This window comes from Streptomyces sp. NBC_00122 (genome assembly GCF_045160845.1).
GTDB lineage: Bacteria > Actinomycetota > Actinomycetes > Streptomycetales > Streptomycetaceae > Streptomyces.
Genome location: NZ_CP108191.1, coordinates 2,539,635 through 2,596,875 on the forward strand (window position 1 = coordinate 2,539,635; position 57,241 = coordinate 2,596,875).

Sequence of the window (57,241 nt, forward strand, 5' to 3'; positions counted from 1 at the left end):
CGGGTGGTCATGGACCTGGACACGGACGGCGCCGCCCGCGTCCTCGGCAGGAGACCCGCTGCGGTACGCCTGGCGGCACACCGCGGCCTGCGCAAGCTCGCCGAGCTCATCGAACAGCAAGAGGCGAATCCGCCGGGGAGCGGAGGGCGTGGAGGGGGCGCGGACGGGGCAGAGGGGGAGGTCCGGCCGAAGCCGCGTGGGAAGGGTTTCGCCACAGGAGTGACACCGACGACGCCTTCGACGCTGAAGAGCACGAGATGAGCACGAACCGAACCCACCGGATCGATCACGACACTGCCGAGCGGCTGCTCGACGGCGCCGGGGTCGGGGCCGGTACCGACCACGAGGCCCTCGCGAGGCTGCTCGCTGCCGCCGCCGCTCCCGCGGCCGAGCACGAACTGCCCGGCGAGGAGGCGGCCGTGGCCGTGTTCCGGACGGCTCGCCTCGCCCCGGCCGCCGCGTCCGGCAGATCCCGTACGTCCTGTACGTCCCGTTCGCACAGGAGGCGGCCGGCGCGCACGCCGGCCGTGTTCCTCGCCGCGAAGGTGGCGGTCGCCGTGCTGGCCACCGCTGTCGGCGGTGTCGCCGTCGCCGCCGGGACGGGCCACCTGCCCGCCGTCATGGGCGGTGAGTCCGAGGACGGCGCTCCGGGCCACTCGCCCTCGGCCGGTACCCGGGCACCCGGCGCGCGGGCCCCGGGCACGCCCGCCGACGCGCCCTCCGGCTCGTCCTCCGCGGCACCTCCCGACCTGGCGGGTGGTCCGAGCGGGGCGACGGGCGACCCGCCGGCTCCGCGGCCGACGGACAGCCCTCACGGCGCCGCACCACCGGCGCAGAACGGCCGGCACGAGGCAGGTGATCGCCCCGGCACCCCGCGGCCGACGCGGAGCCCGGGGGCGCCGGCCGCCCGCCCGACCGGCCCGCCGGCCACCGCCCCGTCCCCGCCCCGCAAGGACCCACCGGCCACTCGCCCCGCCGGGTGACCCCGCCGCTCCTCGTCCGCCACCCGTAGAGGCTGTCCACGATGCAACAACCGGCTCACCTGGACGACGACACGATGCCGCTCCCCCGCATCTCCGCGGTCGCCACGGACGTCCCCGCCCCCGCCCCCAGACCGGTCTTCGTCGACTCCTCCGGCCGGCGCCAGCGCCGGGTACGCCGCCTCGGCTGGCTGCTGGTCGTCCCCGCCGCCGCGTACATCGTGCTCCTGATCAGCTCGCTGTTCGGCGGACCCACGCTCCGCTCCCCGTTCCTGCCGTCCCCGCGCGTCCCGGAGAACGCGCAGAGCAGGCCTCCCGTGGCCGAGCCGGGCGCCCCCTCACCCGGCGCCGCACGCCGCACGGGCGCGCCCGGCACCACGCCCCGGACGTCCCCGTCCCCGCCCGGCGCCACCGGAAAGACCCCGGCCGGGGACGGGCGGCCCGGCGCCACCGCCGGGCCCGCTCCCGCCGCTTCCAAGGGGAGCGGTCCGGCGCCGGGGAACGGATCCGGCGGCCACGGCCGGCCGACCTCCCCGCCCGGCCAGGGCGGGAAGCCCACCGCTCACCCGTGACCCGCCCGGACCACCACAGGCAGGAAGCACACCCCTTGTCGAAGAACCGCCGCCTGCCCCGCGGCCGGCACAGCACCGTGCGCGACGTCCCCCTGCGCACCCACTGGCTGCTGCTGACCGCGCTCGTCCTCACCCTCTCGGCCGCACTGCTGCTGCAGGGCTACAGCAAGCACATGTTCGACGCGACGCCCGACGGCGCACCGCGCGGGGCCGGGTCGGCGGCGGCTGCCGTGCCGGCGCAGATCCGGTCGGGCGGCCCGGTCATCGACGGCGCCGCCGCGCGGACGGTCGGCCCCGCGCCCCGCACCATCGCCCTGACCTTCGACGACGGTCCCGACCCGGTCTGGACGCCGAAGATCCTGGACGTCCTGCGCCGCAACGACGTGCACGCGACGTTCTTCACCGTCGGCTCGCAGGTGGCGGCCCATCCGGAACTGGCCCGGCAGATCGTCGCGGACGGCCACCAGCTCGGCGTCCACACCTTCACCCACACCGACCTGGGCGCGGTCTCCGCATGGCGGCGCTCCCTGGAACTGCGCGAGAGCCAGCTGGTCGTCGCCGGCGCCACCGGAGTCACCACCCCGCTGCTGCGCCCGCCCTACTCGTCGACCAACCGGGCGCTGGACGACGCGGACTGGGCCACCGTCACCCAGGCCGGACGAGAGGGCTACCTGACGGTCCTCACCACATTGGACAGCCAGGACTGGCGTCGCCCGGGTGTCGGGCAGATCGTCGCCAACGCCACCCCCAAGGGCGCCGACGGGCAGGTCGTCCTGATGCACGACGCGGGCGGCGACCGCTCGCAGACCGTCGCGGCCCTGGAGCAGCTCGTCCCCCGGCTCAAGGGCGCGGGCTTCCGCTTCGCCACCGTCGGCGACGCGGTCGGCCTGCCGGCGCCCACCCGGCCGGCCTCGACCGTCGACCGGTGGCAGGGACTCGCCCTCAGCCAGGCGCTGCGTACGAGCGACTGGGTCCTCGAAGCGCTCGCCTGGCTGATGTGGGCGGCCGGTGCGATCAGCGTGCTGCGCGCGGTGGCGGTGTTCGTCGCCGCCCGCCGCCACGTGCGGATGCGGCGCAAGCCCTGGGGCAACCCGGTCACCGAACCCGTCAGCGTCATCGTCCCCGCCTACAACGAGAGCGCCGGGATCGAAGCAGCCGTCCGCTCCCTGGTCGCGTCGGACCACCAGGTGGAGGTCATCGTGGTCGACGACGGCTCCACCGACGGCACCGCCGACATCGTCGAGGCCCTGCGCCTGCGCGGCGTGCACGTCATCCGCCAGCGGAACGCCGGGAAGCCGGCCGCGCTCAACACCGGCATCGCCGCCGCGACCTGCAACCTGGTGGTCATGGTCGACGGTGACACCGTCTTCGAGCCGGACGCGGTCCGCATGATCGTCCAGCCCTTCGCGAACCGGCGCGTCGGCGCGGTCTCGGGCAACGCCAAGGTCGTCAACCGCGGCGGCCTGCTCGGCCGCTGGCAGCACATCGAGTACGTCGTCGGCTTCAACCTCGACCGCCGCCTCTTCGACCTCGCCGAATGCATGCCCACCGTGCCCGGGGCGATCGGCGCGTTCCGCCGCGAGGCCCTCCTGCGCGTCGGCGGCGTCAGCGACACCACCCTCGCCGAGGACACCGATCTGACCATGGCGCTGTGCCGGGACGGATGGCGCGTCGTCTACGAGGAGCGGGCCAAGGCCTGGACCGAGGCTCCCGCGTCGCTCGGCGCACTGTGGAAGCAGCGCTACCGCTGGTGCTACGGCACCCTCCAGGCCATGTGGAAGCACCGCGGCGCCCTCACCCAGCGGGGCCAGGCCGGGAAGCTCGGCCGTCGCGGCCTGCTGTACCTGCTGATGTTCCAGGTCCTGCTGCCGCTGCTCGCCCCGGTCGTGGACATCATCGCCGTCTTCGGCCTCATCTTCCTCGACCCCCTCCGGATCATCGGCCTGTGGTGCGCCTTCCTCGCCCTCCAGGTCTTGATGGGCCTCTACGCCTTCCGCCTCGACGACGAGCGGCCCGGGCCGCTGTGGAGCCTGCCGCTCCAGCAGTTCGTCTACCGCCAGCTGATGTACCTGGTCGTCATCCAGTCCGTGTTCACCGCGATCGCCGGGTCCCGCCTGCGCTGGCAGCGCTCGGAACGCTACGGAAGCCTCCAGGCCCCCGCGGAATCCGGCTCCCGGCCGCAGCCGCAGCCGCAGCCACAGCCACAGCCGCAGCCGCACCCCTCGGTGCAGGTGCCGGCGCAGGTGCCGGCGCAAGTGCCCCAGCCGGTCCGCGGGGTTCCCGACCACCTCGCCGGGACGCGCATCGAGCGCTGGCCCCCGTACGCCGAGGAGACCGGGGGCACCGGCCGGCCGCCGGGCATGCCGCCCTGGTAGCTCGTGGTTACGCTGGAGACGCGGAAGCCAACCGTGACGACCGGTGGGAGGCCCCCTGATGAGACGACGCCATCACTTCCACGTCGATCACGCCGGGCACTCGGTCAGTGCCACCGTCCAGACGGGCCGCCGGGTGGAGGTGGAGGTGCTCGTCGACGGCAAGGAGACGGGCCACGCGACGACGCACGACGACCACCCCGTCAGCGTGCCCGTGGAACTGCCCACGGATCCGCCGAGCACGGTGTCGGTGCGCGCCACGCCCGGTCCGGGGGTGCCGCGCTGCTTCCTCGAGGTCGTCGGAGCCGATCCCCAGGTCATGTCCCCACGCCCGTACTGACGGGACGCCGATCGGCCCGCTCGGGCCGCCCTCGGCTCCGGGGCGATCTCCCCGATCACGCCCTCGACGTCCCGGGAGAGCTGCGGGGCCACGGGCTCGGCGGCCCGCAGGGGCTGGAATTCGTGCTACTCCGCACGGTGGTAGCCGCGACGGTCGTACCAGCGGCAGACCGCCCAACCGCCTCTTGGTCGTCGAGCACCCGCCACGCGTCCTCGCGGGACGTGACCAGGCTCCACCGCACACGGCCGTCCTTCTGGGCGCCGCGTGCGATGCCGTCGGCAAGCTCGCGGCCCAGGTTCACGCTGCCGTGGGGCCCGTACTCCCCTCGTCCTCGGCGACGAGCCGACTGATCTCGTTGCTGCTGAACGGTATTTGAGCAGCGCCGTGCGCCCCCGACCTGGGCGGCGCGACGGGACGGCCCTGGGTCGGCGTGGGGGCCTGACGGGTCGACCCAGGGTCTGACCTCAGCCGCCCAAGGCGGCCTTGAGCCGGCCGAGCGTGGTGCGCATGCCGGCGCGGTTGGCCTCCGCGCGGTCGGCCGGGCGCGTACCGGTGAACACCCGCCCGAGGAACTCGGCGGTCCGGGCACCTCGGCCCGTCCGCAGGTCCTCCCAGTACTCCGTGACCCTGGTGACACCGCCCTCCGACCGGAAGCGGTAGCCCCACAGCGCCACCGGCAGTCCGAACGCGGTGACCCGGAAAGCGAATTCGGAGGGTCGATCGGACAGGGTCACCCGGCACGTGGTGAACCAGACCAGCAGCCCTTTCCGGTTGAACCCGACGAACGTCGTCCCCTCGCGCGCCACGTGACCGCGATGCCAGACGGCGAAGCACTCCGGGCTCCACTTGCCCATGTTCCGCACGCACGAGACCGCGGCGTACACATCCTCGACAGAGGCGCCGACCAGGACGCTCTCCTCGACTTTCCATAAACGGTTCACAATTCCCCGGGTGGATCGAAGGGATGTCACGATTCCGGACCGGCCGGACCTTAGCCAGGCGTGAAGTGGGGCGCAACAGAGGAGTGCCAGAAAAGCGGAAGACCGTCGTCCCCATCGGCGAGGACGTCGGGTACGCCGAGATTCCCAGCCCATCTCTCTTGACGGCGTCACGGCGACACTCCTAACGTAGAACGAGTCGGATCGTTCTGACCCTGCCATGGTCGCACACGCCGACCTCGTGACGCGGCGGCGACGGGAGTGACGAGTGGAGGCACGTCCGGCCGTCGTCGGGCGGGCAGCGGCGGTCGCCGAGCGAGCACGGCGCATGGACGCGCCGAGGCGGCGGACCGCACCGGCATCGCCGCTTTTGGCGGACTCTCCGCCCAGTTGCCCCGCCTCACCTTTCCGGTATGGGACGCACACACATCGACATCGGACCGAGTCGTCGACGGGTTCCCGGTAGAGATCCACCCGATTCCGTGTCGTGGAATCCGTTGCGGCAAACTCAGGAGGAGTACATGTTGCAGAATGCCCGTAGCCGGGCCCATCCATCGGGCCTGCCGCGCCCCGCGTCCGGCGATACGGCGTGAACACCCACTGGCGGCCGGCCGGACGCCCGGGCCTCTACACAGCGGGCCCGCGAGACGGCACGCCCTTGGTGCTCGTCCACGGCATCCGGTTGTCGGCCTGGATGTGGGCCCCGTACGCCGCCCGGCTCGCACCCGACTTCAGGATCACCGCGTGCGACCTGCCGGGGCACGGAGCGCTGCGCACGGATCCCTTCACTCTGGAGGGGGCCGTCGAGCAGATCGACGCGGCGGTCGCCGAGGCCCGCGACGCCACCGGACTCTCCCCGTGGGTCGCCGGTTCGTCACTCGGGGGCTACGCCACGCTCGCCTACGGCGCAGCCCGCCCCGGCCGGGCGGCCGGCCTGCTCGTCAATGGCGCCACCGCACGGACCACCGGAGGAGTCCGCCGCGTGTACGCAACCGCGGACCGGGTCCTCCGCGCCATGGGGGAATCACGCGCGGACCGTCTCAACAGGTGGCTGTTCCGGAGGGCGTTGCCGTCCGAGGTGTGTGCCGCGGTACTGCGCGGCGGGCTCGCCGTGCGCGGCTTCGGTCAAGTCGTCGCCGACCTCGCCGGCAGGGACTTCCTGGCCATGGCCGGGAGCATCACCACGCCGGTCGTCTTCGTCAACGGCCGTCGGGACCGGCTCTTCCGCTCCGGTGAACGGGACTTCGTCGAGGCCGTGCGCAGCGCCGGAACCCCGGTTCGGCTGGCGCACGTCCCCGGCTCCCACGTGCTGTGCCTCACGGACCCCGACACCTTCAGCCGGGTACTCGTCCGCGGCCACCGTGAACTGGGCCGGCTCACGGCCCCTCCTCCGGCTCCGGCCCTCCCCTCCCCCTGACCCCGCCCGCCCCGGCGGCGCCCACTCGCGCCCTGCACCTGCACGCCAACACGCTCACCTACCGGCTGGACCGCTGGCACGAGCTCACCGGCCTGGACCACCGCGACTACATGGGGCTCGTCACCTCCCGCACGGCCGTGGGATGCGTCTGAGCCGTACCGTCATCCACCGGACGGGCCGAGCCGGTGGATGACGGGGCACGGCCCGGTCCTCCCACGGCAGTGCGCCGTGGCGCGCTCACCGGGAGTACAGCCAGCTGATCACCACCGCCCGATGGCCGGGGTGTATTCGCTGGGCTTGAAGACCACCGTGTTGCCCGCCGCCAAGGCGTAGGCGATGGACCCGACAGGTGTGTGCACGGGGTAGTTCCACGGCCCGATCACACCGATGACGCCGTAGGGCCGGTATTCCAGGGTCGCGAGGTGATTGAGCATCAGCAGACGCGACGGAACGCGTCGCCGCGCCAGCACGCTCCGCGCGTTGCGAGCGGACCAGTCCACGTGCGCCAGCCAGGCGCCCCGCTCCGCCCGGCATGCGAGGCTCGCTGCGCACGCCGTACCGTCGTGCCCGGTTCCCTATCTGCCGGAGTGGGCTCCCGGGACGCGCTAGCGGCTCATAATGAACACGATCCGACTCGTTCTACGGCGAGGCGGCCAGACATCCGACCCGTCCATGAACACGCGTTGCAGGAGAGGCGAATGGGGACAAAGCGAACCTTGCAGAACGTCGTGGACGCAGGCGGCCCTCACCGCCGGGACCTCGAAGCGAGGCGACGCATCCTCGCCTCCACACTCGAGCTGCTGGAGAAGCGCGGGTACGCGCGCCTGACCATCGAGCAGGTGGCCGTCAGCGCCAAGGTCGGCAAGGCCACTCTCTACCGGTCATGGCCCAACAAGGCGGCCCTGGTCCTCGACGCGGTGCGGAGCAGGCTCAAGGAAGTGCCCACCGTCGAGACCGGGAACACCCGCGACGAGCTGCTGAGCGTCGCGAAGGAAGCCCTCGCCAGCTTCTTCGGGTCCCCGCAGGTGCAGGCCATCCTTCCCGCTCTCGTCGCCGACACGGCACAGAACCCCGAACTGCGCCGGCAGTTGCGCGAAGAGGTGATCGAGCCACGCAGAGCCCGTTCGCGCACGGTGATGGAGCGGGCGATCAGCCGTGGTGATCTCCCCGAGGACACCGACATCTCGCTGACACTGGAGATGTGGGCGGGAGCGATGATGTTCCGCAGCGTCTTCTACGACGGCGGTTACGACGACGACGCCCTGGCCCGGCTGGTGGACGCCACACTGGCCGCCCCGCCGCGCTTCGGCACCGCCGAAGGCACGGAGCCCGTCGCCGACACCGGCGACGGCGCCTGACCCTTCGCCACTGACACATCCCCCCTAGCGCACGGCATCTCCCGTGCCGCTCACATGCCCTTTGATCCTCGCAGGGTGAGCCACCCACCTCCATCGGGGAATCCCCGAAATACGGCCGCGCGATTCCGTGTATCCGACACATCTGATGACAGCCGTGATCGCCCCGGCCGAGGCCGTGCAGGAAGCACAGCCGGCCGGGCTGCCCTTATCGCTGGCGATGTCGGCTGCGAGGAGGGTCCAGGGACAGTTCACGTGTGCAAGTCGCGTGCCTGACGGGTGATCCGGCGGACCGCCCAGGCGATCACCACAGTCGACCGGGCGGCGAGCCACAGCACCGCGGAGGCATCCGGACCGGCGGACGGTCCGGCCACGGTGTGCCAGAGCCAGGGGGCGGTCACGAACCCTGCGGCCAGGGCGGGTGCCAGTCGCCACAGCAGGAACGGCAGGGCGGCGTACCAGTCGAGCGAGAGCGCCAGGAGGTCGTACCGGGGCGCGCCCCGGTAGGCGCCGACCAGCACGGTTGCCACCAGCGCCGGCCCCGCGACGAGCAGCGTCACCGCATAGGCGGTGAGCGTTCCGGCGGGGGCGCCCGGCAGGAGAGCGGCCGACCGGGCGGCCGCGGCCGCCGCCCAGAGCAGCAGGACGGGCACCACCAGGTGGCCGACGGCCAGGGCGGCGGGAGAGACGGGCAGCATCAGCGTCCGCCGCGGCCGGTCGGTGTCCTGGTAGGCCGGTTCGGCCAGGGCGACCGCGGCCAGATACGGGGGCACGACCAGGAACAGGCCCAGCGCAGTGGCTTGCAGCGGCCCGACCGGGCCGTGCGGGGTGTCCCGCATCCAGTGGGCGACCAGCTGGAGCTGGGTGACGCCGACGGCCAGCACCGCGAGGGCTGCGGCCGAGCGGCCGGGGTGGCGCAGGAAGACGACGGCGTCCCGCCACGGCCCCACCGCCCAGCGCGATCGAGGCAGCGGCAGACGCAGCCGTGGGCGCCGCCGTCCGGCGCGTGCGGCTGACTGCATCACCAGCGTCAGTGCTCGCAGGTCCAGCAGGGCCGCACCCTGGGCGGCCTGCCGACTGGTCCCGCCCCGGCTCGACAGTTCGGTGGCCGGGATGCTCCCGGCCACTTCGAAGGCCGACCGCAGTGCGGCGGCCGTACAGAGCAGGAGTACACCGAGCGCCGTCGCCCAGGTGGTCGCGTCGCCATGGGACGCCGCTACCGTCGCCCACCCCGACCAGCCCCACGGTCCGCAGAACGCGGCCGTCGCCGTCAGCGCGGGCACGGACGGGCCCGCGGCGACGACCACGCCGCCGGCCACGGCGAGACAGATGCCCAGGGCCCGGGCCTTGGGGGCCAGGGCCGGACGGGCCTCTGCCCATGCCCCCACGGCCACGGCCAGACAGGCCAGTGCCACATGCGCGCCGATGGCCACGGGCAGCACGGTGAGCCGCGGTCGTCCTTCGAGCAGGAGCGCGAGGGCGGCCATGAGGGTGCCGATGAGCAGTCCCGCGAGTGAGGCGGCGGACACGGCACGCATCAGGCGGGGCCGCAGGAGTCGTCCGCGGTCACCGGGCAGCGGTAGCAGCCAGGTGATCTCGGAGGCGGCGAGCAGTACCGGCCCGAGCCTCGTGCACACCGCCAGTTCGCCGGCCCACAGCAGCAGGTTGGCGCCGACCAGCACGGCACGGGCCGTCGCGCCGCCGGACCAGCCGAGGGAGCGTCCTACGACCGGCGCCGTCTGTATCAGGCCGGCGAGCATGACGGCGACCGCGAGGGCGGCACACGCCCAGGTCCATACGTCGTCGAAGCGCAGCCGCCCCGAGCCCCGCTCGCGGCGGGCCGCCGTCATTCCTGCGATCGCCTCGGCCGTGGCGGCCGCCGGATCGGCGGCGTCGTGCCGTTCGCCCGCGCTGCGTGCGGTCACCGCCATGGCCACGCCGCCGACTCGGCGGTCACCTCGGCGGGCGTTCCGACGGCGGCCGTGCGGCCCCGCTCGAGCAGCAGTACCTCGTCGGCGACCTCGTCCACGACTCCGCGGTCGTGGGAGGCCAGCAGGATGGCCGTGCCGTTCCCCTTCGCGGCCCGCAGCGCGGCCGCGAGCCTGCGCCGGGCCCGTACGTCCAGCCGCTGTTCGGGCTCGTCCACGACGATCAGACGTGCGGGCCGTACCAGGACCGAGGCCAGCATGAGCATCTGCCGCTGTCCCGCCGACAAGGTGCCGGGGAAGGCGTCGAGCTGCTCCGCCAGCCCCAGTTCCGCCAGGACCCGGGCCGCCGCCGGCCCTGCGTCCGCGCCGAGGCCGTGGGCGGTGGCGACCATGCCCACGTGCTCGGCGACCGTCAGATCCGGGAAGCAGTCCGCCCCGTCGAGCAGCAGCGCGACGTCGCGGCGGAAGGCCACGTCCACTTCACGCGGTGGGGCGCCGTCGAAGCGCACTTCGCCCCGGTCCGGTTGCTGGCGGCCGACACACACACGCAACAGCGTCGATTTCCCGGAACCGTTGGCACCCGCCAAGACCAGGCAACGGCCCGGTCCCAGTGCGAGGTTCACGTCCTCGAGCACGGCCTCGCCGTCATATTCGACGTGGACGCCGCCGACCCGCAGGAGATCCGGCCGCGGCGTGTCCGGTGCGTCAGTCATTCCCCGCCGCCCGCTTCCCCGCTCGCGGCCCAGAGCCGCAGGGCTGCCTCCGCCAGAATAAATTCATCATGCACGAAGATACCAAGGCGGTTCAGCGTCATATGGGTGTGAGAGAGGAGAAGGCCGGTTTCCGCATCGTCGCCCAGAGAGGCAACTCCGAGCGGCAGCAGAGCGGTGAGCGATTCCAGCCACGGAGACACCGCGGAGGAGCGCTCGGCCAGAGCACGGGCGCTGACGCCGCCCTGCCCTGCGAGCACGTCGGCCCATCGGGCCGCCTGCCGGGCCAGTTCTCCCGACGGGAACACCTCTCGGGGAGCGGATGCGGACCAGCGCCGCCAGAAGTCGGCGTGCCGCCGCAGTTGGCGTACGACGGGATCGCCGGCCGACGGGTCCGGAGCGGACAGCGCGGCGGCCTTGAGGAGAACCTCGACGCCCAGGAGTCGTAGCCTCAGACCGTCCAGAGGGGACCCTGCGGCCCGCAGCGCCAGTTCGCTGGAGACCGTGAAGGCGGCCTCACTGGCCTCCAGGGCCGTACCGCTTCCGTAGCGTGCCGTTTCGGGCTCGTAGACCGCCGGGTGCACGCCAGGGTCGAGCACCGTGCCCGCCCGACGCTGGTCCACCGTTGGATCACTCGCGGTCGAGGCTGCCGCCAGGTCGCCGATGGAGCGCAGGTACTCCTGCGGAGCGTGGCCGTCCGACGGCAGACCGGCAAAGGCCCGCCGTACGGCCGCGTCCAGTTCCGCCGGCTGTGCGCCCGCCTGTGGCAGGAGCCGGATCCGCAGGTGCGGGCCGCCCTCCCAGTAGCGGATGAAGAACCAGCGGCGCAGCAGTCCGGCCTCCCGCAGCGGTGTGATCAGCGCGGGAAGGTTATCCCGCACGAGCGGGGAGATGCGGTCGGTCCCGGAGCCGTCCGCCGGCACGTGCACGTGCCAGGCCAGCCAGCCGGATGCGTTGGGGTGGGGACTGGTCATGTGGTGCCTTCGTCTTCGCCGGACAGGGTGGGGGGCTGTCGTACGTCCAGGGCGGGCTCGGTGAATCGGCCGGGGCCGCAGGCCAGTTGGTAGATCGGCACCTGGCCCGCGTCGAGCCGGAGTGCCTGGGCGGCGAGCTCGGCGTCGTAGCTGCGCAGCGGCCGCGCGAACAGCCCGTGCGCCGCCATGGCGTACGACAGGTGCTGCGCCGTCCAGCCGGCCGCTGCCAGCAGATCGGCGGCGATCCGCGGGGCGGGGGCCGGTGACGTCTCGCAGGCCAGGCCCGGGTCCGCGGTGAGCAGCCAGACCAGGTTGCAGGCGTTCAGTTCGAAGGCCAGCCCGGGTGCGGGAGCGGAGTCGATGAGCAGCGCGCCGCGCGCGGCCGCGCGGTCGCCCACACGGTGGGCCGAGCCGTCGAAGTGAACTCGGTGGCAACCGGGTTCCACGCCTTCGACATCGCGCACCCAGCAGTACAGGCGGAGGGCGGAGCGGGCTGCTCGGAGCGCTCCGAGGCTCTGGTCACCGGCTGCGAGCGCGGCCAGGGCGTCGCGCCATACGGGTGCCGTGACCGTGCGGTGGGTGCCGGTGAAACCCGAGACGCCGCGCGGCACTCGGCCGCTGTTGCGATTCCAGAGCACCTCGTTCCAGGTCGGTGCGGTGGTGGGGGCGTCCGGCGGTGCGGGGGGCCGCGCACTGCTGTCGTCCGTCATCCGGTAGCCGGGCAGGGCGGGGCCCGGCAGCGGGGCGGTCCAGGCAGGTGCGCCGTCCGTCGGACCGGTGACCGTCAGGGGACGGCCCAGGGCCCGGCCCAGCAGCGCCGTCGCGGCCAGGACGTGGCCGGTCTCCAGACCGGCCAGGACCGCCCGCAGCGGGCCGTAGAACGAAGGCAGGGCGGCGGGCAGCGAGAACGTCTCGATGTGGTCCGGCGCCCCGCCCGGCGCAGCGGGTACCCGGAGCGTCCCTGATGCCTCGGGTATCAGGAAGCCTGCGGCGCCCGCCTCGTGGGCGACGAGCCGAACGGGGAACTTGCAGCGGGCCGACGGGTACGCCCGGTGCTCGCTGTACGGATTGTCGGTCTCGAAACGGACCGGGGCGCAGACGGTGGCGGCGATCTCCTGCAAGGAGACACCGGCCGGCGGCCCGGCCGCCGGCCAGCGGGTGCGCTCCAGCAGGTCCCAGCGGGCTGGCACCCCGCCGGCCGGGCCGTCGGCGAGTGCGGCGACCGCGGCGCGCACCCGCTGCAGCTCGGGACGGGCTTCGGGGTCCACCCGGGTGTCACCGGACGGCTTGGCCGCCAGGATCGTGCGGAGCTCGGCCGGACGGTCGTCGTCGGGTCGGCCGGTTCCTGGTGAGGTGGGGGAGGGGGAAGGAACGACCACGGACGGCAGCCACTTCTTTCGGAGTCAGGACACGGGAGGGTCCGGCGGGCGGGACGGGGAGGCCGGTTCAGGGGAAGGGGTGGACCGTGAGCCGGTCCAGGGACAGGCCCAGTGGTCCCGTCGCCGCCAGGAGCCGGGGCAGACCGAAGACACGCTGATGGGCGAAACCGAAGGTCAGCGGGATGGATCCGGGTACGAGAACCCGTACGGCGCGCAGGCCCGCCGCGCGGTGCTCCCTCCCTGTCTGGTCCACGACGAGCACCTCGTCCATGCCCGCCTTCGTGAGCAGCGCGAGCATCGTGTCGCGTGCCTCCCCCAGCGTGCGCGCCCCGTGGAGGGGCGAGGCGGGGAAGGCGTCGGCCAGGGGCACCGGCGGACCGCTGAGGAACGGCTCGAAGGCAGGGGCCGCCTCGGGCACCGAGTACCACTGGATGTGGTCGTCGAGATCGGTCACGTTCCAGCGGTCGGCACGCAGCCGACGGGCGCGGGCGGGGTCGGGCGTGACCACGTCCCCCAGGACCAGCGGCGCCAGTTCGGCCACGGCGGCGCGCACGGCAGTGGCCGGATCGGGGTGGGCGGCCGCCGTGGTGAGGCTGTACTTCTCGGCGGAGCGCGGGTTGACGGCCAGGGCCCACACGGCCGGCACGGGCACGTCCTGGGTGATGACGCACAAGTGCACCTCGTAACCGGCTGCGCGCATCGCCGCCCGCAGCTCGAGGGCCGTGGTGTCGGACACCGAGGACCAGTCGACGCGCGGGACCGGCTGCCCGGCCCACCAGGTCAGCAGGAACGCGTCCCGTTCGACGACTTCCAACAGCGCGTGCAGCGCCGCCTCGTCGACGGTGGCGCCCAGGGCGCAGCCGTTGGACGACTCGTACAGCACCCGCCCCCACTTCCGGCCCGGCCGGGGCTCGGGGTGCACGTGGTACGAGCCCGCTTCCAGCGGCACCCAGCAGGTGTCCGCCGTGCCCCAGACCCGGGCCGGAATCCACCGCAGGACGTCATCCGGGGCGAACGGGTCGACCCGGCACGACGGATGTGCGTGCTGCTCCGGTGCGAGGACGCCGAGCCGACGCGGGTCCAGCGCCCGCCCGGGCAGTGCGTCGTAGGCGCGGCGCAGCGGTCGGGCGGCGCGCACCACGGCTTCCGAACCGGAACGCTCCAGCCGCTCCAGCAGGGCGAGCCGGGACGCGGCCGCGACGGTGCGGCCCCGGCCGTAGCCCGCCGCCTCGGCGGCCGATCCGTGCCGGGCGTGCACCGCGGCCACCAGCGAGGCGGGGCTGTCCGGGACGGACTGGAGCCCCACCACCGGGCCGTACCGGTCATCGACCAGGAGCCCGGTCAAGGACTCCAGCGCGAGGTCCGGTCCCGGGATCTGCCTCATGTCCGCGTCCAGGTCCACGTCGTGAAGGTCCGGGTCCACCCCGTGTGGGCTGTCGGCCACGCCGGACGGGATCGGTGTGCCGGCGGTGTGCTCGCATGCGGGGCAGCCGGTCTGGGGCGCCACGCGGTGCCGGGAGCTGCCTCGGGGCGAGACCAGTACCGTTTCTCCAGGTTGCAGCCGTTCGTGGCACGCCAGGCGGACCGCGGCGCTCAGCGCGTGCAGCGCCGCCTCCGCGTGGTCCGCTCCGGCGGCCAGCCGCCGCGGAGGGTCGGTGATTCCGCGGGTACGCAGATGCGCGGACACCTGGCACAGGGGGCAGCCGCCTGCCACGCCCTCCCGCCACGGCGGCCCGATCTCCACCTCGGCGCCCCACAGGCGTACGGGCAGCAGGGGCACGCCGAGCGCGGTGGCCCGCACCATCTGCTCCTGCTCCCAGGCGGCGTCGTGTCCGGCCACCAGCATGGTCAGTGCGCCGTATCCGGCGGCGAGTTCACCCAGTGCCTCTGCGGCTGGCTCGGGGAGCCGACTCGCTTCGTGGACCGCGAGCGGGGCAGTCATCGCACACCTCGCGGGATCCGCACGAGCACACCGCACGCCAGCGGGGCGGCGCCGAGGAGCGCATCGGGTTCCGCGGCGCGGAAGGCGACCTCGTACCCCAGCAGGGCGGTCGCGACCGCCGTGGTGTCGGGCCGTTCCCGTGCGACGTCCGCGGCGATCCGGCAGTCGACACCCAAAGACCGCGCCAACTCGGCCGAGTGCGGGGACAGCTGGGCTCGGGCTCGGGCGCAGTCCGCCGCCGACTCCAGCGCACCGGCCCGGTCGAGGCCCCAGGCGCTCCCCCGCCACGGCCCCCGCTCCGTGACGGCCCCGTCGGCCCGGTACTCGGCCTCGGCGAGCACCAGCCCCACGGCGGTCTCGTGCACCCGGTACCGCCATCCCGTGCCGTCTTCGGCGCGCTCGTCCGCAACGCCGTCGACCCACTCCGGCTGTGCGTCGCCCACCCGCTCCGCGGCCGCTAGCCGCAAAGCCGCGTCCAGCAGGGCCACGTCTTCCGTGGCACCGGCGCCGCCGGCCGGATCACCACCGCGCAGGAACGCCCGCAGCGCCTCCTGGTCCGCTTCGCCCCGGGTGCGTCCCCAGCCCACGGCCGACGATGCGTCAGGACGCCCGGGGCCAGGCACGACGCGGCCCACGCACACGGGTAGTTGCGGCCAGTCGACGGGGGTGTCATGGCGATGACAGCCGATCAGCTCGTCGGCCCCGGGGCCGCTCATAGCGGGCACCGGGCCGGGCCCGTCAGCCGGCCCGGCAGCGGGCCGCAGCTCCACCGACCGCCAGCCCAGGGGTCGGGAGTCCACGATGTGCACGGTGCGTGCACCATCGGCCGCAAGTCCGGTCAGCTCGCGGAAGGCCTGTTCGGCGGCGAGCCCCGCGGCGAGTCCGGCGGCCACCGCACCGGGCTCCCCCGGTACGGCCAGCCGGGCGCGCAGCGCGGCACGGCTGACCGGGTCGGCGAGGCCGGAGGAGGCAACCCACAGGCGGGCTCCCGCCGGCTCCAGGCGTACGCGGAGACCCTGTTGGCTGATGGTCAGGGTCCACTCACCCGTATCCGGCTCGGTGCCGTCCGCCACGGTGCGCACGGCCACGCCGCGCTCGGCGAGCGACGCCTCGGCCGCCGCCGTGAGGGCCGTCGGCCCCGTGACCGTCACCTGTGCGGCCGCGAGTCGGTTCAGCGCCTCCTGCGGGCGGTCGCTGTAGCTCTCCACGTAGGCCACGGCGGCCTCCGGTACGCCCGGCGGGACGTCGTACGCGTCCACCAGCGCGCCATGGGAGCGCAGCTGCGCCACGACACGTTCGACGAAGGGCGCCGCCTTCGGGTTGCCGGTCGCCGCCACGAGTTCGTCGGTCGTACGAGGCTCCTCCAGCGCCCGGATCCAGGCGCAGGCCGGCTCCACCAGGGGCGCCGGCAGTTTGAGGGTGAAGGACTCGCCTGGTGTCTGGACGAACACGCCTCCCGCGACGGCCCCGTACACGGTGCTGGGGCGGAGTTTCACGAGCATGTCAGGCGGGCCTCACTTTGAGTCGGTCCTGCCAGGGCTCGCCGAGCCGAACGTCTATGGCGTTGGCCAGGCTGTGGCAGTACAGGTAGCGGTTGAGCGGTGTGACGCCGAGCCATTGCAGGGCTTCGTACAGCCAGTTCACGACGGCTCTGAAGGCCGTGAAGGCGGCCGGCGCGTTCTGTCCGAAACCGCCTTCGGCGAGCTGTCGGTGGAAGGCGCTCGGCGCGCTGCCCGTGTCCGGGGCGCGGCCCCCCGCGACGAGCACGTCGAGATCCGGGCGCAGAGCGGGGTCGCTCAGCTGCCGGCAGGCGGCCACGCACGCGGCGTGCCCCGGCAGCTGCTCCGGCCGGTGCAGCGCGATGTCCACCAGCCGGTCGGTCTGCGGACGGTGGCGTTCGGCGGCGGTGGTGAAGCGGACCCGCAACTCCTCGCCGTCCGGGCGGGAGGCGAGGAACGCCTCTGCGTGGGAGTGGAACGAGAGAGAACCGAACCGTGCTCCGCCCGGGTAGGCCGCCGCCACGGCCGCCATCCATTGCAGGGCGAGTCCGGGCGCGCGGGACCGGGCCGTCGCCGCGTCCTCGGTCAGCCCCTCGGGGAGCAGGAGGGCGAGCTCGGTGAGGAACCGGTGCCGTGCCGCCTCCACCGGGCCGGGGGCGACGGGGTCGGTGGAGACGGCCACGGCCGCGTGCGGATACGGCAGGGCGTGCCGGACCTCGGTGCCCTCGGACGCCGCCAGCGAGCGGACGCGAGGCCGGTACTCCGCGGCGGACCAGGCGTCTCCCGTCCCGGCCGCCGCCGCGAGCCGCTCCCGCACGGTCGCGAGAGCCGCGGCGGACGGCGATCCGTACCCCAGGTGCAGGGCGAGGTGGGGGCCGCCGTCCCAGTGCCGGGTGGGGAAGCACACGGGGACGGCGGTGTCCGCCGCGAAGTCCGCCACGAGTGGCAGCACGCCGCCGGTGAGCAGGGGGAAGGGGTCCCCCCGGTAGTCATGGACGCGCACGGTGGTCAGCACGCCGTCATCCCCTCCCCGGTGTCTGTGGTGCGTCGGCATCGGCGTCGGCGTTCGCCGCGTCGAACTCGTAGACCGCCTCGCGGACGGACCTGCCGGCGACCGGCTCGGGCAGGCACTCCTCCAGGAACGGGTGGGTGAAGTCGGCCGCGTCCTTGGCGAACGAGCCGAGTCCCAGCGCGCCGGCCGTGTCGACGAAACGGGGCTTGGGCTGCGGAGCCGGGCGCGCCGTGACGTCCGGTACGAGCGCTTCGCCTCGCTGCCACGGCGGCAGCTGTTTGACGAAGAACCGTGCGGGAACTCCGTGTTCGGCCAGGGTCCGCACCAGGCGGTGCAGGTCGTCGGCCGAGCCCCGGTGCGCATCGGTCAGTACGGAGGCGTCCGGCAGGTACCAGCGTCGCCGCTGGAGCACGAGGTTCCCGTAGCGCAGGCGGGGGACGGCGAGGACACCGTCGGCGCCGGGCCGGACCGTATCGCGGTACACGTGGTCATACGAACAGCTGAGCAACCCGCCGCCCTGGAGCCACAGTGCGATCCGGCTGGGCGCGGGCAGCAGGTCCCACCGGGTGGAGGTGACGGTCACCGGGTGCAGAGCGCGCGGCATCTCCCAGGAGAGCCGGCCGGGAGGCCCGTCGTCGACCAGGAACGTCCGTGCCCAGTCCGCCGGACCCATGACGTCGTCGAGGAGCTGCGGATGGCAGCCGGTGTTGAATCCGTGGGCGGACCGGTCCTCGGCCGCTCCGGGGCCGAGGAGCCGGCGCAGGCGCAGCTTCAGCAGATCTGTGGCGTCGCCACCCGCGGCGGCGTCAAGGTGGAGGAAGCGTGCCGCGGTGGCGCCGAGCCCGCCGAAGATGCTGTTGGCCACCCAGTCGCCCGCCGCGTGCTGGGCCATCAACGCGTAGGAGGTGCTGTCCTGGTGCAGCCACGCGGGGAGGGCCGCGGCCCATGTCCGTACGGACTCCTCCCCGATGACGGCTTCCGTGCCGTCTCCGGCTGCGGCCGCCGAGGCCAGCAACGCGGCCAGGTCCGCCAGGATCCGGTGCCGGAACCGCCACAGCTCGTCCATGGAGGCTTGGATCTCCGGGTCCGGAAGCCGCCCCCCGGCCGCCGCCGAGGTGGCGAGCCGGGCGGCCTCGTCCGCGAGGCCCTCCGCGTCTTCCAGCAGCCGGGCCCTGCCTCCCCGTACGCGCAGCGCGGCCTGCAGGGCCAGCCGGAGATCGGCTTTGAGGTCGAAGGCGGCGAGCACGGGCAGCAGATCCGCCGCGGCGCGCAGCACGGTCGTGGGACGCGGGGTGGCGGGCAGGTCGGCGACGGCGTCCTCGTAGACCCGCAGCGGCAAGGTGTCGGGGTGCGGCAGCCGTTCGGCCGCCGCACGCAGGCGTCCCATCAGCCCGGGCCGGGACTCCGCGTCGTCGGTGGCCAGGAGGCCGGTCAGCTCGGTGATGTCCCGCAGCGTGGGCCGAAGACCGCCGTCCTGCCGCCCGCCGTCCTGCCGCCCGCCGTCCTGCGTTCCGTCGTCTTCGGGCAGCGCGTCGAGGCACGCCTGGAGGAAGCGCGGGTCCTGGTCGTCCACGGGGAGCGCGGGGGCGAGCAGGCCGGCTTTGAGGGCGGCGCGCATCACCTGCAGAGCCCGGCTGACGGAGCAGTCGAGCGCCGAGGCGAGCGAGTCGGCCAGCGTCTCCCAGGGGTGCACGCCGAAGCGGCAGGCGGCGATCAGTTCGCCCAGCTCGCGGCTGCGGCGCAGGGTCACCTTCCGCGGCCGGGGCGGCCGACCCGTGATGGCCATGAAGGCCGTCTCGGACGCGGCCGCGGGCAGCAGCGGAGCGAGCCGTACGTGCCCCGCCGTACCCGGATCGGGTTCGAGAGCGGACAGCAGCGCACCGCGCTGCACATCGACGGCGCGCAGGATGCCGGATGGCGGGGCGGCCTCCCAGCTCGCAACATCGGTCGGCGTGGCGTCGGAAGCGGCGAGGGCGGACATCGCGACGACGGTGAAGACGGAGCGCGGACTGGTGCGGGTCATGCTCCGCAGGGCGTAGGCGGTGATACGGGGCTCCGACTTGCGGTCGGCCCGGTCCGCCGTGCCCGCTCCCGCCGCGTAGCGGCGTACCGCGTGCCCCAGGTCAGGGCTCACCAGCTCGACCGATGACGACAGGGTCGGCCATGCGCACACGGTGCTCAAGGCGAAGCGCTCATGGAGCAGTTCGCCCTCGCGTTCGCGTGTCACGGCGGCCAGGAGGTCCCGATAGGCGGCGGCTGCCGCGTGCCAGCGGCGCACTGCCGGTTCGCAGTGGGCCTCGGCGGCGCGCGTATCGGGCAGTGGCGTCATCGGCTTTTCGCGGATCCTGCGCCGCAGCCGTACGTACTCGGGGCGGCCGCCATCCTGCCCTGCGGCGGACTTCAGTTCGTCGTCCGCTGCACGGGCCGCCCCGAGTGCCTGCACGGCCGTGGTGAGCAGTCGGTCCCACGAGGCGGCGGCCCGGGGCCGCACCAGCGGGGTGTACGGAAGTGGATTGACCCGCGTGGTGGCTGTTTCGGCCACGACGAATCGCCTCATGCAGGCGGTCCCCCTCTTTCTTGCCGCGGCCGCTCGTGCCGGCCGGTCTTGCCTGTCCCCGTGATCGGGAGGTGTTGCCGAGGACCATGGACGCGGCCCTCGGCAACGGCTGATCAGCTGCTGCTGCTGCAGCAGGAACAGCTGGCCCGGCAGCACGAGGCTCCGTCGGATGCCCCCATCACCGGCAGGCCGGTGGTGTCGGGTACGTCCTCCACGGAGATCTCCTCGAGCGAGAACTCCTCGAACTCGATGTCGAGTGTGTTCATGGCACCTCCCCTTCATCGACTGTCCGGGCACGCCTGCGTCAGTCGGCACACCCGTCAGTAGCGAACATTCGTTCGCTTCCGTTGATCATGCCAGTCACCAATCGCCCCCTCTTGGCCGGAATCGGACATTCCCGATTGGTCAATACACGCAGGAGACCTGCTCCAGACGGGGGTCTCGATTTCTTCGCACGGCAAAAATGTCCACAGCACTGGAGGAACGTCCACATATGCGAGTCTGGCTTGATATAGCCCTGGAGGAATCGCCAAGATCGACCGGCCCCCGAGGGTGGGCCGACGCGGCGGCGGAGGCCGGCCCCAGCCGCCACCAGCGGCAGCATGACCGGAGCACCCCCCTCATCCCCCAACTGGGAGAGCTCGCCGATACGTTCGCCGACCCGTCTCGCCCACGCCGTGCGTCAGGACCTTCCCCCTCCCGAAGCGCGCCGCTCCTTGAGCAACCCCCAGCGGCACCAGCCCATCGCCGACGACAAACGACCAGAACCCCCAGGTCACAGCCCTGCCGTCAGTACAGCCCCACTCCCACGGCAATCCATGCGACCAGTCCCAGCACGATCCGCTAGGCTGTCGGTGGTCAGTCGGCTACTGCGCGCGTGTTGGCGAAAGTGTCCGCCCGGGCACCCCACCCGACACCTGCACCTGCCAGCTGACCAGGGCGTTTGATGCGCCGGGGAGGGCGGACCCCACTGGGGTTTCCCTCACGGTTTCCGTCAAGCCCCCGCCTTCGTAGCTCAGGGGATAGAGCACGGCTCTCCTAAAGCCGGTGTCGCAGGTTCGAATCCTGCCGAGGGCACAGACCGAGGACCCCCAGCCGATTTCGGCCGGGGGTCCTCGTCGTCGTGGCCCAACAGGCGGGCCCGGTGCGGGAGTTACTCCGCGCCTTCGGTGGCCGGCGGTGCGGGGAGGGCGAGGCGGGCCTCGGCGCCCCCCCGAGCGGGGTTGCGGAAGGCGAGGGTGGCGCCCAGGGCGCGGGCCTGGCCCGCGGCGATGGTCAGGCCCAGGCCGTGGCCCTTGTTCATGCCCTCCGTACGGAACCGCTGCGGGCCGGCGGTCAGGAGGTACTCCGGGTAGCCCGGGCCCGCGTCCGTCACGGTCAGGGTCCGGCCGTCCACCGTGACCGTGACCGGGGCCGCGCCGTGCTTGTGGGCGTTGGCGATGAGGTTGCCCAGGATCCGCTCCAGGCGGCGCCGGTCCGTCTCCACCCGGAGGGACGAGACCACCTCCAGGGCCGTGTCCGCGCCCGAGGCGCGGATCGTACGGGCCGCCAGGTCGGCCAGGTCGTACGAGTCGAGGTCCACGCGCTCCGTGCCCGTGTCCAGCCGGGAGATCTCCAGCAGGTCCTCGGTGAGCGCGCGCATGGCCCGTACGCGGTCCCGTACGAGCTCGGCCGGGCGGCCCGGCGGCAGGAGCTCGGCGGCCGCGTTCAGGCCGGTCAGGGGGGTGCGGAGCTCGTGGGCGACGTCCGCCGTGAACCGCCGCTCGGCTTCCAGCTTGCACTGGAGCGAGGAGGCCATCGTGTCCAAGGCCCGGGAGACGGCCGCCACCTCGTCCTTGTTCCGCGGGCTGTCGCCGACCCGCGCGTCCAGGTCGCCCGCGCTGATCCGGCGGGCGACCTGCGCGGTCAGGTGCAGCCGCCGGGTGATCCGGGTGACGCCGAGCGCGCCGATCAGGAGGGTGCCGCCGATGGCGAGCACCGAGGAGCCGAGGATGGCCCGGTCCAGTTCGGCGATGGTCCGCTCGGCGGCGGTGAAGTCGACGGAGACGGCTATGGCGCTGTCGTGGTCGGCCGGGGCCGCCGCCCACATGGCGGACCGGCCGCGGTGTTCGCCGATGGCCGTGCCGCGCTTGCCGCTGATCGCCAGCCGGCGCAGTTCCGCGGGCAGACCGACCGGGTCTATGCCCTCGCCCCGCGCCATGCGCGCGCCGGCCTCGTACGACGCGACGGTCCGCTCCAGCTTGGCGAGCGCCTTCTCGCGCGCCGTGCCGACGGTCTGGTGCGTCATGGCGTTGTGCACGAGGCCGCCGAGCAGGGCCGCGAGGCCGCAGCACATGAAGGTGATGAAGAGGGTGGCCTTCCAGGTCAGTGTGGAGGTCCAGGCGGGCAGCCGGAGGCTGATCGTGCGCTGGGTCTCGTTCATGATCCTGCGGACCCGTCCGTCCTCAGTTGTCCGGCGCCGGGCTCCCCGGCCAGCCCACCGTAATCGGCCTGCCTGAGCGGGCATCAGGCGGCCTCCGGTCGAGATCACGCCAGATCAGGCCAGATCGCGGCGGATCGCGGCGCGGCGAGGGCGCCGCGCAGGACGCACGAAGCCCTCCCGGCAGTAGCCGGAAGGGCTGTCCGAGTAGTTACGAGAAGGTCAGCTCAGGCCTCTGCTGCGCTCGCCGATGCGGTCACCCTGCGGAGTCCCGGACCGCTTCAGGGCCGCCTTCGTGTGCGCCCCGCCCTTCACCTTGCTCCGCAGCAGGCCGTCGAAGCCGTGGCCCGCCGGACGCGGCGGCCGATCCGGCTCCGGGGCCTGGAAAGCCTCTCGGAAGTCCTGCTTCTGCTCTTTGCTCATCCCGTCGTCAACTCCCTCGGGAAGCACCCAATCGGACTACTGGGATCGTAAGCAGATATACGGGACAACGCACCCGGACCGGACGCAAAGTTTTCCGGATCGCCCCGTGGATCAAGGACGGGGCGGAGCGGGCCGCTCCGGCGGCCCCAGCACGCCGTAGACCAGCTCCTCCGGGCACGGCGTGCCACGCGGCAGCTGGTACTTCGCCGCCACCCGGTACTCCCCCGGCGCCGGCGCGAGCAGCTCCGTCCACACGTCGCCGGACTCGTCCGGCGCGGCCTTGAACAGGCATCCGGCCGTGTTCGCGTACTCCTTCGCAGCGGCCGTCTTCGCCTTCGACGCGAAGGTCTCCTCCGGCGGCGCCACCGGCTTGCCCGCCGCGTCCACCAGCCCCAGCCAGGGCGAGTGCGGGATGCGCACCAGCACCCGCCCGGGCTGCTTCACGTCGATGACGAGCCGGTCGGCGCCCGCCCGCACCACCGTCGCCGGCCCGGACACCAGATCCGTCGGCTCGTGCACCTTGAACAGCTGCCAGTTCGCGTCGCCCCACACCTGCTGGAGGTACGGGAGCCCGCCACGCACCAGCTTCGCCTCGTCCTCGCCGCCCGAATCGGGTTTGTCGGCGGGCAGCACCACGTAGTGCACGGCCCAGCGTCCCAGCCAGGCCCGGTAGCTGTCGGCGGTGAGGGTGTCGTCGTAGAAGAGCGGGTTCCGCTCCAGGTCGGCCTGCCGGTTCCAGCCGCGCGCGAGGTTCACGTACGAGGGGAAGGCGGAGGACTCTCGGTGGCTGCTGGCCGGGACCACCTCGACCCGGCCCCGGTCGGCGCCCGCCTTCTGCAGCTGGTCGACGAGCGGGGCCAGCTCACGGTTCCAGGCGGCCACCGGGGTGGTGCGGACGATGTCCGTGATGCTGTTGGTGGTGATCCAGATGTTCAGCCCGGCGAAGGCCAGCAGCACCGCGTACCAGTGCCGCGAGCGCCGGACCGGGTACGGGAGCGCCGCGAGCAGCACGGCCCCGCCGAACAGCATGACCAGCCGGGTCACGTTCGAGCCGACCTGGGAGTCGATCTGCCAGGTCAGGTAGACGCCGAAGGTGTAGACGGCCGAGGCGATCCGGACCGTCTTCCAGCGCTTGGGGACGAGGAAGAGGACCGCCAGGGCGAACACGAACGGCGGCGCGGCCGAGCCCAGCTTCATCGGCTGCGTCCCGGAGAAGGGGAACAGCCAGGCCGACAGCCCGACCACGGCCATCGGGGCCAGCCCCAGCGCGTACGCGCCCGGGCGCCGCCCGCTCAGGAACAGCGCGGCCGCGATCACCCCGAGGAAGAGCCCGGCGACCGGGCTGGCGGCGGTCGCGAGCCCGGCCAGCGGAGCCGCGACGGCCGCCTTGGCCCAGCGCCGCTCCGCCCATTTGCGGGGCCAGCAGAAGACGGCGGCGACCGCGCCGAGCGCGAACATCACGCCGAGGCCGAAGGTGACGCGGCCCGACAGGGCGTTGCAGAGCAGCCCGTACACCCCGGCCAGGGCGGGCCACAGGGGCTCGCGCACGGCCCCGCGGCAGCGGGTCAGGACCAGGGCGAGCAGCCCGGCCGAGACGGTACCCGCGATCATCATCGTGGTCCGGACACCGAGCATGTGCATGAGGTACGGCGAGACCACGCTGTACGAGACGGGGTGCATGCCGCCGTACCAGGCGAGGTTGTACGCCGAGTCGGGGTGGCGGCCGACGAACTCCGCCCAGGCGTCCTGCGCGGCGAGATCGCCGCCGCTGTTGGCGAAGCTGAAGAACCAGACGACGTGCAGCACCCCGGCGAGCAGCGTCGACACCGCGACCGGGTGACGGCGGACCCGGTCGAGGACCCGGCGGGGTATGCCGCCGGGCGCGGCGGGAGCGGGCAGCGCGGTGTCGCCCTCGCCGCCGGCGGCCGACAAAACGGCTGCCCGCGGGCGTCCCTGCTGCTCAGCGGTGGTCACTGCCGCACTCCCCAACACGTGGATCGACACATGGCTCCACACCCGCGGACACGTCCCGGGTCCCGGGACGTGAGACGTGCTCCGGCGTCCCGGGGTTGCCCGGGACGCCGGATCCACGCTCCCACCTGCTGTCAGCCGACGCGCGTCAGCTTGCTGCCGATGCCCGGCGCGGCGAGGTCGCTCTGCAGGGCCACCGGCACCTTCACCTGGCTCGCGCCCTCGCCGACGGTCAGTACGCCGATCTCGGTGCCGGCCGTGGCGGTCTGCGGGATCTTGCTGCCTCCGTCGGCGAGCTTCACGTCCACGGTGAGGCCGGCCCAGCCGACCGCCTGGACGTCGGCGGTGGCGACGACCGGGGTCCGGCCGCCGAGGCCGTCGTCCACGTAGCCGACCACCTCGCCCTTCTTCACGACGGGCGCGCCGTCGAGGGACTTCTGGGTGGCGATCATCAGCTGCCTGCTCGCGGCGACGACGCTGTCGATGATCGGCGGCTTGTGCTGACCGAGGACGGCTCCGACGATCAGCTGGTTGGTCTTGCCGACCTTCTTCTGGGCGGCGAAGAGGAGGTTTCCGCCGGCCTTGGTCGTCGTACCGGTCTTGATGCCGAGTGAGTCGTTGGCCGGGACGAGGCCGTTCCAGTTCCGCCAGGACTTGCCCGACGGGTCGGTCCAGTTGGGCTTCTTCGTGATCTCGAGCAGCGTCTCGATCTCCACCAGCTTCAGGCCCAGCTTGACCTGGTCCTCGGCGGTGCTCACCGTGGTCGCGTCCAGGCCCGAGGGGTCCGTGTACGTGGTGTTCTTCATGCCGAGTTCCTTGGCGGTGTCGTTCATCTTCTTGACGAACGCCTCCTGGGAACCGGAGTCCCAGCGCGCCAGCAGCCGCGCGATGTTGTTGGCCGACGGGATCATGAGGGCGGCGATCGCGTCGTACTCCGAGATCTTCTCGCCCTCCTTGACCGTGTCGAGGGTGGACTCGTTGTCGGTCGAGTTGTTCTTCTTGCCCTCGGTCTCGGCGGTCTTGTCGATGTCGATCAAGGCGCCCTGCTCACCCTTCTTGATGGGGTGGTCGCGCAGGATGATGTACGCCGTCATCGACTTGGTGACGCTCGCGATCGGCACCGGCTTCTGCTCGCCGGACTGGCCGAGCGTGCCGAGGCCGGCGGCGGCCATGTAGGCCTGGCCCTCACTGGGCCAGGGCAGGTCGGGCTTGGAGCCGCCGAAGGTGTACTGGGACTTCGCGGTCATCACGAGCTTCGGCTGGGGCAGGGGGCGCACCAGCTGCACGACGGCCAGGATGATCGCGAGGAGCACGACGAGCGGGAAGTAGATCTTGAACCGCCGGATCGCGGTGCGGAGCGGGCTCGGCGGCGGGGGCGGGTTGTTCGTGAGGTCCGCCAGCATGTCGAGCGGCGGCCTGGGGGGCAGGGGCTGCTGGGTGGTCCGCTCCGCGCGGTCCATCGCGGGCGCGGACGGGGAGCCGGACGCGGGGCCGGACGCGGGCGCCGGGACCTTCGGGGCCGGGGCCTTCGGGGCCGGGGCCTTCGGGGCGGGCGCCTTCGCGGCCGGAGCCTCCGGAGCAGGGGCCTTCGCGGCCGGGGCCCCCTGAGCCGGGGTCTTCGGAGCCGGGGTCTTCGCGGCCGGGGTCTTCGGAGCCGGGGTCTCGGCCGGCTTCGGCTTCGGCTGCTGCCCGGGCTCGTCGGTCCGCAGCGGCACGAAGGTGCTGGCCTTCGGCGCCGCCGCGGCGGAGTCGGCAGCGGCGGGCTTCACGGCCCGGAAGACGGCGGTGCGCTCGCTGTCGGCCGACTCGTCGGCGGGGGCGGCCGTCGGCTCGGCCGGACCGGAATCGGCGGCCGGCTTCGGCTTCACCGCACGGAACACGGCGGTGCGCTCGCTGTCGGCGGAATCCGCGTCGGAATCCACCTTCGGAATCCGGAACACCCCGGTCCGCTCACGCGGAGCGGGCTCCTTGACGGACTCGCCCTCGGAAGCGGAATCGGAGGCGGAGGCGGAAGCCGAAGCGGAATCAGCCTTCGGCTTCACGGCCCGGAAGACGGCGGTGCGCTCGCTGTCGGCCGGCTCCTCGGCAGGAGCAGACTTCGGGGCCGCCGAACCGGCATCGCCGGACCCGTTGCCCGGGGTCTCCTTCGAACCGGCCGGAGCGGAATCGGCAGCGGCCGACTTCGCGACCCGGAAGACGGCGGTGCGCTCGCTGCCGGCCGGCTCCTCGGCAGGAGCAGACTTCGGGGCCGCCGAACCGGCATCGCCGGACCGGTCGCCCGGGGTCTCCTTCGAACCGGCCGGAGCGGAATCGGCAGCGGCCGACTTCGCGACCCGGAAGACGGCGGTGCGCTCGCTGCCGGCCGACTCGTCGGCAGGGGCAGCCTTCGGCTCGGCCGAACCGGAATCCGCAGGCCGCTTGGCGGCAGCCGGCTTCGCGGCCCGGAAGACGGCCGTGCGCTCACCGTCGGCCGACCCGTCGGTCACGGCGGGCTTCTGCTCGGCCGAAGCGGAATCCGCGGGCCGGGCGGCAGGGGCCGCCTTCCGGGCCGGGGTCTCCTTCGGCGCAGCCGAATCAGAATCGGCCGGCTGCTCGACGGCGGCAGGCTTCTCGGCCGCCGGGGCAGCCTTCGGCTCCGCCGGAGCGGAATCGGCAGGCCGGTAGGCCGGGGCCGGCTTCGGCTCGGCCGGACCCGAAGCGGAATCAGCGGGCTTCGGTGCCGAACCCGAATCCGCCGTCTCGGCCTCGCCGTCGGCCTCGCCGTCACCATCCGAAGCCGAGGCCGACTCCGCCCGTACGGAGGACCCCGCGGAGTCGGGGTCCGGCGACGAACTCGCCGCCCCGCTCCCCCGTTCCGGGGCCCGGTCCTCCTCGGAGGCCTTCTCCTCGGACGTGGCGACCCACGCCGCCACCACGTCCCGCAGCGCATCCCGCTCAGCGGCGGGGGCCTCGGGATCCCGCGGCCTGAACACCGAAAGCCTCGGGTCACCCTCCGCGGAGGTCGACGCCGCCCCCGGCGTTCCTTCATCAACCGACTTGTCGGGGGACTCGCCCGCCACCAGTTCCTCCTCCATCGCCGCCACGTCCGGCTGTCCGAATGTCTAACAGTGTCCCGTCTAGGGGGCATCGCCCACGTGCTAGACGAGAACGACATAGCTGCGGGTTCCCCCACAAAGCGGCCACGCGCTCTCGACAGATGAATGTGAGAGGCGTCACCCTGTCACTCATCCACGCGGGGAGGCATGGATGGGCAGGAGCCGCAGAACAATTCCGGAGGAGCTTCTGTTGCTCGCTTTGGACCCGGCCACGGGTACCACGGCGCAGCCGCAGTCGCTCGACCTCGGCCTGGCCGGGGCACAGCTAGTGGAGCTGGCTCTGGCAGGACGGATAGCCCCTGACGGGGATCGTATCGCCGTGGTGATGCCACGGCCGACAGGAGATCCGACTCTGGACTCCGCACTGGAACTGCTGCGCAGGCGCGGCAGTCCGGTACGGGCCGTCCACTGGATCGGTGGACCCCGGCTGGGGCTCCGCCAGATTTACCTCGCCCACCTGGAGCGCTGCGGCATGGTCCACGCCGTCGCGGGACAGATGTGCGGGGTGCTGCCGACGACTCGCTACCAGGCGACGGACACGGCGATCAGCCGGGAGATCCGTGCCCGGCTCGACAGTGCGATCCGCACCGGCGTACCGCCGGACCCGCGGACCGCGGCGCTTGCCGCGCTGGCCCACGCGGTCGGACTCGGCAAGCACCTGTACCCCGGCAACGAGGGGCGGTCGTCCAGGTCCCGGCTGCGGGACCTGATCCGGCACGACCCGATGGGCGGACTCGTGGCGCATGCCGTGATGGACGTCCAGAACGGTGTGGCCGCACAGCCGCGCCGTGACCGCGCACCGGCACCGCCGGCCCGTGCCACGGCGAGCAGCGTCCCGCTGCAGCCGCGCCGGACCGGTGCGATGGCCCGCGCGGCCGCGCACTGATCCACCCGCTCCACCGCATTGCCATCGCCGTAACCGACGTCCGCGAAGACCCGGTTCGGGAGCCGCCAGCGCGCGGGGTGACGAGGCCATCACACGGGCCGCGTCGCCCCGCGCGTCTGTTTTCCCGGCCGTTCCCCAGCGGTGGCGCCCGCTTCGGTGGCAGTCTGCTCGACATCAGACACGCAGAGAGACCGCGACAGAAGAAGGCGGAGGTGCCGTTCACGTGGCGTCCAATGTCAATCCCACCGTCCGACGCCGCCGACTGGGCATGGAGTTGCGCAAGCTCCGCGAGGACAAGGGCATGACGGCCGAGCAGGTCGCCGAGCGCCTGCTCGTCTCCCAGTCCAAGATCAGCAGGCTGGAGAACGGCCGCCGTTCCATCAGCCAGCGCGACGTACGCGACCTGTGCGAGGTGTACGAGGTGGAGGACCTCCGGCTGGTGGACTCGCTCATGCAGATGGCCAAGGATTCCCGCCAGCAGGGCTGGTGGCACGCCTTCGGAGACATCCCGTACAGCGTCTACATCGGCCTGGAGACGGATGCCGCGAGCCTGCGCACCTACGAACCGCTGGTCATCCCGGGGCTGCTCCAGACCACGGAGTACGCCCAGGCCCTCGTCCGCGGCGCGTGGCCGGAGACCGCTCCGGCGGACGTGGAGAAGCGCGTCCAGGTCCGGATGCACCGCCAGAAGCGGCTCTCCGAGACGGACAACAACAACCCGGAGCTCGGACCGCTGCGCCTGTGGGCGGTGATCGACGAGGCCGCGCTGCGCCGGTGCGTGGGCGACGCCCAGCTGATGACCCGGCAGCTCGAGTACTTGATAAAGCAGTCGGAGCAGCCCCACGTCACGGTGCAGGTGATGCCGTTCTCGCTGGGGGCGCACCCCGGCGTCAACGGCCAGTACGCCATCCTGGAATTCCCGGACGCGTCCGACTCGACCGTGGTCTACATCGAGGGCGTGACGAGCGACCTGTACCTGGAGAAGGCCAACGACGTGCAGAAGTACAGCGTGATGTACGAGCACCTGCGCGCCCAGGCCCTCAACGTCGGCCAGACGCGGGAGTTCATCTCGGGGATCATCGACCACTACGCGGGCGAAGGCGAGTAAATCAGCCGGAAACAGGGCGAGTCCGGGAGGGCGGCGCGGCGGGTCGGCACGGTACACCGTCACTCCCCGGCCACATAAGCCCTGACTGGAATATGCCACTCGGTCGGGTGAACGGCTCCTTCACCTATCAGGAGCTGCGGGTAGCGTCGATCACGTCAGCCGGACAAGTGGCCGACACGCCAGCAGAACTACTCGCTGAACCGGAGAGAAACATGGCTATTCGCCAGGGCGCCACGGACAACTGGACCAAGTCCTCCTATTCCGCCAACGGAGCCTGCGTCGAGGTCAAGTCCCCCGTCATGGAGGCCATCGCGGTCCGTGACTCGAAGGTGCAGGACGGCCCGTCCCTCACCTTCGCGCCCGGCTCCTGGACCTCGTTCGTCGACGGTGTCAGCGAGGGCCGGCTGGGACGTCTAGCCTGAACGTCACTGCAGACGCCCCAGCCGCCACGGATCAGCCGTCGGCACCACCGGGCCGTCCGAACTTCCGCAGTACTGACTAGAGCCCTCTCGACTGGCCGCCGTCCTGGCCGAGGGGGCTCGGCCACGTCCGGGCGCACCCGGGTGCGGCCACCTCAGCCGGCCACCTCAGCCGGTCACCTCAGCTGGTCGACGTACCGGTCCGTCCCCGGGACCGTGGGGATGAACGGCGCGACCAGCTCCACCCGTCCCAGCCCCGCCTCCGCGACCTCGGCGTCCAGCCCCTGGAAGTGGCCCCAGCAGGCAGGCTCCCGGGGGTCCTGCTCCAGGAACCACAGCAGCGTGAGGCGGGTGTCGACCCCCTCGACCTGCTTGACGTACGTCATCCGGTCACCGGGCAGCGGCGTGGGCCGGAAGACCGTCACCATCGCGGCCGGAGAGCCGTGCAGCCGCCCGGGCAGGGCGCGTGCGCGCAGCCACTCCAGCAGTTCGGCCCGCTGCTCGGGGCCTTCGGCGTCGACGACCTGCACGACGAGGCCCGCGTACGGGTGGTCGAGGGCGTGGAAGTCGCGCGGGCCGGCGGCGCCGTCGCGGTAGACGGTGGCCTCGTGGTCCTGGAAGGCCGTGAACACGTGGGTACGGTCCTGGTAGACCCGGCCGTCGCGGTTCAGGCGCTTGTTGATGCCGACGGTCCACTTCATGTGCTCGTCGTAGCGGCCCTCGGTGACCCAGTACGTCGATATGTAGCAGCCGGCGGTGACCGGCTGGGCGACGGCCGACTTCTCGGGGTAGCGCAGCTCCTGGAGCTCGCGGGTGGCCACCCAGCGGCGGCCCGCGTACATCCAGGGCATGGCCATCGCGCCGGCGTAGTAGTGGTCGTCCTCGTACCAGCGGTTGTACGCGTACTCGTGCCCCGGGTGCGGCTCCACCATGGTGATCAGCGCATGGCCGGGGCGGACGCCGTAGGGGCCGACGGCCGCGAGAGCGGCGTAGTCGTCGGCGCGGGTGTCCTGCTGCGGCTGACGGTCCTGGGGCCGTCGGCCCTGCTCTCCTGTCGTCATGGGACCGGTCTAGCTGATATGCCGTCAGATGGGGAGGGGCCGGGGCCGGTTCACGACGTGACATACATACGTGCCACCTGCATCTTTCCGGGGCTACGATGCGCGCACCCGACTCCCCAAGGAGCTCCCGTGCCCGCTGAAGCCGCCCTTTCCGCCGCCGTGTCGGCGCCGCCCGCGTTCGCCGCGCGTGCCACCTCGGTGGAGAGTTCGTCCGTACGCCAGATCCTCGCGCTCACCGCACGCCCCGGGATCATCTCCTTCGCCGGCGGCCTCCCCGCCCCGGAGCTCTTCGACACCGAGGGGCTGCGGACCGCGTACGACGCCGCCTTCACGGACTCCGCGCGGCGGGCGCTGCAGTACTCGACGACCGAGGGGGCGCCGGAGCTGCGCGCCGCCGTCGCGCAGCGGGCGACGGCGCGGGGGCTGGCGACGGCCGTGGACGACGTGATCGTCACCTCGGGCTCCCAGCAGGCCCTCACGCTCATCACGAGCGCCCTGATAGAGCCCGGGGACGTGGTCCTCGTCGAGAACCCCACCTACCTGGCGGCGCTCCAGTGCTTCGCACTGGCCGGGGCGCGGGTGGTGGCCGTGCCCTGCGACGACGAGGGCATCATCCCCGAGGCCCTGGCCGAGGCCGTCGTACGGGAACGCCCCAAGCTGCTCTACACGATCCCCACCTTCCAGAACCCGACGGGCCGCACCCTGCCGGGGGACCGGCGGGCGGAGGTGGCGAGGACGGCGGCACGCCTCGGACTGTGGCTGGTCGAGGACGATCCGTACGGGGAACTGCGCTACGAGGGCGCGGAGGTCCCCTGGCTGGCGGCCCACCCGGGGGCGGAGGACCGCACGGCGCTGCTCGGCAGCTTCTCCAAGATCATGGCGCCGGGGCTGCGACTGGGCTGGCTGCGGGCCCCGGCGGCGCTGCTGCGGGCCGCGGTGATCGCGAAGCAGGCGGCCGACCTGCACACGTCGACGGTGGACCAGCTGGCCGCGGCCCGCTACCTGGCCACGACGGACCTGGACACCCACGTGGACACGGTCCGCGCCGCCTACCGGCCGCGCCGCGACGCCCTGTTGGCGGGCCTGTCCGACGTCCTCCCGGCGGGCTCCGAGTGGAACCGCCCGGAGGGCGGCATGTTCGTCTGGGCCCGCCTCCCGGAGGGCCACGACGCGACGGCCCTCCTGAAGACGGCCATCGCCCACGAGGTCGCCTTCGTGCCGGGCTCCTCCTTCTTCACCGGCCCCCCGGACCCCCGCACCCTGCGCCTGTCGTTCACGACGCACACGCCGCAGGAGATCTCGCAGGGCGTGGCCCGCCTGGGCGCAGCACTGACGGAACACGGGGGCCGGTGGTAGCGGCGGCGGACCGTTCCCCGCGCCGTCACGGGCAGGCCGTGGCCGGGTCGTCGTGGACGAGGGCGCAGATCATCTGCGCCCCGCGCCGGTGCTCGGGGTACGCGGCGAGGAGCTCGGCCTCGAAGTCGTTCCACTGGCGCGTGATCTCGGCGGCGGCCCCGGCCGTGGCGCGGCGGAAGTTGTCGCCCGTCTTCGAGCGGGCGGACGCGGCGGTGTCCTTGTTCAGGTCGCGGTTGTGCGAGACGCGGCCGTCGCAGTCGGCGGGCTTGAAGCCGGTGGAGTCGACGTCGGGGTAGCAGCCGGTGGCGAGGTCCGCGGGGATGTGCTCCCGCGCCTCCCGGGTCCAGTCGGCGTCCTTCATCGCGCTGTAGCGGCGGATGTCGAGGAACGGCGCCACGTCCGTACGCTCCAGGCCGGGCGGGTTGGCGGGGCCGACCGGACCGGGGGCCGGCCGGTCGCTCCAGTTGGAGTGCGCGTAGAAGTCCTCGATCTGGTGCCAGCCGCGGCCCAGCTGTTCGATGAGGACGCACTTGGCCCGCCCGGGCTTCTCCTCCCACGTGCAGGGTGAGGAGAGGTCGCTCTGGTCGGCGCGCACCTTGCCGTCTGCGTCGACGAGGCCGTCGGCGGCCCGGACCGCGCTCCGGAAGCGGGCGACGGAGGTGCGGACGCAGGCGAGGAGCTCGGTGGTGGCCTCGTCCCGGGTGCGGGGGTAGCCGGGGGCGTGGCGGGGGTCGAGGTAGTCGGCGTTGTCGCAGTGCAGGGGTCCGACGTCGAAGTAGGGACGGCGGTCGTTGGCGTTGATCGCCCCCAGGTGGGCGTCGGACATCTCGGCCAGCGTCCTGGGCTGCCAGGGCAGGGCGGCCCGGGTGATGTCCTCGTGGTTGTCACCGGTGAAGGCACGGGCGGGACCGGCCGGCCCGGCGGCCAGAGCGGCCGCGAGGAAGGCCGCGACAGCCGCGAAGGCCGTCCGCGGCGGCCCGGGCGGCGGACGGCGGGACACACGGGGCGCCTTGACGGCCATGCCTCCATGCTGCGCGCCCGGCCCCGGACCCGCATTCCACGCGGACAGCGGGCTGCGGGCTGCGGGCTGCGGGCTGCGGGCTGCGGCCCGGGCTACGGCTCCGGCGAGCGCGGCTGGGTCGACGGGATCCGGTTCACGAAGAACAGGGCGATGATCGCGGCGAGGGCGAGGATGGCCAGTGCCGCACGCAGGCCGTCGAGCCTGGCCTCGGCGTTCGCGTCCAGTGCCGCGTCGGAGACCGCCGCACTCGTGCCGGCTTCGTCGAGGGCGGTCTGGAGCTGGGCGTCGGACAGGAAGGGCGCGCCGCTCTGGAGCTCGACGGTCGCCTGGCTCTTGACGCTGTCCGGGACCGCCGGATTCGCCGTGATGCTGGTCAGGAAGGACGTGGCGAGCGCGGCGATCATGACCGATCCGGCGAGCGCCGTACCGATCGAGGCGCCGAGGTTGGTGACGGCGTTCTGTACGCCGCCGACCTCCGCGCTCTGTGCCTGCGGCACCGCGGACACGGTGACCGACCCGAGCTGGGACGCGAGTGCTCCCATGCCGAGCCCGATCAGCAGGAGCGGGACGGTGACGACTTCCGCCCCGGCGTCCAGGTCGAGCGCGGCCATCAGGACCACCGCGCCCGCCAGCAGCGCGACGATCCCGAGAAACACCACCCGCCGCGGCGAGACGTCCGGGAGGAAGCGCGGGATCAGGATCGCGGCCGCCAGCAGGCTCACCGAGAGCGGCAGGAGGCGGGCGCCTGTCTGCAGTGCCGACAGGCCCAGGGCGACGGACAGGTAGAGCGGGACGAGGAAGAACACGCCCATCTGCACGAGGTACTGGAAGAAGAACATCGTCAGCCCGCCGCTGAGCTGCCTGTTGCGCAGCATGCCGGGATCGACGAGGGGATCCCCGCCCCGCTCCACGACCCTGGCCTCCCAGCGGAGGAAGAGCCTGATCAGCAGCAGACCCGTCAGCATCAGCCACACCGTCAGGGAGATCCCGAGCCACGCGGGCGCGTCGGGCTTCGGCCTGAACCAGCCCCATTCGTCGGACCGGAGCACGCCGTAGACGAAGAGCCCGAGCCCGAGCGCGGACAGGACGGCGCCGACGTAGTCGATGCGCCGGCGCTCACCGGGCGGGGCGTCCGCGATGCGGCGCGCGAACACGAGGATGACGAGCACCACCAGGACCTCGCCGGCGAACACCCACCGCCAGGAGAAGTACGTCGTCGCGATACCGCCGATGAGCGGCCCGAGCGCGATCGCCACGGCCCCTGCCGCCACGACGAGTCCGTAGGCGGCGGGGCGGCGTTCGACGGCGAAGTTGCCGGCGACGAGCGCCACGATCGCGGGCAGGATGAGCGACGCCCCGATTCCCTCCAGGAACGACCAGCCCAGCAGCAGCACGGTGAGGTTCGGTGCGAGCGCCGTGGTGAGGGAGCCGGCCCCGTAGATGCAGCAGCCGATCACGAACGCCCGTCTGCGGCCGATCAGCGCCCCGACCTTGCCGCCGGGGATCATGAACATCGCCATCACCAGGGTGTAGGCGGTGATGGCGCCCTGGATGCCCGTCACGGTCGTGCCCACGTCCTCGGCCACCGTGGCGATGGAGACGTTCATGACGGAGCTGTCGAGGGCCATCAGGAACTGGCCGGCCGCGAGCGTCGCCAGCACCAGTCGAGCCTTCGCCGAACTCTCGGCCGTGCCTGCCCGGGATGCCATGGACGCATGCTTCCAGCCGTCCACGGGACCGCGGGGCCGACCCGCCCGGCGGTCAACCGGATGGAGGCGGCCGCCCCCGTCCTCCTCAGGGGGAGCCGCCGCCCCTCCCCTTCACATCGCCGCGCCGCCCCCGTAGCCTGACGGGCCGTCAGGTCAGTGCGTCCGCCTGGAGGCTCGTCATGCTGCTGCAAGGGAAGACCGTCATCGTCTCCGGAGTCGGGGCCGGGCTCGGGCACCAGGTGGCCGCCGCCGTCGTGCGCGACGGCGGGAACGCCGTCCTCGGGGCGCGCACCGAGGCCAATCTGGCCAAGTCCGCCGCCGAGATCGACCCCGGGGGCGCGCACACCGCCCATCTGGCCACCGACATCGGCGACGAGCGGCAGTGCGAGGCCCTGGCCGAGCTGGCGCGGACGCGGTTCGGCCGGATCGACGCGGTCGTGCACGTCGCCGCCTTGGACTCGTACTTCGGCGGCCTCCAGGACGCCGACTTCCGGACCTGGCAGCAGATCATCGACGTGAACCTGCTCGGGACCCTGCGCATGACCCGGGCCTGCCTGCCCGCGCTCAAGGAACACGGCGGGTCCGTCGTGATCATCGGGACGCAGTCCGCGGTCGCCGCGCCGAACGAGGTCCAACAGGCCGCCTACGCCGCCTCCAAGGGGGCCCTGACCTCCGCCATGTACTCCATGGCACGCGAGCTCGGCCCCCACCGGATCCGGGTCAACACCGTGCTGCCCGGCTGGATGTGGGGGCCGCCGGTGCAGGCCTTCGTCACCTTCTCCGCCCACACCGAGGGCGTCCCCGAGGCCGAGGTCCACGCCCGCCTCGCCGAGCGCATGGCACTGCCCGACCTCGCCACCGACGGGGACGTCGCCGACGCCGCCGTCTTCTTCGCCTCCGACCGGGCGCGGGCGATAACCGGCCAGTCATTGCTGGTCAACGCCGGTGAGCTGATGAGATGAACCATCCCACAGCCGCCCCGCGCCGGGAACGTCGGATCGTATGCTCGGCCCATGACCACTCCGAGTGACGCTCCGACCGAAAACGCGATGCGCCGTGCGCTCCGGCGGGCCCGCGACGGCGTCGCGCTCGACGCGACCGAGGCGGCCGTACTCCTCCAGGCGCGCGGCGAGGCCCTGGGGGACCTCGCCGCCTCCGCCGCACGGGTAAGGGACGCCGGGCTCGCCGCCGCCGGGCGGCCCGGTGTCATCACCTACTCCCGCAAGGTCTTCATCCCCCTCACCCGCCTCTGCCGCGACAAGTGCCACTACTGCACCTTCGTCACCGTCCCCGGCAAGCTGCGCAAGAGCGGCCACGGCCTGTACCTCTCCCCCGACGAGGTCCTCGACATCGCCCGCCAGGGCGCGGCCATGGGATGCAAGGAAGCCCTCTTCACCCTCGGAGACCGCCCCGAGGACCGCTGGCCCGAGGCCCGCGAGTGGCTCGACGCGCACGGCTACGACGACACCCTCGCCTACGTGCGCGCCATGGCCATCCGCGTGCTGGAGGAGACGGGCCTGCTGCCGCACCTCAACCCGGGCGTCATGACCTGGTCCGACCTCCAGCGCCTCAAGCCCGTCGCCCCGTCCATGGGCATGATGCTGGAGACCACCGCCACCCGTCTGTGGTCCGAGCCGGGCGGCCCCCATCACGGCTCCCCCGACAAGGAGCCGGCCGTGCGGCTGCGGGTGCTGGAGGACGCCGGACGCTCGAACGTCCCCTTCACCACCGGCGTCCTCATCGGCATCGGCGAGTCCTACGAGGAGCGCGCCGACGCCTTCTTCGAGCTGCGCCGCATCCAGCGCAGCTACCACGGCATCCAGGAGGTCATCGTCCAGAACTTCCGCGCCAAGCCGGACACCGCCATGCGCGGCATGCCGGACGCGGAGCTGGAGGAACTGGCCGCGGCCATCGCCGTCGCCCGGCACATCCTGGGCCCGAGCGCCCGGATCCAGGCGCCGCCGAACCTGGTGGACGCCGAGTACGCGCTGCTCATCGGCGCGGGCATCGACGACTGGGGCGGGGTCTCCCCGCTCACCCCCGACCACGTCAACCCCGAGCGCCCCTGGCCGCACATCGAGGAGCTGGCCTCGCGGACCGCCGCCGCCGGCTTCGAGCTGCGCGAACGCCTCACGATCTACCCCGAGTTCCTCCAGCGCGGCGAGCCCTGGCTGGACCCCCGGCTGCTGCCGCACGTACGCGCGCTGGCCGACGGACAGACCGGGCTCGCGGACGAGTCGGCGCAGGTCGTGGGGCGGCCGTGGCAGGAGCCTGACGAGGGCTTCAGCGCGTACGGGCGCACCGATCTGCACGCCACCATCGACACCGAGGGCCGCACCGGCGACCGCCGGGAGGACTTCGACGACGTCTACGGCGACTGGGAGGCGCTGCGCGAGGCCGCCGCGCCGGGCATGGTGCCGGAGCGCATCGACACCGACGTACGGGCCGCCCTCGCGCAGGCCGCCGACGACCCGACGAAGCTGACGGACGCGCAGGCCCTGGCTCTGCTGCACGCGGACGGCCCGGCGCTGGACGCCCTGTGCCGGATCGCGGACGACCTGCGGAAGTCGGTCGTGGGCGACGAGGTCACGTACATCGTCACGCGCAACATCAACTTCACCAACGTCTGCTACACCGGCTGCCGCTTCTGCGCCTTCGCGCAGCGCCGCACGGACGCCGATGCCTACACGCTCTCCCTGGACCAGGTCGCCGACCGCGCCGCGCAGGCCTGGGACGTCGGCGCGGTCGAGGTCTGCATGCAGGGCGGCATCCACCCGGACCTGCCCGGGACGGCCTACTTCGACATCGCGCGCGCGGTGAAGCAGCGGGTCCCCGGCATGCACGTGCACGCCTTCTCGCCGATGGAGGTCGTCAACGGCGCCACGCGTACGGGGATGTCCGTACGGGACTGGCTGACGGCGGCCAAGGAGGCCGGGCTGGACTCGATCCCGGGGACGGCGGCGGAGATCCTGGACGACGAGGTCCGCTGGGTGCTGACCAAGGGCAAGCTCCCGACGGCGGACTGGATCGACGTCATCACGACGGCGCACGAGCTCGGGATCCGGTCCTCGTCCACGATGATGTACGGGCACGTGGACCAGCCGCGGCACTGGCTCGGCCACTTCCGCACGCTGGCCCGGATCCAGCAGCAGACGGGCGGTTTCACGGAGTTCGTGACGCTTCCGTTCATCCACACCAACGCGCCCGTGTACCTGGCGGGCATCGCCCGGCCCGGTCCCACGGTCCGCGACAACCGGGCGGTGACGGCGATGGCCCGGATCCTGCTCCACCCGCACATCCCCAACATCCAGACCAGCTGGGTCAAGCTCGGGGCGGAGGGCGCGGCCGAGATGCTCCGGTCCGGGGCCAACGACCTCGGAGGGACGCTGATGGAGGAGACCATCTCACGGATGGCGGGGTCGAGTTACGGCTCGTACAAGTCGGTGCAGGACCTGATCGCCGTGGCGGAGGCGGCGGGGCGGCCCGCCAAGGCCCGTACGACGCTGTACGGGGAGGTGCCGCGGGAGCGCCAGGACGCGGCGCGCGCCTCGGACGGGCACCTGCCGGAGCTGCTGCCGGTGCTGGACTGACCGGACCGGCGGGACCGGGCGGTACGCGCGGGAGCCCGGCCGGGGGGGGCGGCCGCGCTCCTGCGCTGCGCCGGGCGGGTCAGCCGACGAGCAGGTCCTTCTTGAGCTGCGCCAGCTCGTGGGCGTCGATGCCGAGCCCGTCCTTCAGGTAGCGGCCGAAGGAGCCGTACGTGGCGTCGACCTCGTCGTAGCCCGCGTTCAGGTACTCGGGGCGGACGTCGAGCATCGGCTTGTAGACGGCGGCCTGCGGGGCGGGCAGGCGGGAGAGGATCGCGTCGTTGGCGGCCTTGCGGTAGTCGTTGCTGGCCAGGTAGTCGGCCTCGACGGTCTCGCGGGGCACGCCGAGGGCGGTCAGCAGGGCGGCGTTCGCCCAGCCGGTGCGGTCCTTGCCGGCGGTGCAGTGGAACAGGACGGTGCGGCTGCGGTCGTGGTGGGCGACCTCCTGGATCCCGTCGAGGACCTGGGTGTACGCCTTCTTGCCGCCCTCGCCGGAGACCATCGCCCGTTCGGCGCCGATCATGGCCTGGACGGACTCGTCGGGGGTCTTGGGCATGGTCTGGAAGGAGCCGGAGCCGGCGAAGACGTCGGCGACGACGTAGGAGGTGCCCGCGGGGACCTTGTCGGCGTCCTTGGTGCGCTCGTCCTGCATGCGCAGGTCGAAGACCGTCTTGACGCGCAGGCGCTGGAGCTTGGCCAGGTCGTTCTCGGTCAGCTTGTTGAGGGCGTCGGAGCGGTAGACCTCGCCCATCTTGACCCACTGGCCGGTGGTGGTGCGGTAGCCGCCCGCGTCGCGGAAGTTGGCGGTGCCGTCCAGCTTGATCAGACGGTCGGCGAGGTGCAGGCCCCGGCCGTGCTGCGGCTCGAAGTCGAACCACTGGCGGTCGGCGGCGGGCAGCCCGGTGACCACGGCCCGGCCCTGGGCTCCGCCCTTGGCGACGACCTTGCCGTTCGCCTTGATCTCGACCCGCTTGGTGCCCTGGGCCTTCCACTTCAGGGTGAAGGAACCATCGGCACCGGCGGTGACGGTGGCCTCGGTGAACGGGACGGCGGCGGACCGGTCGTGCCGGTCCCAGCCGCCGGCGGAGGCGAGGGGGGCCGCGATCAGGGAAGCGGTGACGGCGGAGGCGACGACGGTCGCGGCGAGGAGTGCCTTCTTCATGCCTGTGAGGCTGGGCGGCCACAAAGAACGACGGATGAATGACGCATGGCCGAAAACAGCACCTCCGAAGGCAAGTGGCAAAACGTGCCATCGGCCAGGGTGGCGGCCGGAAGTGTTCGGGTTCCAGCCGTTCTGCGCTCTCATACGGGCCGCTTGACGGACTCCCTCCGGACGCGGCCGAAGGTGTCCACTACAGTGCCCGCCAGTGCTGTCGCGGGGACGGTGGCCTGCACGGGCGGGGGACGGTGAGGTCGGTGGACGAGTCGATCGGGGCTGGTGCGGTGGTCATCCATGGCGCGGCGGGCGGTACCGACACACCCGGCCGACCGGCCTTCGCGAGCCGGCCGGGCCCGCCGGGGCAGATGGTCCAGGCGGGGCAGATGTACCCGGCGGGGCAGATGAGCCAGGCCGGTCCTTCCGGACCCACGGACGGCCGCGGCATGCGCACCGTCTCCTCGAACACCGGCCTGTGGGGCCGCGCCGAGCAGCAGGACTTCCGCAGCCGCGTCCGCGGCACGCTCCTCGGCTCCGCCCTCGGCGACACCCTGGGCGCGCCCCTCGCCGGCCGTTCCCTCGACGCGATCCGCGAGATCCACGGCTCCCAGGGCCTGACCCACCCCGTACCCGTCCACGGCCGCTGCGGCGCCGTCACCGCCGCCACCCAGCTCACCCTCTTCACCGTGGACGGCCTCATACGGGCCCACGTGCGCCGCGACACCGGCGCCTGGCACCCGCCCACCGACGTCCACCGCGCCTACCTCCGCTGGGCGGCCACCCAGCACGACTGGGGCCCCGACGAGCGCCGCTCGGACAACGGCTGGCTCGCGCAGGAGGAGTGGCTCTACGCCCGCCGCGACCCGGCCCGCGCCTGCATGACGGGCTTCGCCGACGGTCTCCTCGGCACCCTCGCCCACCCGAAGAACCCCACCGCCCGGGACGCCGCCGCCACCGCCCGCTCGGCCCCCTTCGGGCTGCTGGTCGGCTGGGAGCCCGCCCTGGTCCTCCAGCTCGCCGTCGAATGCGCGACGCAGAGCCACGGCCACCCCACCGCGTACCTCTCGGCCGGGGCCTTCGCCGTGATCGTCCACGGCCTGACCCGGGGCGAATCCCTCGACTCCGCCGTCCAGCGCGCCCTCGGGCTGCTGGGCTCCCGTCCCGGCCACCAGCCCGTCACCGACGCCCTCCAGCACGCGCTGTCGGCGGTCACCCAGGGCGTGCCGGGCTCCCACGTCGTCGAGGCCCTCAGCACCGGCGCCGGTCACGACGCCGAGGACGCCCTGGCCATCGCCGTCTACTGCGCCCTGGTCGCCGAGGACATCGCCCACGGCCTGCGCCTCGCCGTCAACCACGGCGGGGACTCCATCGCGGCCGGCGCCCTGTGCGGGGCGCTGCTCGGCGCCCTCCATGGCGAGACGGCCCTCCCGGCCGCCTGGCTCGCCGACCTCGAAGGCCGCCCCACGGTCCTGGAGCTCGCCGACGACTTCGCCCTGGAGATGACCCAGGGCCCGGCCCTCCACGGCCCGTCCCTGGCATCCCCCGCCTGGCTGTCCCGCTACCCGCGCGGCTAAGCGCAATGCCGTTGACATTGATCTGGATCGGTGAGACGACGTCATCGGGGGTGGTGGCATGGCGTCGTCTCTGCCGGATCTGGCCGGGGTGGGTGTGCTGACCCGGATGTATCCGCCGTGGCTGGTGGACGAGGTCGTGGCCCAGTGCGACCGGACGGAGAAGCGTCGGCGGCTGTTGCCGGCCCGGCTGGTGGTGTACTTCCTGCTGGCGATGGCATTGTTCTCGCCCGCGCCGTATCTGGAGGTCATGCGGCACCTTGCTGAGGGCCTGCGGTGGGCGGGGCTGTGGGGGTCGTGGCATCCACCGAGCAAGGCTGCCATCTTCCGGGCGCGTGGACGGCTCGGGGTCGAACCGATGGCCGCGCTGTTCGACAGATGCGCCCGACCGCTGGGCACGCCCGCGATGCCCGGGGTGTTCTGGAGGGGCTGGCGGCTGATGGCCATCGACGGCACCCGTTTCGATGTCGCCGACAGTGCGGCGAACGCCGCTGAGTTCGGCCGCCCTGGGACCGGCCGCGGGGAAGGCACCGGCGGATATCCGCAGGTCCAGGTCGTCGCTCTGGTCGAATGCGGCACCCACGCCGTCGTCGATGCGGTGCTCGGCGGCTGGCATGACGGCGAGGTCCGCCTCGCCGAGGACCTGGAACGCTCACTGACCGAGGACATGCTCGTCCTGGGCGACCGCAACCTGCCCTCGACCCGGTTATGGCGAGCCCTGACCAGCAGCGGCGCTGACCTGTGCTTCCGCGCCAAGACCAACCGCCGCCTGCCCGTCCTGCAAACACTGCCCGACGGGTCCTGGCTCACCGTGATCCAGGCCGGAGACGACAAGAAGGCCGGCCGCGAGCCGGTGGCGGTCCGCGTGATCCGCTACCGCCTGGACGACCCGGGACGACCCGGCGAGGACCAGTACGTGCTGCTGACCTCGGTCCTGGACCCGGTCCGGGCCCCGGCCGCCGACCTGGCCGCGCTCTACCCGCAACGCTGGGAGTGCGAGAGCGTCCTGGACGAGATCAAGACCCATCAGCGCGGCGCCAAGACCGTTGTCCTGGCCAGCAAGACCCCCACCGGCGTCCGCCAGGAGATCTATGCCCACCTGCTGGTGCACCACGCCCTGCGCGCACTGATGGCCGAAGCGGCGGCCGGTAGTCCCGAGCCGGTCGACTGCGACCGGCTCTCCTTCACCACCGCCCTGCGGGCGGCCCGCCGCACCGTGACCATCCTGCCCGGCTCTTTTTCCCCCTGACCACCTGCACAGGGCCTGGCGGCATTTCCGCGCCGAGGTCACCGAGCGGCTCCTGCCCCCGAGGCGACTGCGCAGCCAGCCCCGGGTCGTCAAACGCAAGATGTCGAACTACAAGGCCAAGGCCAGTCGCCACCGCGACTGGCCCCAGCCAACCCGGCCCTCACACGACGCCATCGTGATCCAACCGCCATAAAGCAACGGCATTGCGGCTAAGCGGCCTCGGGGACGTGCCGTACTTCCCCGAGGCCGCTTAAACCGCGGTCGGCCGCCGCTCGGCCGCCTGGCCGAATTCGACCTCGATCCCGAGGACTTGGGGGCGGATGCGCCCTGCCGTGTGCAGGGGGAACGCCGTACCTTGACTGTCCCACGTCTCGGAGGTGCCAGAAGCCATGCGGATCGCCACGACCATCTTCCTCACCGACCGCACCGTCTCGCCCGTGCGTCTCGCGCGGAGTCTGGAGGAGCGGGGGTTCTCCGGGCTGTATCTGCCCGAGCACACCCACATCCCCGTCTCCCGCAACACCGCCGCGCCCATGGGCGGTGAGCTCCCCGAGATGTACGGGCGCACCCTCGACCCCTTCGTGGCCCTCGGGCAGGCCGCCGCGGTGACCGAGCGGCTGCACCTCGGTACCGGCATCACGCTCGTCGCCCAGCACGACCCGATCGACCTCGCCAAGCAGGTCGCCACCCTGGACCACCTCTCGGGCGGCCGCGTCACCCTCGGCGTCGGCTACGGGTGGAACGTCGAGGAGGCCGCCGACCACGGCGTCGAGTGGCGCACGCGCCGCGAGCTCGTCCGGGACCGGATGGCGCTGATGCGCGCCCTGTGGGCGCCCGAGCCGACGGCCTACGTCGGCGAGTACTCCTCCGTCCAGGCCAGCCACGCCCACCCGAAGCCGGCCCAGGCGCCGCGCGAACTCGGCCCCGGCGTGCCCCTGTACGGCCCCCGTACGCTGATGGGCGGCCAGGCCGGCCCGAAGCTGTTCGCCGCCGTCGCCGACCACGCCGACGGCTGGCTCCCCATCGGCGGCGGCGGCCTCACCGAGTCGCTGCCGGTGCTGCGCCAGGTCTGGGAGACCGCCGGGCGCGACCCGAAGACCCTCCAGGTGGTCCCGTACGCCGTCCAGCCCAGCCCCGGGAAGCTCGCCCACTACGCCGATCTCGGAATCGAGGAGGTCGTCCTCCAACTCCCCTCGGCCCGGGAGGCGGAGGTCCTGCGCGCGCTGGACGACTTCGCCCAGTACCTGTGAAACCCCCTCGACGGCACGGCTCCGCCTCGCCGACCATGGTCGGCATGCCAGGCCAGCGCAAACGCAAGCAGCGACGTCTCCGGGAGGCGGACCGGCGCTCCCTCCCGGTGGGACCGGGCCGGTGGGAGACGCTCCTTTCCACCGAGGACCACGAGGAGTTCCGGACCTTCGTCCACCGCATGTACGCGCAGGGCCTCGCCACCGACCCGAACCTCGTGCGGCTGGACCAGTTCTGCGGCCGCCTGCAGCACCCGACCACCTACCGGGTCAGCGTCTTCGTCCCCGCGCCTGCATAGGGTGGGGGCGAAATCGCACACGACGTGGGTGGAGGGGGGCCGGGGTGGACGAGACCCGGATGGCCGAGCGCAGGAAGCGGGCTTTCGAGGGCCTTCCACCGGGTCCGGCGCGGACCCGGAACAGCCTGCTCTGGGCCGCGCTGATTCCGGTGACGGCCACGTTCGGCGGCTTCCTCGCCCAGTACCCGTACGGCCTGCTCTGGCTCGGCGTGCTCCTCGTGCTCGCCGCGGCCGGGACCGGCGCGGCCGTGGCGGGTACGGGCTGGAACCGGGCGGGAGTCGCCACGGTCGTCGGCTTCGGGACCATGGCACTGGGCGTCTTCGCCGGTCCCAGCCTGTACGAGGCCTACGCGATGCGGCTCGGCGAGCGGGTCGACGCGGTGGTCATCGAAACCGGTGAGCGGACCAACTTCAAGGGGGACGCCCGGTCCTTCTGCCGCGTGGCCGACCCCTCGGGCACCGTCCGGGAACTCGGTCAACAGCAGAACTGCTACGGCGAGTTCACGCGGGGCCAGCACGTCGTCCTCTTCGAGGACCCGCTCGGCCTCCTCGACCCGAGGGTCGAGGCCACCGGCGACCGCACCCTCGACCCCCTCGGCCCGGGCATCAGCGGAGGCCTCTTCCTCCTGGTCGGCGCGTCCATGTTCTCGGGCGGCATGCGACGCCGCTCGGACCGGGACATCCTGGAGCAGCAACGCCGCGGGCGCGGCCTGCCCCGGCCGTCCGGGCCGCCTTCGCAGCGGACCACGTGAGACGGGGCAGCCCGGATCCGCGTGCACGGGAAATGACGAGGGGCCCGGCCGATGTCACGATCGGCCGGGCCCCTCGTCGTACCGCGCCCCGTCGTCAGGAGGTGAAGTAGCCGTTCAGATCGGCGATCACATCGACGGAACCCGCGTTGTTGAAGAACGTCACCCGGCCGTCCACCACCGGCACGACCACCAGGTTGGAAACGGTCTGCCCGGACCTGAAGTTCAGGTTCGACACGTTGGGACGCGCGGTCCCGTGCGGGTGGACGATCAGGTGGCTGTCCTGGGTCGGACCGGTGACGGTGACGTTGAGCACCACCGCCTTCACCCCGTTGAGCGGAACGCCCTCGACCCCGGCGACCTGCAGACTGACGATCCCGCCCTGGCCCACGGCCCCGGCACGGGCGCCGGTCCCGTCACGGGTGTCGAGCAGCCGCACCGGCGAACCCGCCGAGAACGTCGACCCGTTCGCCGAGTAGTAACCCGTCACGTCGGCGATCAGGTCCACCGAGCCCGCGTTGTTGCGCAGGTCCACCATGCCGTTCACGACGGGCACCGTCACCAGGTTGGGCACGATCTGCCCGGCGGTGAAGTTGAGGTTGGAGACCCCCGGCGCCGCCTGCCCGTTCGGGTACACCGTCACGTGCCCGGCCTCCGTCGGGTTCACGGCCGTCACGTTCATCACGACCGCGGTGACCCCGTCCGCCGGGACGCCCTTCACGCCGGCCACCTGAAGGGTCACCACACCGCCCGGACCGACCCGCGCCTTGTTCGCACCCGTGCCCTCACGGGTGTCCAGGAACCGGGCCGGAGTGATCGGCGTCAGCGCGGAACCGGTGTCCGCCTTGTCGGTGTAGTAGCCGGTGACGTCGGCGATCAGGTCGACCGAACCGGCGTTGTTGCGCAGGTCCACCTTCCCGTTCAGCACCGGAACCGTCACCAGGTTCGGCACGATCTGCCCGGCCGCGAAGTTCAGGTTCGACACCGCGGGCTTCGGCTGCCCGTTCGGGTACACCATCACGTGCCCCGCCTCGGTCGGGTCGACGGCCGTCACGTTCATCACGACCGCGGTCACCCCGCTCGCCGGAACGCCCTTCACACCCGCAACCTGCAGCGTGACCACACCACCCGGACCGACCCTCGTCTTCGTCGCCCCGGTGCCGTCGCGCGTGTCCAGGAACCGCGAGGGCGTGATCGGCACGAACCGGCTCTTCGCCGGGGCTCCGGCCGCCGTCACCGTGTACGCCTTGGCGAGCCTGTGCCCGAGGACGGGACTCACGTCGTACTGGCCCGGCGCCAGGCCGGTCGTGTCCACCAGGACCTTGAGCCAGGTCCCGTCAGGGCTCACGGAGAGCGACCTCATGAACGGACCCGTGCCGTAAGGGGTATCGCTGGGCGTGAGCATCAGCTCCATGCCGAGGGTGAGGTCCACCCCGTGGATGACCGCCTGGTTCCACGTCCCGGCCGGGCCGGTCGCCGGGCTGATCCCGGACACCCATGGGGAAGGCTGCTGCCCGGTGCACGTCGTGACGCAGGATCCCCGCATCGTGTACTCGACCGGTACGACCGTCTTGGCGGCGCTCAGCATCAGGACGGCCTGGCCGGCCTCGGCGTCGCTCGCGGCGGAGCAACGGCTGCCGAAACCGCCGTCGCACCGGTAGCCGGAATCGGAGCCGGAGCCTTCCCACTTGCGGCCGCTCAGCAGGCTCAGTTCAGGAGTCGCGTAGCTGCTGGTGTCGTTGGAGATGCTCTGCCCGCTGACGGCGAAGCTCTGCGAGGGCTTCATGTCGACGACCGCGCAGTACGCGGTGGAGGACTCGGTGAGTACCCCGCTGCGGGCCGGGAAGCCTTCGACCGAGATCCGGTTCGCGGTGCACTCCGGCGCCCAGCCCGCGGACGTGCCGACCTTCCAGGTGTCCACATCGGCGTGGACCGGCTTGCCCTGGAAGCCCGTGGTGTGCACGAGCACGACGTACGACGTGGAGCCGGTGACCCGGCAGGACACGGTGTACTGCCGGCACAGGTGCTTGCCGCCTGCGTCGACCACTTGCAACGTCGCCGAGGGGTCGTCCTTCCCCCCGGCGGTCCGGGCGCTCAGCCAGAACTTGTCCGTGGCGGCGCCGCTCACCCGCAGGCAGCGGGCGTCGAGAGCGGAGGTCAGGTCGAAGGGCGTGGACCGGCCGCCGACCGTCGTCGAAGCCGGCGCGGGGCACTTCGCCGTCCCCGAGATGTCACGCCGGGCCAGCTTGTGGGTGTCCGCGGCCTGCCCGACCAGCATGACGGTGTACGGGGCGCCGGGCGTGAGGGAGCACGTGAGGACCGCGCTGCCGCCGCACGCGACGTCGCCCGCGGCGTCGGCCACGTAGAAGGTCGCCCACTCCCGGTTCGAGGGCGCGGAGTAGTGCAGCATCTCGGCGGCGGAGTGCTTGTCGGCCGGCAGGCTCAGGCAGGCCTGCAGCCTGTCCGAGGTCAGCGCCGCCTCCACTCCCACCGATCCGTCGAAACCGGTCTGCGGCCAGGCCGCGCACCCCGCGGCCTCGCCGGTCCGGTGGATCGCCAGCCCGTACACCTGTGACGGCGTGCCGGTCAGGACGGCCCGGAACGGAGCGGTGCCGGTCAGCTTGCAGACCGGGAGGTACCCGGAGTACTCGCACTGCTTGACGCCGGACGCGTCGTACACCACGGCATCGGCGCCCTTGCCGCCGGCGGGCGTCCGGTTGAGCAGGTACACGCCCTTGCCGGTGGCGGTCGGCAGCGTCAGGCACAGCTGCTGCCCGGGGCCGCCGAAGGTGCCGGTCACCGGGCCGGCCACCAGCCCGTTGTCGTGGGTCGCGGTGCAGCCCCGGGTCTCCTTGGCGGAGTGGAAGGCCATGCCGTACGCACCGGCGGCGGGGGTCTTGGGATCGACCGCCCAGGTGTAGTCGCCGGCCGTCAGCTCGCAGCCGCCGAACGCGCACTCACGCGCGGTCGCGGCGCCGTCCGACGTGAACAGCGTCCCGGAGGGAGCCGCGGCGGAGGCGACCGGGCCGAAGGCGTGCCAGGCGGACTGGGAAGCCCGCAGCGTGCGGCAGCGAACCGTGGAGCTCAGGTCCGAGGAGAGTCCGAACGCCTGCGGCTCCACCAGCACGCAGCCCTCCGGCTTGGAGAGCCGCGCCAGGGTGAGGTCGTAGGCCTGGCTCGCACCTTCGGGCCGCACCGTCATCACCCGGAACGGCGCGGTCCCGGTGAGCTTGCAGTCGAGCGGGACGCCCTCGGTGTCCGACCAGACCCGCGTGGTGACGCAGAGCTGCTTGCCGGTGGCGTCGTAGACGCTCTGCAGCATGTCCTTCGAGGACGTGTAGCCGCGGAGCACGTCGTTCGCGGCCAGGTCCAGCGTGTAGCAGTCACCCGCCGAGCCGGCCGGCAGCGAGCCCTGGAACACCGTGGGGGTGCCGAGCCTGCGGTCGGCGGGAGCGACCTCCTTGCAGGTGGTGGAGGAGAGCAGCGGCAGGTACGAGACCCAGATCTGGGTCTGCGAGCCGGTGCCGTTCTCGGCCTTCACCGTGTAGGTGCCCGCCTGAGTGGCGGGGCAGCGGACCGCTCCGAACGCGTAGTCGCCCGCACCCCGTACGTGCTCGCACGTCACCGTGGTGCCACTGGGCGACATCAGCTTGGGCCGAATGATCCCCGGCGATGAGACGAGCTGGAGCACGACCACGTCCGGTCGCGACAGCGCGATCTGGAAGGACCCCGTCGCGTTCGGCTCTACCGAGCAGTTGACCACCGTGCTCGGCTGGAGCGCCGCCGGGCAGGCACCTGCCGTGACGCCCTGCGGGAGCGACCGCACGGCGGCCTCGTGGGCGGCCGCCGGATCCGCCTTCGGCGCGGCGGCCTTGGGCCCCGGCCCCGCGGTGCCGGCGGCACCGGCGCCCGTGCCGGGCTGCGGTGAAGCGGTGGCCGCGGGCGGCTGCGCCGCGGCAGCGGCACCCGTCTGACCGGTGAACGACCCCAGCACGCCGAGCAGCAGGGCTCCGGAAGCAAGTGCGGCCCTGCCCCGCCCCGGTCTCTTGCGCACTCTTCTGCCCAGTGGCAGCAATCTCATGAACCCCCCAGGTCCAGGCGAGCCCCGGCCCTGTGACCACCACAGGACGTACGGGCAGGCGGATCTTAACCGCCCGGGGGGCGCGTGGTCGGGTCGTCGCGCGCTCCACGCGTTCCGAGCGCCCCCGTTCGTGCCTTTCTGCTCCCCCTCGGGGCATGGCAACGTCGGCGCCCCCGGTGGGAGCCGGGGACCACAGGGGAGGAACTCATATGAACCGCAGCCTTCGACTCAAAGCCGTCCTGTCGGCCGCCGTGCTCGCGGCCACCGCACTGGTGCCGCTCGCGGCGACATCGGCGCAGGCCTGGCCCACCAGCGGAAGCGTCCGCCTGCAGGGCAAGATCGGCTGTAACTACGCGGCGTCCAACACGGTCAAGTGGGCGTGGGTCTCGGGCAGCAACGGGGAGAGCGGCTGGGCGGCGCTGGGATCGGGCGGCATGACCCGGCCCTACAGCTTCCAGTTCAACCGGGTGCCGACGTCCACCATGACGGTCACGGTGAAGTGGGGGTGCGCGACCGACGGCGAACACAGCACCCAGTTCGGGCTGAACCGGCCCGCCACGGGAACGACCGCGACCCGCAACATCTGTTACTGGTCGCCCTGTTGGCTCTGACGTCCGGCGCTGCCGCCGTAGGCTGCGGCGCATGATCGATTCACATGCCCACATACGCGTCGCCCGGCCGTCCCTCGACCTCAAGGCCGCCGAGCGGTTCTACGTGGACGGGCTCGGACTCGAAGTGCAGTGGCGCAGCGCCGTGAGCGAGCCCGGCGCGCACGACCTGTTGATGGTCGGGCCCGCCGGGGGCGCCTGGCACTTCGAGCTCACCCGGGACCCGCGGAACCCGGTGCTCCCCACGCCCACCGTCGACGACCTGTTCGTCGTCTACCTCGGCGAGGAGCCCGACGAGGCCCTCGTACGGCGGCTCGTCGAGCACGGCGGGACGCGCGTGGCCGCCCACAACCCGTACTGGGACGAGTGGGGGGTCACCGTCGAGGACCCCGACGGCTACCGACTCGTGCTCTGCTCCCGCTCCTGGGGCTGAGGGGCAGCCCAGAACTGCGACAGGGCCGCCTCCTTGTAGGGCGCCGGGCTCACGCTCAGGTCTCCCGCGAAGGGGCGGTCCATCGCCACCACCAGCAGCAGGCTGAAGCCGATCAGTCCCGCCACCGCCGACACGAACAGCAGCTGCATCTTCAGGCTGCGCAGCCCGAACAGGAACGTCAGCGGGAGGATCACCAATGCCCCGCCGTACACGAGCACTTGCAGCAGGATCGGCAGTGAGCTCTCGGCCATCGTGATGCGGGCCCGGCGCTGCGCGGCGACGTCGTTGAGGTGGGTGACCGCTTCGGCGTAGAAGGTCTCGGCGCGGGTTCCGGCCGGCTCGTACGCCTGGAGGGCCCGGTAGAGGTCGTGCGTCTGCGGCGCGGTCGCCTCGTAGCTCGGCCGCCCGTCGCGCATCAGCGGCCATTGCACCTCGACGACGGCGTGCGAGTACGCGCCCACCGCTTGAAGCACCCGCGCGCGGTCGGCCGGCGGGAAGGTGTCGGCGCTGCGCACGACGAGGGCCAGGTCGGTGGCCTCGGTCGCGACGATGTTCTGGGTGTTCTCCAGCTGGGTCCAGAGGGTGACGACGACGAAGGCGAGGATGATGCCGTAGATCGCGCCGAACATGCCGAGCGCGACTCCGACCATCTCGTTGTGCTCGCCCTTGGCGAGGTGCGGGAAGCGGCGGCGGGCGGCCAGGCTCCCGGCCGCGGCGAGGCCCGTGAGACCGCCGACGAGGAGGACGGCGATGACCAGTGTGCTGACGTGATTGAGCAACCAGAGGATCATGCGCTGCTCAACGAGCGCCCCCACCCGAAAGCCCCGCCTCCTGGCCGCCGGCCCGGCGGTCACTCGCCGGGCCGGCCATGGGACTCCCGTACCGGCTGAGGTCAGCCGACCTTGGGGGTCTTGGGGAGCCCGGACAGGGCCGTACCGGCGCCCGCCGTGGCGGAGCCGGCCGCCGCGGTCGTCGCGCCCAACGCCAGCTTCGTGTCCTGGACGGTCTGGGCCGGGTGGTCGACGATCTCGCCGACGCGCTGGGCGACCGGGGGCCCCTGGACGGCGGGCTCGTCGGCGTGGGCGGCGACGGGGGTGAGTGCGAGGGCGGCGCCGCCGGTGAGGACCAGGGCGGAAAGGGTGCGCTTCATGGCATTCATGCCCGGCCCAACGACCCCGCCGCACCTCGGGTCACCGCCCACCCCCACGTTGGAGTGAGCGGGCGGCCATCCACGGTCCGGGGATGGCTCGGCGGGTGGGGCGGGGGTGGAGTCAGTCCTCGACCACCAGGGCCGGGGTGGACTTCGTCAGGACCTCGCCGCGGAAGAAGGCCGGTCTGCGGCGTTCGGTGACGAACATGACGGCCAGGCCGAGGGCGAGCAGGCCGACGCCGATGACGAAGACGTTGCCGACGCCCAGGCCGGGGATCGTGGAGCCGGAGCCGTAGGAGGGGTCCCAGGCGTCGTACAGGGTCTTGGAGAAGACCGCGGCAAGCAGCAGGCCGCCCAGGACCGGGAAGACGCCCTTGAAGAACAGGTCGCGGACGCTGCGGCGCAGCTCGCCGCGGAAGTACCAGGCGCAGGCGAAGGCCGTCAGCGAGTAGTAGAAGCAGATCATCAGCCCGAGCGCGAAGATCGTGTCGGTCAGGACGTTCTCGCTGACCAGGGTCATCACGGTGTAGAAGGCGCCGGTGGCGATGCCCGCCACGACCGTGGCGCGGCCCGGGGTCTTGAAGCGCTCGTGGACCTTGGCGTACGAGGCCGGCAGCGCCTCGTAGGTCGACATGGCGAGGACCGTACGGGCCACCGGGATGAAGGTGGTCTGCAGGGAGGCGGCGGCCGAGGCGAGGACGGCGACGAAGAGCAGGATGCCGAGCAGCGGGCCCATGACGGGACCGGCGAGGGCCGCGAAGACGTTGCCGGAGGTCTCCTCGTTGGCCAGGCCGAGGCCTTCGCCGCCCGCGCCGACGGCCATCTGGGCGGCGACGCCGGTGGCGAGGTAGGAGCCGACCAGGACGACCATCGCGATGAGCGAGGCGCGGCCGGGGGTCTTCGTGGAGCCGGTGGTCTCCTCGTTGGTGGCCAGGCACGCGTCCCAGCCCCAGTACATGAAGATCGAGAGCGAGAGTCCGGCGGTGAAGGCCGCCATGGACTCGACCGCGAAGGGGTTCATCCAGGACCAGGAGAAGTCCAGGCCGGTGTCGAAGGTGCCGGCGGAGGCCTTCTGGAAGGCCATCGCGACGAAGACGGCGAGGACCAGGAGTTGGAGCCCGACCAGCGCGTACTGGACTCCCTTGGTCGCCGTCATGCCGCGGTAGCTGATGGCGGTCGCGACGGCGATCAGGGTGAGGCAGGTGGCGATGTGGACGAGCTTGTTGTCGTCCAGGGCCGCGATCGACGGATCGCTCGTGATCTCGCCGGCCAGCAGCCAGAAGTAGGAGGTGGCGACGCCGGCCAGGTTGGAAAGCACGATGATCGTGGCGATCACCAGGCCCCAGCCGCACATCCAGCCGATCCGCGGGCCGAAGGCCTTGACGGTCCAGGTGAAGGAGGTGCCGCAGTCCGGCATGGCCTTGTTGAGCTCGCGGTACGCGAAGGCGACCAGCAGCATCGGGAGGAAACCGGCCAGGAACACCGCCGGCATCTGGACGCCGACCTCACCTGCCGTGGACCCGAGGGTCGAGGTCAGGCAGTAGACGGGGGCGACGGTGGAGATGCCGATGACGGCGCTGCCCACCAGCCCGACGGACCCCTTGCCGAGGCCCTTGCCGCGCACGTCTCCCCCGCCCTGGGCGACGCCGTTCACCGTGTCTGCGGCCCGGGGCCGAACGTCCAGCTGAGTCATGGGTCAGGACGTTAGAGGGTGCGTTTTCCATATCCGGAAGTCTTAAGTCCGAACTTCGGACGGCCTGGGGCCCTTGGAAGCCGAGATCAAGACGGTTCACGAGAGCGCAATACAAGGCTCACGCGATACATGCCCATGGATCGACAGGCGCCGAACATCTCGTTCCATGATGCGGAAACCGCAGCCGTGCCCCTTTTGCCCGCTTTCAAACTTTCCCCTGTGACCGCCGTCACCCGCGGCGGGTCGCTTGCTGTGGACATGATCATGAATCTAAAGTCCCAGCCGTGCGTAACAAGTCGATAGTCATCACGGCCACAGCCGTCACGGCCCTGCTCACCCTCACCGCCTGCGGAGGCAGCGGGAACCCTTCGCTCGGCGGCATCGGCGGGGATTCCGTCGCCGGCCCCGCCAACGGAGAGGGAGACGGCGGCCCCAACGAGGGCACCCTCGAGAACCCCACGAAGAACGGCGGCGTCAACGGCAACGCCCCCAAGAACGGGACGGCGTTCCAGAAGCTCCCCAAGGCGGCGACCATGGCCGCGGCCGCCCGCTTCGTCAACGGATTCACCCGCTGCGACCCGATCAAGCCCGTCACCTCGGGCAGCAACGGATCGAGCACGGGCCCGGACGAGAAGTTCATCAAGGCCGCCACCGTCACCGAGCACGGAACCTGCGGCAGCAGGGGCCGCACCTCGATCTACATGATCAAGGATCCGAAGGCCTTCCAGACCGCCTTCAAGGCCGAGATCGCCGCGAAGGGGGGCGGCGGAAACCCCAACGGCGGCATCGTCATCGGACAGGACTTCGCCGTGGGATCCGAGAGCTCGGACGCCATGAGCTCCCTGCTGACCCCGCAGGCCGGACTCCTGATGCTCAACTGCCACCCGGAGTTCACCGCGCCGAGCGGCTACCGGAAGGAACCCGCCCTGGTGAAGGGCTGCGTCCTCACCGACTACTACGTGGACTGAGCGGGCGACCCGGCACGACCGGGCCCGCAGCGCAGGGGACGCCGCCCCGTCCGGGAGCCCCCGGACCGGGGCGGCATCCGCAAGACTGTCCCCATGCCCACGGCCGATGAGCTCCTCAGCGCGGAAACCGTCAGCACCCTGGCCCGGCTGCTCGCCCGGGCGGGCGGCCGCCGGTCCTCGCCCGCCCTGCGCGCCCGGGCCGGCGCGCTCGACGGACTGACGTACAGCGGCCGCGTCGGCGCCGTCCGCGACGCCGTGCTCGCCGACCTCCCCGAGGACTGGCCCGGCTTCGAGGCCGTCGTGCGCACCGCCCTCGCCGACCCCGGCTTCACGGGCTGGATGACCTTCCCCGTCAACGAGGCCGTCGCCGTCCGCGGGCTGGAGGTGTTCGTGCCCGGGCTGGCACTGCTGCACGACCTCACCTCCCGGCTGACCGCCGAATCCGCCGTACGGCCCTTCCTGCGCGCCGACCCTGCGCGCGCCCTGACCGTCGTACGGACGTGGACGGACGACCCTGACCCCCACGTGCGGCGCCTCGCCAGCGAGGGCACCCGGCCCCGGCTGCCCTGGGCCCCGCAGCTGCCCACGTTCGTCGCCGACCCGCGCCCGGCCCTTCCGGTGCTGGACGCCCTCTACCGCGACGAGTCCGAGTACGTCCGCCGCTCCGTCTCCAACCACCTCAACGACATCAGCCGCGACCACCCCGCCCTCGCCGTCGAGACCGCGGCCCGCTGGCTGGCCCGGCCCACGGGCACGACGGACCGCGTCGTACGGCACGGCCTGCGCACCCTGATCAAGGCCGGGCGGCCCGAGGCGCTGACCCTGCTCGGGCACTCCCCGGACGTGCCGGTCGCCGTCCACGGGCCGCAGGTCACCACCCCGCGGGTCACCGTCGGCGAGTACCTCGTCTTCGACTACGCGGTCACCAACACCGGCACGCTCCCGGCCGAGCTCGTCGTCGACTACGTCGTGCACCACACGAAGGCGAACGGCGCCCGCACGCCCAAGGTCTTCAAACTCCTCACCCGCGCCGTGGCCCCCGGCGAAACCCTCAGCGGCACCAAGCGGCACTCCTTCAAGCCGATCACCACCCGCCGCTACCACTCCGGCGAGCACCTGGTGCAGCTCCAGGTCAACGGCCGGGTCCGCGGCGAGGCGGGATTTTCGTTGGACGCGTCCTGACCCGGCCTGGCAGGCTCGCCGCATGACCCATGGAATCGAGTCCCACCCCGCCCGATGACCGTCCGCGACGAGCGCGAGCCGCTCGACCCCCGGACGACCTCCCTGTACGACTACGCCCTCTTCCGGATCGGCATCGAGCCGGAGGGGCGGGTTCCGCGCCGCGGCCATCCCCTGCCCGAGGGGCCCCCGCCGGCACCCGACCGCCCTCACCCGACCTGGGAACGGGCACGGGCCGAAGTGAGCGCCGCCCTCGCCCCCCTGCTGGCCGACCCCGACCCCGTGCGGGCCGCCGAGGCCGTCCACCGGCGGGCCGGCGAGCTGGGGATGCCCCTGCGCACCGTCCGCGCGCACACCGCGCGCCTCGACCTGCCCGACGAGGACGCCGCCCGGGCCACCGCCCGCCAGCTGACCCGTACCGGTAGCACCGCAGCGGCCGTCGGCATCGGGATCGCCCTGCTGATCCGCCTCGGCGAACCGGAGGACGTGCCCGTCCTTAAGGCCCTCGGCACGCTCTGCGGCCTCTCGTCCGTGGCGACCGCCGCACTCGACCCGCTCGACCGGCAGGCGGCCGCCCTCCTGGTGATCCGCGGCCGGGACCGGTCCGAGCTGCTGACCCCGCTCGTCGACGCGATCGCCACCGGCGACGCGGAAGCCGTCCGGGCGGCGCTCGTCGCGGTGCCCGACGATCCACGGGCCTTGCTCTGCGCCCGGCGCATCGCCGAGGCCGCCGACCTCGACGGGTTGCTGCGCGCCCACCCGGGGGACCCCGCACTGCTGGCCCTGGCGGCCCGCCTGGTGCACCGGATGTCCCGCGATCTGGGGCGCCGGGCCGAGATCCTCGACTACCTGCCCGCCACGAACGTGTACGCGTACGTCCTCGGGCAGGCCGACCGGCTGCCCCCGGGCCCGGAGCTCCACGAGCTGCTCCTCTCCATCGCCCTCGACCTGCACAGCGGGCCCGCCGCACTGCTGGACTGGCGGCCCCACCGGCGGGAGGCCTTGCTCGGCGGCCTGGAGCGGCTGTTGGCCGGGCCCGCGTGGGCCCTCCGGTCCGGCGCGCCGCCCGGGGGCGAGGACCCCGCGCGGGCAGCGGAGCGGCGCCGCGCGGACTGGATCCGGCGTACCGGGCGCAAACCGTTCGCCGGTACGCCGGCGACGGGCCCGCGCCCGCGCTGGGATGTGGCCGTGGTCCACGACGCCGCGGACTCGAACTCCGTCGAGACCCGGATCCTGGTGGACGGGCTCCCGCTCGTCCCCGCACTGTTCGGGAAGGGGCCGGGCCTGTCACCCGAGTACCTGGTCGACGGCGGCGGACTCCGCGCCGGACCGGAGCCCCGGGAGGTGCAGCTCGCCGAGGCGCAGTGCACCGAAGGCTGCTGCGGCGCGCTGTACGTGACGATCCGCCGGGACGGCGACGCGGTGGTGTGGGACGGCTGGCGCGGGGCGGTCGGCCCGCAGCCGCCCCCGTACCGCTTCGACGCGGCCGCCTACGACGCCGAGCTCGAACGCGCCGAACGGGACCACTCCTGGTGCTGGCCGGCCCGCCGCACGGCGCGGCTCATCTCGGCGGGCCTGCGGGAGCGGCCCGACCTGCTGGGACGGTGGGACCTCGCACCCGTGTGGATCCACACGGACCACCGCGAGCCGCACATCACGGTGCTGCGGTTCGTGTTCTCCGCCCCGGACGGCGCCGAGGACCCGCACGGGAACCCGCTGCGGCTGTACTTCGACTGGCACCTGCCCGACGACGGCAGCCCGCCGGAAGACCGGGCGGCCTCCGCTCTGGAACGCATCGCGGAATCCGACCCGAAGGGCTTCGCCCGGC

The 57,241-nt window shown here is 72.7% G+C and carries 46 protein-coding genes, 1 tRNA gene and 1 pseudogene (2 of these 48 only partly in view); 25 read left to right on the forward strand and 23 right to left on the reverse strand.

The features are described 5' to 3' along the window. The 5 genes in view from OG737_RS11905 to OG737_RS11925 are tightly spaced (at most 58 nt apart) and all read left to right on the forward strand, a layout consistent with a single transcriptional unit that may run on beyond the window. Positions 1 to 261 carry the 3' end of an RNA polymerase sigma factor gene (locus OG737_RS11905; protein WP_405679761.1) on the forward strand. The gene continues 453 nt to the left of window position 1, outside the view, so 261 of the gene's 714 nt are visible here — the last part of the coding sequence; its start codon lies off the left edge, out of view; the stop codon is at positions 259 to 261. Beyond that, positions 258 to 983 carry a hypothetical protein gene (locus OG737_RS11910; RefSeq protein WP_405679760.1) on the forward strand — a complete coding sequence of 242 codons (726 nt, stop codon included), beginning with the start codon at positions 258 to 260 and terminating at the stop codon, positions 981 to 983. Before OG737_RS11905 ends, OG737_RS11910 begins: the two co-directional genes overlap by 4 nt. 41 nt (positions 984 to 1,024) lie before the next feature. After that, a complete protein-coding gene (locus OG737_RS11915) occupies positions 1,025 to 1,552 on the forward strand; it encodes a hypothetical protein (protein WP_405679758.1) in 528 nt (175 codons plus the stop codon). A 35-nt stretch (positions 1,553 to 1,587) separates the two neighbouring features. After that, the gene (locus OG737_RS11920) at positions 1,588 to 3,927 is read left to right on the forward strand and encodes a bifunctional polysaccharide deacetylase/glycosyltransferase family 2 protein (protein WP_405679756.1); all 2,340 of its coding nucleotides are present in this window, start codon (positions 1,588 to 1,590) and stop codon (positions 3,925 to 3,927) included. 58 nt (positions 3,928 to 3,985) lie between these two features. Next, positions 3,986 to 4,264 carry a hypothetical protein gene (locus OG737_RS11925; protein ID WP_328926166.1) on the forward strand — a complete coding sequence of 93 codons (279 nt, stop codon included), beginning with the start codon at positions 3,986 to 3,988 and terminating at the stop codon, positions 4,262 to 4,264. A 464-nt stretch (positions 4,265 to 4,728) separates the two neighbouring features. On the opposite strand, the gene OG737_RS11930 is transcribed toward OG737_RS11925, so the two are convergent. Then, positions 4,729 to 5,205: an SRPBCC family protein gene (locus OG737_RS11930; RefSeq protein WP_328926167.1), complete on the reverse strand. Its 477-nt coding sequence runs from the start codon at positions 5,203 to 5,205 to the stop codon at positions 4,729 to 4,731. A gap of 586 nt (positions 5,206 to 5,791) precedes the next feature. On the opposite strand from OG737_RS11930, the gene OG737_RS11935 reads away from it, so the two are divergent. Both OG737_RS11935 and OG737_RS11940 read left to right on the forward strand, forming a co-directional pair. Next, positions 5,792 to 6,619, forward strand: coding sequence for an alpha/beta fold hydrolase (locus OG737_RS11935; RefSeq protein ID WP_405679755.1), 828 nt, complete (start codon positions 5,792 to 5,794; stop codon positions 6,617 to 6,619). A gap of 38 nt (positions 6,620 to 6,657) precedes the next feature. Further along, on the forward strand, positions 6,658 to 6,771 hold the full coding sequence (locus OG737_RS11940) for a helix-turn-helix domain-containing protein (RefSeq protein WP_405922415.1): 114 nt from the start codon (positions 6,658 to 6,660) through the stop codon (positions 6,769 to 6,771). A 111-nt stretch (positions 6,772 to 6,882) separates the two neighbouring features. Here OG737_RS11940 and OG737_RS11945 read toward each other — a convergent pair. Then, a pseudogene (locus tag OG737_RS11945) lies at positions 6,883 to 7,128 on the reverse strand (aldehyde dehydrogenase family protein); the annotation flags it as partial. Between the two features lie 189 nt (positions 7,129 to 7,317). Here OG737_RS11945 and OG737_RS11950 point away from each other — a divergent pair. Further along, entirely contained in the window at positions 7,318 to 7,977 is a 660-nt protein-coding gene (locus OG737_RS11950; RefSeq protein ID WP_405679754.1) for a TetR/AcrR family transcriptional regulator, read from the forward strand. A 248-nt stretch (positions 7,978 to 8,225) separates the two neighbouring features. Here OG737_RS11950 and OG737_RS11955 read toward each other — a convergent pair whose 3' ends face one another. The 9 genes from OG737_RS11955 to OG737_RS11995 all read right to left on the reverse strand — a co-directional run bounded on the left by OG737_RS11955 (position 8,226) and on the right by OG737_RS11995 (position 20,241). Next, positions 8,226 to 9,905: a DUF6297 family protein gene (locus OG737_RS11955; RefSeq protein ID WP_405679753.1), complete on the reverse strand. Its 1,680-nt coding sequence runs from the start codon at positions 9,903 to 9,905 to the stop codon at positions 8,226 to 8,228. Continuing rightward, the gene (locus OG737_RS11960; protein ID WP_405679752.1) at positions 9,896 to 10,615 is read right to left on the reverse strand and encodes an ATP-binding cassette domain-containing protein; all 720 of its coding nucleotides are present in this window, start codon (positions 10,613 to 10,615) and stop codon (positions 9,896 to 9,898) included. Before OG737_RS11960 ends, OG737_RS11955 begins: the two co-directional genes overlap by 10 nt. After that, positions 10,612 to 11,586 carry a thiopeptide-type bacteriocin biosynthesis protein gene (locus tag OG737_RS11965; protein WP_405679750.1) on the reverse strand — a complete coding sequence of 325 codons (975 nt, stop codon included), beginning with the start codon at positions 11,584 to 11,586 and terminating at the stop codon, positions 10,612 to 10,614. The genes OG737_RS11960 and OG737_RS11965 overlap by 4 nt, the downstream gene beginning before the upstream one ends. Continuing rightward, positions 11,583 to 12,965 carry a hypothetical protein gene (locus OG737_RS11970; RefSeq protein WP_405679749.1) on the reverse strand — a complete coding sequence of 461 codons (1,383 nt, stop codon included), beginning with the start codon at positions 12,963 to 12,965 and terminating at the stop codon, positions 11,583 to 11,585. Before OG737_RS11970 ends, OG737_RS11965 begins: the two co-directional genes overlap by 4 nt. A 67-nt stretch (positions 12,966 to 13,032) precedes the next feature. After that, positions 13,033 to 14,907 (reverse strand): YcaO-like family protein, encoded by a 1,875-nt coding sequence (locus tag OG737_RS11975; protein ID WP_405679748.1) that lies wholly within the window; start codon positions 14,905 to 14,907, stop codon positions 13,033 to 13,035. Then, entirely contained in the window at positions 14,904 to 16,409 is a 1,506-nt protein-coding gene (locus tag OG737_RS11980; RefSeq protein ID WP_405679747.1) for a hypothetical protein, read from the reverse strand. The genes OG737_RS11975 and OG737_RS11980 overlap by 4 nt, the downstream gene beginning before the upstream one ends. 1 nt (position 16,410) lies before the next feature. Further along, complete coding sequence (locus OG737_RS11985) at positions 16,411 to 17,421, reverse strand: hypothetical protein (protein ID WP_405679745.1); 1,011 nt, start codon at positions 17,419 to 17,421, stop codon at positions 16,411 to 16,413. A gap of 4 nt (positions 17,422 to 17,425) precedes the next feature. Continuing rightward, a complete protein-coding gene (locus OG737_RS11990; RefSeq protein ID WP_405679744.1) occupies positions 17,426 to 19,975 on the reverse strand; it encodes a lantibiotic dehydratase in 2,550 nt (849 codons plus the stop codon). A 113-nt stretch (positions 19,976 to 20,088) separates the two neighbouring features. Continuing rightward, complete coding sequence (locus tag OG737_RS11995; protein ID WP_328926178.1) at positions 20,089 to 20,241, reverse strand: thiazolylpeptide-type bacteriocin; 153 nt, start codon at positions 20,239 to 20,241, stop codon at positions 20,089 to 20,091. Between the two features lie 738 nt (positions 20,242 to 20,979). On the opposite strand from OG737_RS11995, the gene OG737_RS12000 reads away from it, so the two are divergent. Beyond that, positions 20,980 to 21,052: transfer RNA gene (locus tag OG737_RS12000), tRNA-Arg, on the forward strand. Between the two features lie 76 nt (positions 21,053 to 21,128). On the opposite strand, the gene OG737_RS12005 is transcribed toward OG737_RS12000, so the two are convergent. The 4 genes from OG737_RS12005 to OG737_RS12020 form a co-directional block, all read right to left on the reverse strand. Beyond that, the gene (locus tag OG737_RS12005; RefSeq protein ID WP_405679742.1) at positions 21,129 to 22,397 is read right to left on the reverse strand and encodes an ATP-binding protein; all 1,269 of its coding nucleotides are present in this window, start codon (positions 22,395 to 22,397) and stop codon (positions 21,129 to 21,131) included. Positions 22,398 to 22,616: 219 nt separating this feature from the next. Further along, entirely contained in the window at positions 22,617 to 22,817 is a 201-nt protein-coding gene (locus tag OG737_RS12010; RefSeq protein ID WP_328926180.1) for a hypothetical protein, read from the reverse strand. A gap of 111 nt (positions 22,818 to 22,928) precedes the next feature. Further along, positions 22,929 to 24,791, reverse strand: a complete 1,863-nt coding sequence (locus OG737_RS12015) for an MFS transporter (RefSeq protein ID WP_405679741.1) — start codon at positions 24,789 to 24,791, stop codon at positions 22,929 to 22,931. Between the two features lie 131 nt (positions 24,792 to 24,922). Continuing rightward, entirely contained in the window at positions 24,923 to 27,862 is a 2,940-nt protein-coding gene (locus tag OG737_RS12020; protein ID WP_405922416.1) for a hypothetical protein, read from the reverse strand. A 172-nt stretch (positions 27,863 to 28,034) separates the two neighbouring features. Here OG737_RS12020 and OG737_RS12025 point away from each other — a divergent pair, with 172 nt between their 5' ends. The 3 genes from OG737_RS12025 (at position 28,035) to OG737_RS12035 (ending at position 30,299) form a co-directional block, all read left to right on the forward strand. Next, positions 28,035 to 28,769 (forward strand): GPP34 family phosphoprotein, encoded by a 735-nt coding sequence (locus OG737_RS12025; RefSeq protein ID WP_328926181.1) that lies wholly within the window; start codon positions 28,035 to 28,037, stop codon positions 28,767 to 28,769. A 223-nt stretch (positions 28,770 to 28,992) separates the two neighbouring features. Continuing rightward, entirely contained in the window at positions 28,993 to 29,877 is an 885-nt protein-coding gene (locus OG737_RS12030) for a helix-turn-helix transcriptional regulator (protein WP_328926182.1), read from the forward strand. Positions 29,878 to 30,089: 212 nt separating this feature from the next. Then, positions 30,090 to 30,299: a DUF397 domain-containing protein gene (locus OG737_RS12035; protein WP_328926183.1), complete on the forward strand. Its 210-nt coding sequence runs from the start codon at positions 30,090 to 30,092 to the stop codon at positions 30,297 to 30,299. Between the two features lie 173 nt (positions 30,300 to 30,472). On the opposite strand, the gene OG737_RS12040 is transcribed toward OG737_RS12035, so the two are convergent. Further along, entirely contained in the window at positions 30,473 to 31,357 is an 885-nt protein-coding gene (locus OG737_RS12040; RefSeq protein ID WP_328926184.1) for a hypothetical protein, read from the reverse strand. 129 nt (positions 31,358 to 31,486) lie between these two features. Here OG737_RS12040 and OG737_RS12045 point away from each other — a divergent pair, with 129 nt between their 5' ends. Beyond that, positions 31,487 to 32,713 carry a PLP-dependent aminotransferase family protein gene (locus OG737_RS12045; RefSeq protein WP_328926185.1) on the forward strand — a complete coding sequence of 409 codons (1,227 nt, stop codon included), beginning with the start codon at positions 31,487 to 31,489 and terminating at the stop codon, positions 32,711 to 32,713. A gap of 25 nt (positions 32,714 to 32,738) precedes the next feature. Here OG737_RS12045 and OG737_RS12050 read toward each other — a convergent pair whose 3' ends face one another. Next, positions 32,739 to 33,734 (reverse strand): hypothetical protein, encoded by a 996-nt coding sequence (locus OG737_RS12050; protein ID WP_328926186.1) that lies wholly within the window; start codon positions 33,732 to 33,734, stop codon positions 32,739 to 32,741. Positions 33,735 to 33,826: 92 nt separating this feature from the next. Then, positions 33,827 to 35,443, reverse strand: coding sequence for an MFS transporter (locus tag OG737_RS12055; RefSeq protein ID WP_328926187.1), 1,617 nt, complete (start codon positions 35,441 to 35,443; stop codon positions 33,827 to 33,829). 179 nt (positions 35,444 to 35,622) lie between these two features. On the opposite strand from OG737_RS12055, the gene OG737_RS12060 reads away from it, so the two are divergent. After that, positions 35,623 to 36,405: an SDR family oxidoreductase gene (locus OG737_RS12060; RefSeq protein WP_405921503.1), complete on the forward strand. Its 783-nt coding sequence runs from the start codon at positions 35,623 to 35,625 to the stop codon at positions 36,403 to 36,405. Positions 36,406 to 36,456: 51 nt separating this feature from the next. Beyond that, positions 36,457 to 39,033 (forward strand): bifunctional FO biosynthesis protein CofGH, encoded by a 2,577-nt coding sequence (locus tag OG737_RS12065; protein ID WP_328926189.1) that lies wholly within the window; start codon positions 36,457 to 36,459, stop codon positions 39,031 to 39,033. A gap of 79 nt (positions 39,034 to 39,112) precedes the next feature. Here the strand turns inward: OG737_RS12065 and OG737_RS12070 are convergent, their stop codons facing one another. Next, positions 39,113 to 40,192, reverse strand: a complete 1,080-nt coding sequence (locus tag OG737_RS12070) for a tyrosine-protein phosphatase (protein ID WP_328926190.1) — start codon at positions 40,190 to 40,192, stop codon at positions 39,113 to 39,115. A gap of 440 nt (positions 40,193 to 40,632) precedes the next feature. Between OG737_RS12070 and OG737_RS12075 the strand changes: the two genes are divergently transcribed. From OG737_RS12075 to OG737_RS12095, 5 genes are all read left to right on the forward strand, one after another. After that, positions 40,633 to 41,760: an ADP-ribosylglycohydrolase family protein gene (locus tag OG737_RS12075; protein ID WP_405681404.1), complete on the forward strand. Its 1,128-nt coding sequence runs from the start codon at positions 40,633 to 40,635 to the stop codon at positions 41,758 to 41,760. 58 nt (positions 41,761 to 41,818) lie between these two features. Beyond that, positions 41,819 to 43,006, forward strand: a complete 1,188-nt coding sequence (locus tag OG737_RS12080) for an IS4 family transposase (RefSeq protein WP_328926695.1) — start codon at positions 41,819 to 41,821, stop codon at positions 43,004 to 43,006. A gap of 389 nt (positions 43,007 to 43,395) precedes the next feature. Further along, positions 43,396 to 44,256 carry a TIGR03619 family F420-dependent LLM class oxidoreductase gene (locus tag OG737_RS12085; protein WP_328926191.1) on the forward strand — a complete coding sequence of 287 codons (861 nt, stop codon included), beginning with the start codon at positions 43,396 to 43,398 and terminating at the stop codon, positions 44,254 to 44,256. 44 nt (positions 44,257 to 44,300) lie between these two features. Beyond that, a complete protein-coding gene (locus OG737_RS12090) occupies positions 44,301 to 44,552 on the forward strand; it encodes a hypothetical protein (protein ID WP_328926192.1) in 252 nt (83 codons plus the stop codon). 44 nt (positions 44,553 to 44,596) lie between these two features. After that, positions 44,597 to 45,304 (forward strand): hypothetical protein, encoded by a 708-nt coding sequence (locus OG737_RS12095; protein ID WP_405921504.1) that lies wholly within the window; start codon positions 44,597 to 44,599, stop codon positions 45,302 to 45,304. Positions 45,305 to 45,398: 94 nt separating this feature from the next. On the opposite strand, the gene OG737_RS12100 is transcribed toward OG737_RS12095, so the two are convergent. Then, positions 45,399 to 49,355, reverse strand: a complete 3,957-nt coding sequence (locus tag OG737_RS12100; protein WP_405921505.1) for a hypothetical protein — start codon at positions 49,353 to 49,355, stop codon at positions 45,399 to 45,401. Positions 49,356 to 49,591: 236 nt separating this feature from the next. On the opposite strand from OG737_RS12100, the gene OG737_RS12105 reads away from it, so the two are divergent. Continuing rightward, positions 49,592 to 49,993 carry a hypothetical protein gene (locus OG737_RS12105; protein WP_328926195.1) on the forward strand — a complete coding sequence of 134 codons (402 nt, stop codon included), beginning with the start codon at positions 49,592 to 49,594 and terminating at the stop codon, positions 49,991 to 49,993. A 31-nt stretch (positions 49,994 to 50,024) separates the two neighbouring features. Further along, positions 50,025 to 50,423, forward strand: coding sequence for a VOC family protein (locus OG737_RS12110; RefSeq protein ID WP_328926196.1), 399 nt, complete (start codon positions 50,025 to 50,027; stop codon positions 50,421 to 50,423). On the opposite strand, the gene OG737_RS12115 is transcribed toward OG737_RS12110, so the two are convergent. From OG737_RS12115 to OG737_RS12125, 3 genes are all read right to left on the reverse strand, one after another. Further along, complete coding sequence (locus tag OG737_RS12115; protein WP_328926197.1) at positions 50,387 to 51,214, reverse strand: DUF4239 domain-containing protein; 828 nt, start codon at positions 51,212 to 51,214, stop codon at positions 50,387 to 50,389. The genes OG737_RS12110 and OG737_RS12115 overlap by 37 nt on opposite strands. A gap of 101 nt (positions 51,215 to 51,315) precedes the next feature. Further along, positions 51,316 to 51,573: a hypothetical protein gene (locus OG737_RS12120; RefSeq protein WP_328926198.1), complete on the reverse strand. Its 258-nt coding sequence runs from the start codon at positions 51,571 to 51,573 to the stop codon at positions 51,316 to 51,318. A gap of 121 nt (positions 51,574 to 51,694) precedes the next feature. Then, complete coding sequence (locus tag OG737_RS12125) at positions 51,695 to 53,266, reverse strand: APC family permease (protein WP_405921506.1); 1,572 nt, start codon at positions 53,264 to 53,266, stop codon at positions 51,695 to 51,697. Between the two features lie 284 nt (positions 53,267 to 53,550). Here OG737_RS12125 and OG737_RS12130 point away from each other — a divergent pair, with 284 nt between their 5' ends. From OG737_RS12130 to OG737_RS12140, 3 genes are all read left to right on the forward strand, one after another. Beyond that, positions 53,551 to 54,234, forward strand: coding sequence for a hypothetical protein (locus OG737_RS12130; protein ID WP_405679736.1), 684 nt, complete (start codon positions 53,551 to 53,553; stop codon positions 54,232 to 54,234). Positions 54,235 to 54,327: 93 nt separating this feature from the next. After that, positions 54,328 to 55,416, forward strand: a complete 1,089-nt coding sequence (locus OG737_RS12135) for a DNA alkylation repair protein (protein WP_405679735.1) — start codon at positions 54,328 to 54,330, stop codon at positions 55,414 to 55,416. Between the two features lie 54 nt (positions 55,417 to 55,470). After that, on the forward strand, positions 55,471 to 57,241 hold the 5' portion of the coding sequence (locus OG737_RS12140; protein WP_405921507.1) for a hypothetical protein. It continues 71 nt past the right edge of the window; 1,771 of the gene's 1,842 nt are visible here — the first part of the coding sequence; it begins with the start codon at positions 55,471 to 55,473; its stop codon lies off the right edge, out of view.

What these genes read in the sequence shown, in the direction of transcription:
- OG737_RS11910 (WP_405679760.1), top strand. Translation starts at nt 258, where the DNA reads ATGAGCACGAACCGAACCCACCGGATCGATCACGACACTGCCGAGCGG.
- OG737_RS11915 (WP_405679758.1), top strand. Translation starts at nt 1,025, where the DNA reads ATGCAACAACCGGCTCACCTGGACGACGACACGATGCCGCTCCCCCGC.
- OG737_RS11925 (WP_328926166.1), top strand. Translation starts at nt 3,986, where the DNA reads ATGAGACGACGCCATCACTTCCACGTCGATCACGCCGGGCACTCGGTC.
- OG737_RS11950 (WP_405679754.1), top strand. Translation starts at nt 7,318, where the DNA reads ATGGGGACAAAGCGAACCTTGCAGAACGTCGTGGACGCAGGCGGCCCT.
- OG737_RS11955 (WP_405679753.1), bottom strand. Translation starts at nt 9,905, where the DNA reads ATGGCGGTGACCGCACGCAGCGCGGGCGAACGGCACGACGCCGCCGAT.
- OG737_RS11960 (WP_405679752.1), bottom strand. Translation starts at nt 10,615, where the DNA reads ATGACTGACGCACCGGACACGCCGCGGCCGGATCTCCTGCGGGTCGGC.
- OG737_RS11965 (WP_405679750.1), bottom strand. Translation starts at nt 11,586, where the DNA reads ATGACCAGTCCCCACCCCAACGCATCCGGCTGGCTGGCCTGGCACGTG.
- OG737_RS11975 (WP_405679748.1), bottom strand. Translation starts at nt 14,907, where the DNA reads ATGACTGCCCCGCTCGCGGTCCACGAAGCGAGTCGGCTCCCCGAGCCA.
- OG737_RS11980 (WP_405679747.1), bottom strand. Translation starts at nt 16,409, where the DNA reads ATGCTCGTGAAACTCCGCCCCAGCACCGTGTACGGGGCCGTCGCGGGA.
- OG737_RS11990 (WP_405679744.1), bottom strand. Translation starts at nt 19,975, where the DNA reads ATGAGGCGATTCGTCGTGGCCGAAACAGCCACCACGCGGGTCAATCCA.
- OG737_RS11995 (WP_328926178.1), bottom strand. Translation starts at nt 20,241, where the DNA reads ATGAACACACTCGACATCGAGTTCGAGGAGTTCTCGCTCGAGGAGATC.
- OG737_RS12005 (WP_405679742.1), bottom strand. Translation starts at nt 22,397, where the DNA reads ATGAACGAGACCCAGCGCACGATCAGCCTCCGGCTGCCCGCCTGGACC.
- OG737_RS12010 (WP_328926180.1), bottom strand. Translation starts at nt 22,817, where the DNA reads ATGAGCAAAGAGCAGAAGCAGGACTTCCGAGAGGCTTTCCAGGCCCCG.
- OG737_RS12020 (WP_405922416.1), bottom strand. Translation starts at nt 27,862, where the DNA reads ATGGAGGAGGAACTGGTGGCGGGCGAGTCCCCCGACAAGTCGGTTGAT.
- OG737_RS12025 (WP_328926181.1), top strand. Translation starts at nt 28,035, where the DNA reads ATGGGCAGGAGCCGCAGAACAATTCCGGAGGAGCTTCTGTTGCTCGCT.
- OG737_RS12035 (WP_328926183.1), top strand. Translation starts at nt 30,090, where the DNA reads ATGGCTATTCGCCAGGGCGCCACGGACAACTGGACCAAGTCCTCCTAT.
- OG737_RS12040 (WP_328926184.1), bottom strand. Translation starts at nt 31,357, where the DNA reads ATGACGACAGGAGAGCAGGGCCGACGGCCCCAGGACCGTCAGCCGCAG.
- OG737_RS12050 (WP_328926186.1), bottom strand. Translation starts at nt 33,734, where the DNA reads ATGGCCGTCAAGGCGCCCCGTGTGTCCCGCCGTCCGCCGCCCGGGCCG.
- OG737_RS12055 (WP_328926187.1), bottom strand. Translation starts at nt 35,443, where the DNA reads ATGGCATCCCGGGCAGGCACGGCCGAGAGTTCGGCGAAGGCTCGACTG.
- OG737_RS12060 (WP_405921503.1), top strand. Translation starts at nt 35,623, where the DNA reads ATGCTGCTGCAAGGGAAGACCGTCATCGTCTCCGGAGTCGGGGCCGGG.
- OG737_RS12065 (WP_328926189.1), top strand. Translation starts at nt 36,457, where the DNA reads ATGACCACTCCGAGTGACGCTCCGACCGAAAACGCGATGCGCCGTGCG.
- OG737_RS12070 (WP_328926190.1), bottom strand. Translation starts at nt 40,192, where the DNA reads ATGAAGAAGGCACTCCTCGCCGCGACCGTCGTCGCCTCCGCCGTCACC.
- OG737_RS12075 (WP_405681404.1), top strand. Translation starts at nt 40,633, where the DNA reads ATGCGCACCGTCTCCTCGAACACCGGCCTGTGGGGCCGCGCCGAGCAG.
- OG737_RS12080 (WP_328926695.1), top strand. Translation starts at nt 41,819, where the DNA reads ATGGCGTCGTCTCTGCCGGATCTGGCCGGGGTGGGTGTGCTGACCCGG.
- OG737_RS12085 (WP_328926191.1), top strand. Translation starts at nt 43,396, where the DNA reads ATGCGGATCGCCACGACCATCTTCCTCACCGACCGCACCGTCTCGCCC.
- OG737_RS12090 (WP_328926192.1), top strand. Translation starts at nt 44,301, where the DNA reads ATGCCAGGCCAGCGCAAACGCAAGCAGCGACGTCTCCGGGAGGCGGAC.
- OG737_RS12105 (WP_328926195.1), top strand. Translation starts at nt 49,592, where the DNA reads ATGAACCGCAGCCTTCGACTCAAAGCCGTCCTGTCGGCCGCCGTGCTC.
- OG737_RS12110 (WP_328926196.1), top strand. Translation starts at nt 50,025, where the DNA reads ATGATCGATTCACATGCCCACATACGCGTCGCCCGGCCGTCCCTCGAC.
- OG737_RS12115 (WP_328926197.1), bottom strand. Translation starts at nt 51,214, where the DNA reads ATGATCCTCTGGTTGCTCAATCACGTCAGCACACTGGTCATCGCCGTC.
- OG737_RS12120 (WP_328926198.1), bottom strand. Translation starts at nt 51,573, where the DNA reads ATGAAGCGCACCCTTTCCGCCCTGGTCCTCACCGGCGGCGCCGCCCTC.
- OG737_RS12125 (WP_405921506.1), bottom strand. Translation starts at nt 53,266, where the DNA reads ATGACTCAGCTGGACGTTCGGCCCCGGGCCGCAGACACGGTGAACGGC.
- OG737_RS12135 (WP_405679735.1), top strand. Translation starts at nt 54,328, where the DNA reads ATGCCCACGGCCGATGAGCTCCTCAGCGCGGAAACCGTCAGCACCCTG.